8 protein-coding genes (2 of these 8 only partly in view) are annotated in these 57,671 nt (G+C 67.5%); 3 read left to right on the top strand and 5 right to left on the bottom strand.

All coding sequences use genetic code 11. The annotated features are described in order from the left end of the window. From LIV37_RS09815 to LIV37_RS09840, 4 genes are all read right to left on the bottom strand, one after another. Nucleotides 1-10,258, bottom strand: the 5' portion of a protein-coding gene (locus LIV37_RS09815) for a type I polyketide synthase (protein WP_185058144.1). 782 nt of this gene lie to the left of the window's left edge; only the first 10,258 of its 11,040 coding nucleotides appear in the window; the start codon lies at nt 10,256-10,258; its stop codon lies off the left edge, out of view. 61 nt (nt 10,259-10,319) lie between these two features. Further along, complete coding sequence (locus LIV37_RS09820; RefSeq protein ID WP_121825646.1) at nt 10,320-20,891, bottom strand: type I polyketide synthase; 10,572 nt, start codon at nt 20,889-20,891, stop codon at nt 10,320-10,322. A gap of 35 nt (nt 20,892-20,926) precedes the next feature. Beyond that, on the bottom strand, nt 20,927-37,399 hold the full coding sequence (locus LIV37_RS51720) for a type I polyketide synthase (protein ID WP_276063792.1): 16,473 nt from the start codon (nt 37,397-37,399) through the stop codon (nt 20,927-20,929). A gap of 243 nt (nt 37,400-37,642) precedes the next feature. Then, the gene (locus LIV37_RS09840; protein ID WP_121825645.1) at nt 37,643-38,404 is read right to left on the bottom strand and encodes a thioesterase II family protein; all 762 of its coding nucleotides are present in this window, start codon (nt 38,402-38,404) and stop codon (nt 37,643-37,645) included. Between the two features lie 450 nt (nt 38,405-38,854). Between LIV37_RS09840 and LIV37_RS09845 the strand changes: the two genes are divergently transcribed. The 3 genes from LIV37_RS09845 (at nt 38,855) to LIV37_RS09855 (ending at nt 43,180) form a co-directional block, all read left to right on the top strand. Continuing rightward, nucleotides 38,855-39,289 carry a ferredoxin gene (locus LIV37_RS09845; RefSeq protein WP_202979649.1) on the top strand — a complete coding sequence of 145 codons (435 nt, stop codon included), beginning with the start codon at nt 38,855-38,857 and terminating at the stop codon, nt 39,287-39,289. Between the two features lie 45 nt (nt 39,290-39,334). After that, on the top strand, nt 39,335-40,543 hold the full coding sequence (locus tag LIV37_RS09850) for a cytochrome P450 (protein ID WP_020866964.1): 1,209 nt from the start codon (nt 39,335-39,337) through the stop codon (nt 40,541-40,543). Nucleotides 40,544-41,263: 720 nt separating this feature from the next. Next, nucleotides 41,264-43,180, top strand: coding sequence for a helix-turn-helix domain-containing protein (locus LIV37_RS09855; RefSeq protein WP_020866965.1), 1,917 nt, complete (start codon nt 41,264-41,266; stop codon nt 43,178-43,180). 43 nt (nt 43,181-43,223) lie between these two features. Here the strand turns inward: LIV37_RS09855 and LIV37_RS09870 are convergent, their stop codons facing one another. Further along, nucleotides 43,224-57,671, bottom strand: the 3' portion of a protein-coding gene (locus LIV37_RS09870; RefSeq protein ID WP_276063796.1) for a non-ribosomal peptide synthetase. It continues 2,115 nt past the right edge of the window; 14,448 of the gene's 16,563 nt are visible here — the last part of the coding sequence; the start codon falls outside the window, past its right edge; its stop codon occupies nt 43,224-43,226.

A 57,671-nucleotide genomic window follows, 5' to 3' on the forward strand; every position in this document is an offset into this window, starting at 1 on the left:
AGGCGTTGGCCGCCGCGTAACTCCCCTGCCCACCGGCCCCCAGGGTGGCCGCGGCAGAGGAGTACAGCACGAACGCCTCCAGGCCCATGTCCCGGGTCAGCTCATGCAGATGCCAGGCCGCGTCCACCTTCGGCGCCAACACCCGCCGGACACGCTCATCACTCAGCCCCTCCACGACACCGTCGTCCACCACCGCTGCGGTGTGGACCACGCCCCTGAGCGGCACCTCCGCCGGAACACCAGCCAGCAGCTCACGTACCGCTTCCCGGTCGGCCACATCACAGGCGGCCACGGTGACCGACGCCCCAGCCGCCTCCAGATCGGCCACCAACTCCGCCGCCCCCGGGGCATCCGCGCCCCTACGGCTGGCCAGCAGCAAATGCTCCACCCCGCGCTCGACCGCCAGATGCCGGGCCACCACACCCGCCAACACACCCGACGCCCCCGTCACCAACACCGTCCCACCCGAGACCAACGGCACAGACGCCCCAGAGGCCGTCGCGAGCTTAGCCACGCGGGACAAGCGCGGGACGAGGACAGTGCCACCCCGGACCGCCAGCTGCGGCTCCTCACCAGCAGCGAGGGTCCGCACCACCGCATCTGCCGCAACAGCGCTGATCTCGCTGCCGTGCTCAGGGTCATGGTCCAGGAGGAAGAACCGGCCGGGATTCTCGGTCTGCACCGACCGCAACAAACCCCACACCGGAGCCTGCACCAGATCAGCCACATCCTCCCCCATCTCCGTAGCGACCGCACCACAAGTGACCACCACCAAACGAGAGGCAGCCAACCGCTCCTCACCCAGCCACGACCGCACCGAAGACAGCACAGTGGAAAGCGACTCCCGCACCCGAGCGGCCAAGCCGTCGCCTGTACTCGTCGGGCAGGACAGGACCACCGTCTCGGGTACCGACTCACCCTCATCGAGCGCGCTGATCAGCGCGGGCACATCCACATAGCGCCCGTACGACCCACCCGCGCGGACCACCGCCTCACCCAGCCCCGGATCCCGCCCCACGACCGCCCACGAACCCCCAGCAGCAGCCGGAGCCGACGTGGCCACCGGCTGCCAGTCCAGCTCGAAGAGCGAGTCGTAACGACTGGTCTGGGCCGCCTGCAACTGCTCAGCCGAGATCGACCGCAGAACCAGCGACTCAACGGACACCACCGGCTGACCCGCCGCATCCGCCACCTCCAACGACACCGCATCCGACCCCGCCCGGGTCAACCGCACCCGCACCACCGACGCACCCGAAGCATGCAACCGCACCCCCGACCACGCAAAAGGAATTCGCACCGAACCCGACCCCAACTCCACATCCGGCTCCTGCTCGAAGTCCGCCAAGGCCACGGCATGCAGGATCGCGTCCAGCAACGCGGGATGGACTCCGAACCGCTCCACCTCACCAACCCGCTCCTGCGGAAGACGGACCTGAGCGAACACCTCCTCACCACGCCGCCAGACCACCTCCAACCCCCGAAAAGCCGGACCATAGCCAAACCCACGCTCAGCGAGCCCGGCGTAGAACCTCTCCGGATCCGACATCACCACCTCAGCACCCACCGGAGGCCACTGCTCCAACACCACCCCGCCACCAGCAGGCGACTCCCCCGCCACCAGCAACCCGCTCGCATGAGAGCTCCACACCGCGTCATCAGAGCCCGTCGCATCCTCGAGGTGCGAGTAGATCGCAACCGGCCGCAGACCAGCCGCATCCGGCTCCTCAACCACCACCTGAACCTGGACACCACCCTGCTCGGGCAGAACCAACGGCGCCTCCAGCGTCAGCTCCTCCACCCGACCGCAACCGACCTGATCGCCCACACGGATGACCAACTCGACCAGCGCAGCTGGTGGCACCAGCACCGAACCCAAGACACGGTGGTCGGCGAGCCATGGGTGTGTCTCCAGCGAGATGCGTCCGGTGAAGAGCTGTCCACCTTCGGCGAGCGGGACCGCGGCTCCCAGGAGAGAGTGTTCAAGAGCCTCCAGGCCCAGACCACTGGCATCGACCGCCACAGTCGGAGCATCGAGCCAGTAGCGCTCCCGCTGGAACGCATACGTCGGCAACGACACCAACGCCCCACCACCCGACCCGGCCACCCCACCCAGAACGGGCATCCAGTCAACGGCCACCCCATTGACATGCAACTGAGCGAGCGAGGTCAGAACCTGCCCAAGAGTGTCCTGGTCACGGCGCAACGTCCCGGTCACCACCGCCTGACCACCAGCGGCCTCCACCGCCTCCTCCACACCCACCGTCAACACCGGATGAGCACTGACCTCAACAAAAACCCCATAACCCTCGGCGACCAGGACATCCACCGCCTCGGCGAAACGCACCGGCCGCCGCAGATTCCGGAACCAATAACCCCCATCCATCTCCCCGGGCGACACCCACTGCCCAGTCACCGTCGACAACAACGGCACCCACTCGCCACCATCCCGAGGACTCAAGCCATCCAGAACCTCAGCCAGCTCGCTACGGATCTGCTCAACCTGCGTGGTGTGGGAGGCATAATCCACCGGGATCCGCCGCGCCCGCACCCCCTGCTCCTCACACACAGCCCGCACCCGCTCCACCGCCAGCGCAGGCCCGGCCACCACCACCGAACCAGGACCGTTGACCGCCGCCACCTCCACCCCAGCCCAGACACCGCCCTCAATCCACCCCACAGCCTCCTGCTCAGAAACAGCCACCGACAGCATCCCGCCCAGACCAGCCAAACGCTCACCGATCAACCGCGACCGCAACGCCACCACCTTGCACGCATCCTCCAACGACAACAGACCCGCCACATACGCAGCCGCCACCTCACCCTGGGAATGACCCACCACCGCCGCCGGCTCCACACCAAACGACCGCCACACCCCCGCCAAAGCCACCATCACCGCAAACGACACCGGCTGCACCACATCCACCCGATCCAACGACGGCGCCCCCACCTCCCGCCGCAACACCCCCCGCACCGACCAATCCACCCACCCCGACAACACCCGCTCACACTCAGCAATCCCCTCAGCAAACACCACCGACTCATCCAACAACCGCGCACCCATACCCACCCACTGCGCACCCTGACCAGGGAAGACAAACACCGGCCGACCCACCCCCGACCGCACACGACCCACCACACCACCACCAACAGCAGCCCCACCTTGCGCCAGACCCACAAGCCCAGCAGTCAACTCCTCCACATCCGAACCAAGGACGACTGCGCGGTGCTCGAACACCGCGCGGGAGCTCACCAGACCACGCCCCACACCCACCACATCCACGCCACCACCATCAGCCTGGGCAGCGCTGAGGAACTCCAACAGTCGGCTGGCCTGAGCCGCCAACGCACCCGCACTACGCCCCGACACCACCCACGGCACCACCGCAGGTGCCACACCCTCGCCGTCAGATAGCTGACCAGCCGGGGTGTGCTCCGCCAGCGCCTGGACCGCCGGTGCTTCCTCCACGATGACGTGGGCATTGGTTCCCGACACACCGAAAGAAGACACACCCGCCCGCCGGACCCGCTCTCCACGCGGCCAAGCCACAGCCTCGGTCAGCAGCTCCACAGCGCCCGCGTCCCAGTCCACATGCGAAGACGGCTGATCCACATGCAACGTGCGCGGCAGCATCTCCCGGTTCAGGGCCATGACCATCTTGATCACACCACCCACACCAGCTGCAGCCTGCGTGTGACCGATGTTCGACTTCAACGACCCCAACCACAACGGCCGACTGTCCTCCCGACCCTGCCCATAGGTGGCCAGCAGAGCCTGGGCCTCGATCGGATCGCCGAGCTTCGTGCCGGTGCCGTGACCCTCAACAGCGTCCACGTCCGCCATCGTCAGCCGGGCGTTGGCCAGTGCCTGCCGGATCACCCGCTCCTGCGACGGACCATTCGGCGCCGTCAACCCATTCGACGCACCATCCTGATTCACCGCAGAACCACGCACCACCGCCAACACCCGATGCCCACGCGCCCGCGCATCCGACAACCGCTCCAGCAACAACACGCCAACACCCTCACCCCAACCGGTGCCATCCGCCGCCTCGCCATACGCCTTGCACCGCCCGTCCACCGACAAGCCACGCTGACGGGAGAACTCCACAAACGTCCCCGGAGTCGACATCACCGCCACACCACCGGCCAACGCCATCGAACACTCACCACTACGCAACGCCACACTCGCCTGATGCAACGCCACCAACGACGACGAACACGCCGTATCCACCGTCACCGCCGGACCTTCGAGCCCGAAGGTGTACGCCAGGCGCCCCGACGCCACACTCCCAGCACTCCCCGACCCCAGATAACCCTCAAGATCCGCCGGAAGCGCCGTCAGCCTCGAGGCATAGTCGTTGTACATCACCCCCATAAACACACCCGTCGCCGACCCACGCAGCCCACCCGGATCAATCCCAGCCCGCTCCATCGCCTCCCACGACGCCTCCAACAACAACCGCTGCTGCGGATCCACCGCCAACGCCTCACGCGGCGACATCCCAAAAAACTCCGCATCAAAATCCGCCGCCTCATGCAGAAACCCGCCCGACCGCACATACGACGTCCCCGCATGCGCCGGATCCGGGTCATACAACCCCTCCAGATCCCAACCACGATCAACAGGAAAACCGGAAATGGCATCCGTCCCACCGGCCACCAAATCCCACAACCCCTCCGGCGAAGTCACACCACCCGGATACCGGCAGCCCACCCCCACAATCGCGATCGCCTCCGCATCCACACCCACCACAGCCGGCACCACAACAGCAGCATCCGACCGCACACCCGCACCCAACCGACCGTCCAGATACCTGGCGATGGCCGAAGGCGTCGGATAGTCAAAGATCAACGTGGTCGGGAGTCGAAGTTCGGTGGCCGCCCCAACCTGATTGCGCAGTTCGATCGCAGTGAGGGAGTCGAAGCCCAGATCCTTCAGCGCCCTGTCGGCATCGATTCCAGCAGGGTCCGCATGCCCCAGCACCGTCGCCACATGGGAGCGAACCAGCTCCAGCAACAACCGCTCACGCTCCCCCGACGCCACACCCGCCAACCGATCCCGCCACGCACCAGAACCATCACGCCCCACCGCAACCCGGCGCACCGCACCCCGCACCACATTCCGCAACAACGCCGGGACCAACACACCACCACGCCCACGAAACGCCCGCACATCCACACGCACCGGCAACACCACACCACGCCCCACACCCTGAGCGACATCGAAAAGAGCGAGACCCTCTTCGGTGGTGAGTCCGGTGGTGCCACCGCGAGCCATGCGAGCGAGGTCGGTCTCGCTGAGGTTCTGGGTGATTCCGCTGGCTTGCGCCCACAGCCCCCAGCCCAGGGAGAGTGCGGGCAGGCCGTGGGCGTGGCGATGCTGGGCGAGGGCGTCGAGGAAGGCGTTGGCCGCCGCGTAACTCCCCTGCCCACCGGCACCGAGCGTGGCCGCGGCAGAGGAGTACAGCACGAACGCCTCCAGGCCCATGTCCCGGGTCAGCTCATGCAGATGCCAGGCCGCATCCACCTTCGGCGCCAACACCCGCCGGACACGCTCATCACTCAGGCCCCCCACGACACCGTCGTCAACGACCCCCGCGGTGTGCACCACACCCCTGAGCGGCACCTCCGCCGAAATCCCGGCCAGCAACTCACGTACCGCTTCGCGATCGGCCACATCACACGCGGCGACGGTGACCGACGCCCCAGCCGCCTCCAACTCAGCCACCAGTTCCGCCATCCCCGGTGCGTCCGAGCCCCTACGGCTGGCCAGCAGCAGATGCTCCACCCCACGCCCGACCACCAGATGCCGGGCCACCACACCCGCCAACACACCCGACGCCCCCGTCACCAACACCGTCCCGCCCGACACCAACGGCACAGACGCCTCAAGGTCCACTGCAGGCTTGGCCACACGAGACAAGCGCGGAACCAGGACCGTGCCACCCCGGACCGCCAGCTGCGGCTCCTCACCAGCGACGAGCACCCGCACCACCGCATCTGCCGCAACAGGGCTGATCTCGCTGCCGTGCTCAGGGTCATGGTCCAGCAGGAGGAACCGGCCGGGATTCTCGGTCTGCACCGACCGCAACAAACCCCACACCGGAGCCTGCACCAGATCGGCCACATCCTCCCCAGTCTCCGTAGCGACCGCACCACAAGTGGCCACCACCAGACGGGACCCGAACAAGCGCTCCTCACCCAGCCACCCCTGCACCGAAGACAGCACAGCGGAAAGCGACTCCCCCACCCCGACAACCACGTCCTCGTCACCGCTCATCGGGCAGGACAGCACCACAGTCTCAGGCACCGCCCCGCCCTCATCGAGCGCACTGATCAAGGCGGACACGTCCGCGTAGCGGACACACGACCCGCCCGCACGGCCCACCGCCTCACCCAGACCGGCATCCGGCCCCACTACCGCCCACGAACTCCCAGCGGCCGATGCCCGGGGAGTGTCCGCGGGTTGCCAGTCCAGCTGGAAGAGCGAGTCGTAACGACTGGTCTGGGCCGCCTGCAACTGCTCAGCCGAGATCGACCGCAGAACCAGCGACTCAACGGACACCACCGGCTGGCCCGCCGCATCCGCCACCTCCAACGACACCGCATCCGACCCCGCTCGGGTCAATCGCACCCGCACCACCGACGCTCCCGAGGCATGCAACCGCACCCCCGACCACGCAAACGGAACACGTACGGCTTGCTCATCCTCGTCCGAAGCGATCAGCGCCACCGCATGCAAAACGGCGTCCAACAACGCGGGATGCACCCCGAACCGCTCCGCCTCAGCCACACACTCCTGCGGAAGACGAACCTGAGCGAACACCTCTTCACCACGCCGCCAGACCGTCTCCAACCCCCGGAAAGCCCGACCATAGCCAAACCCACGCTCAGCGAGCCCGGCATAGAACCCTTCCGGATCCGACATCACCACCTCAGCACCCACCGGCGGCCACTGCTCCAACACCACCCCACCATCGCCAGCAGCAGATGACGGCTCCTCCACGGCCAACAGCCCACGCGCGTGGCAGTTCCACACCGCATCGTCCGCGTTCGCCACGTCCTCAAGATGCGAGTAGACCGCAACCGGCCGCAGACCGGCCGCATCCGGCTCCTCGACCACCACCTGAACCTGGACACCGCCGCGCTCGGGCAGGACCAGCGGCGCCTCCAGCGTCAGCTCCTCCACCCGACCGCAACCGACCTGATCGCCCGCACGTATCACCAACTCGACCAGTGCGGCCCCCGGGACCAGCACCGATTCCAGCACCCGGTGATTAGCCAGCCACGGGTGTGTCTCCAGCGACAGCCGGCCCGTGAGGTAGACCGAATTGTGTGCCGCGGATTTCAACATCGCGCTGAGCAGCGAATGGTCAACATGCCCCTGCCCGATGCCGGTGGCGTCAACTGCTTGGATCGGAGCATCGAGCCAGTACCGTTGCCGTTGGAAGGCGTAGGTGGGCAGGTCCAGGCGAGGCACCGAGGTATTGGTGGCAGCGCCCAGCGCGGGTGACCAGTCGATAGACACCCCGGTGACGAACTGCCGTGCCAGGCAGTTCAACAGCGCCTGTACCTCGGGCTGGTCCCGGCGCAGGGAGGCGATGACCTCCGGCTCAGCGCCGGAGCCGTCCTCACCGTCGGCATCGATGTGGTGGGCGAGGCAGTTGTGCGCCATGGCGCTCAGAACGCCATCGGGTCCCAGTTCCACGAACCGTGTCACCTGACCGTCCTCAGCCAGCCACTCCACACCGGGGCCGAACAACACCGCCTGCCGGACATGACGCACCCAATACTCCGGCGAACACACCTCCTCCGCCCCAGCCGGTCGACCCGTCACATTGGAGATCACCGTCAACCGCGGCGGAGCAAACGACAGCCCCTCCAGCACCTGCCGGAAACCGTCCAGCATCGGCTCCATCAACGCCGAATGGAACCCATGCCCCACCCGCAGACCCTTCACCTTCCGACCCAGACCACGCCAATACTCAGCCACCCGGGCCACCGCAGCCTCCTCACCGGAGACCACCACCTGATCCGGCCCATTAACCGCCGCAACCTCCACCACACCACCAAGCCCGGACCCAGCCCGCAGATCCTCCAGAGCCTGGCCCATCTCCTCAGCGCCAGCCTGGACCGAGACCATCACCCCACCACCAGGCAGGCCCTGCATCAGCTGTCCGCGAGCCGCGACAAGCGTGCAGGCATCCTCCAACGACCACACCCCCGCCACATACGCCGCCACCACCTCACCAATGGAATGCCCAACCAGGAAATCCACCCGCACCCCGAAAGACTCCATCAACCGGAACAGCGCCACCTCCAACGCAAACAACCCCGCCTGCGTAAACACCGTCCGATCCAACAACCCCCCACCCTCAGGAGCACCAGCAGCAGCGGCGAACACCACCTCCTTCAACGGCCGCTCCAGCAACCCATCGAAGCGTTCACACACCTCATCAAACGCCACCGCGAACACAGGAAAGGCCTCATACAACTCCCGCCCCATCCCCGCCCGCTGACTCCCCTGACCAGAGAACAACACCGCCACACGCCCACCCGACCGCACACGCCCCGCAACCACACCACCACCAGCACCACCAACGGCAGTCTCCGCCAGCCTCTGAAGCCCAGCAGTCAGCTCCTCCACATCCGAGCCCAGAACCACCGCCCGATGCTCAAACACCGCACGCGAACCCACCAGAGCACGCCCCACACCCACCGCATCCACGCCACCGTCAGCCTGAGCAGCGCTGAGGAACTCCAGCAGTCGGCTGGTCTGAGCAGCCAATGCCCCCGCGCTACGCCCCGACACCACCCACGGCACCACCGCAGGTATCACCTCGGGCGCCACATCCCCGCCAGCGGATTCCTCTGCCGGTGCTTCCTCGATGATGACGTGAGCATTAGTCCCGGACACGCCGAAAGAAGACACACCCGCCCGCCGCACCCGCTCCCCACGCGGCCAAGCCACAGCCTCGGTCAGCAGTTCCACGGCGCCCGCGTCCCAGTCCACATGCGACGACGGCTGGTCCACATGCAACGTGCGCGGCAGCACCTCACGGTTCATGGCCATGACCATCTTGATCACACCACCCACACCAGCAGCAGCCTGCGCATGGCCGATGTTCGACTTCAACGACCCCAACCACAACGGCCGACCACCCTCACGCTCCCGCCCATAGGTGGCCAGCAGCGCCTGCGCCTCAATCGGATCGCCAAGGGTCGTGCCCGTCCCATGCCCCTCGACGGCGTCCACATCCGCCGCCGACAACCGGGCATTGGCCAGCGCCTGCCGGATCACTCGCTCCTGCGACGGACCATTCGGCGCCGTGAGTTGGCTGCTCTTACCGTCCTGGTTGACGGCCGAGCCACGCACCACCGCCAGGACGCGGTGCCCCTTCGCCCGAGCGTCGGACAGCCGCTCCAGCAACAGCACGCCGACACCCTCACCCCAGCCGGTACCGTCCGCCGCCTCGCCATACGCCTTGCAGCGACCATCAGCCGACAGCCCACGCTGTCGGGAGAACTCCACAAACGTCCCCGGAGTCGACATCACCGCCACCCCACCGGCCAACGCCATCGAACACTCACCACTACGCAACGCCACACTCGCCTGATGCAACGCCACCAGAGACGACGAACACGCCGTATCCACCGTCACCGCCGGACCCTCAAGACCAAACACATACGCCAAACGCCCCGACGCCACACTCCCAGCACTCCCCGACCCCAAATAGCCCTCAAGATCCGCCGGAAGGGCCGTCAGCCTCGAGGCGTAGTCGTTGTACATCACGCCCATGAACACGCCCGTGGCCGACCCGCGCAGCTCAGCCGGATCGATCCCGGCCCGCTCCATCGCCTCCCACGACGCCTCCAACAACAACCGCTGCTGCGGATCCACTGCCAACGCCTCACGCGGCGACATCCCAAAAAACTCCGCATCAAAATCCGCCGCCTCGTGCAGAAACCCGCCCGACCGCACATACGACGTCCCCGCATGCGCCGGATCCGGGTCATACAACCCCTCCAGATCCCAACCACGATCAACGGGGAATTCCGAGACCGCATCCACCCCACTCGCCACCAAATCCCACAATTCCTCGGGCGAGGCCACACCACCCGGATACCGGCAACCCACTCCGACAATCGCAATCGGCTCCCGCGCGCGCTCCTCAACCTCGCGCAGGCGCCCCCGAGCCTCACGCAGGTCAACAGTGGCTCGCTTGAGGTACGTACGTAGCTGCGCCGCGTCCGCCATCGAGGAATTGCCTTCCTAGAAGATGTGGGCCAAGGGGGAGGGTTCAGAGGAGCTATATGTGTTAAAGGTCACCGTCGAGGAGTTCGAACAGCTCCTCATCAGTCGCCGATTCGATGCTCTCGGCGTCGGCGACGTCACCCGTGCCGCGCTTCTTGAACTGAGTCAGAACATCCGTCAATCGACCAGCCGCCATGGAATGCTCCTCGTCGGCAAGGGAAACGTTGCCGAGCATCGCGTGGAGCTTCTCAATTTCCGCCAGTACGCCATGTGCGCTGGTCCGTTCAGGCCTCGCGACACTGTCGCCAAGGCGTGAGGCCAGATACTTCACGAGAGCTATGGGAGTCGGATGATCGAAGACCACAGTGGTGGGAAGCCGAAGACCTGTTGCCGTACCGAGGTGATTACGTAGTTCCACCGCGGTGAGGGAATCCAAGCCCATTTCGAGGAGCCCGCCCTCTGCGTCGATGTCGTGGGGGTCGGTTCGTCCCAACACGGTGGCAAGGTGGGTACGGACCAGGTCGAGCAGCAGTTGTGCCCGCTCTTCGGGATCGGCCATGGCGATGTGCTCGCGCCACTCGGTGCCCGAGCCGCCACCACCGTGCCCGGCCGCTGCCTTCCGGACCGGCCGGCGCACCAACTGACGCAGCACCGATGGCACCGGCACCGGCCGATCCCCCAACGTCTTGAGGTCCATCCGCACCGGCATCACCGCAGCGCGGCCCACCTGCATCGACCGATCAAACAGCGCCAAGGCATCTTCACTGGCCATCGGCACGATTCCCGAGCGATGTGCACGGGCCGCATCAGCAGAGCTGAGGTTCTGGGTGATTCCGCTGGCCTGTGCCCACAGGCCCCAGGCGAGGGATACGGCGGGCAGGCCGTGGGCGTGGCGGTGCTGGGCCAGGGCGTCGAGGAAGGCGTTGGCCGCCGCGTAACTCCCCTGCCCACCGGCCCCGAGCGTGGCCGCGACGGAGGAGTACAGCACGAACGCCTCCAGGCCCATGTCCTGAGTCAGCTCATGCAGATGCCAGGCCGCGTCCACCTTCGGCGCCAACACTCGCCGGACACGTCCCTCGGTCAGCCCCTCCACGACACCGTCGTCAACGATCCCCGCGGTGTGCACCACGCCCCTGAGCGGCACCTCCGCCGGAACACCAGCCAGCAGCTCACGTACCGCTTCGCGGTCGGCCACATCACAGGCGGCCACGGTGACCGACGCCCCAGCCGCCTCCAGCTCAGCCACCAACTCTGCCGCCCCCGGGGCATCCGCGCCCCTACGGCTGGCCAGCAGCAGATGCTCCACCCCGCGCTCGACCACCAGATGCCGGGCCACCACACCCGCCAACACACCCGACGCCCCCGTCACCAACACCGTCCCACCCGAGACCAACGGCACAGACGCCCCAGAGGCCGTCGCGGGCTTGATCACGCGGGACAAGCGCGGGACCAGGACGGTCTCGCCCCGGACCGCCAGCTGGGACTCCTCACCAGCGACGAGCACCCGCACCACCGCGTCCGCTGCAGCAGGGCTGATCTCGGGATCGTGGTCCAGGAGGAGGAACCGACCGGGGTTCTCGGTCTGCACCGACCGCAACAAGCCCCACACCGGAGCCTGCACCAGACCCGCAATGCCCTCACCCGCCCCAGGGGCGACCGCACCACAAGTGGCCACCACCAGACGAGAAGCAACCAACCGCTCCTCACCCAGCCACCGCTGCACCGAAGACAGCACAGTGGAAAGCGACTCCCGCACCCCGACAACCACATCTACATCACCGCTTGTCGGGCAGGACAGCACCACGGTCCCGGGTATGGCCTCGCCCTCATCAAGCGCGGTGATCAACGCGGACACGTCCTCGTATCGGGCATACGACCCGCCCGCACGGCCCACCGCCTCACCCAGCCCGGCATCCGGCCCCACGAGCGCCCACGAGCTCCCAGCAGCCGATGCCCGTGAGGTGTCCAGAGGTTGCCAGTCCAGCTGGAGCAGGGAGTCGTAACGGCTGGTCTGGGCCGCCTGCAGCTGCTCAGCCGAGATCGGCCGCAGAGCCAGCGACTCAATGGACACCACCGGCTGGCCCGCCGCATCCGCCACTTCCAGCGCCACCGCATCCGACCCCGCTCGGGTCAACCGCACCCGCACCACCGACGCACCCGAGGCATGCAACCGCACCCCCGACCACGCAAACGGAACACGCACCGAACCCGACCCCAACTCCACATCCGGCTGCTGCTCGAAACCCGTCAACGCCACCGCATGCAAAACGGCGTCCAGGAGCGCCGGATGCACCCCGAACCGCTCCGCCTCAGCCACACGCTCCTGCGGAAGGCGGACCTGAGCGAACACCTCCTCACCACGCCGCCAGACCGTCTCCAACCCCCGGAAAGCAGGACCATAGCCAAACCCACGCTCAACGAACCCGGCATAGAACCCCTCCGGATCCGACATCACCACCTCAGCACCCACCGGAGGCCACTGCTCCAACACCACCCCCCCACCGCCAGCGGCCGACTCCCCCGCCACCAGCAACCCGCTCGCATGAGAGCTCCACACCCCGTCGACCTCATCTGGACGAGACCGCACCTGTACGCTGCGAAACCCGTCCTCTTCTTCTACATCGCCCACCACGACCTGAAGCTGGACGCCGCCCCGCTCCCCAAGGATCAGCGGATCCTGAAGTGTGAATTCCTCCACCGCGTCACAGCCCACATGAGCCGCGGCGCTCAGAGCCAACTCGACCAGTGCCGCTCCCGGCACCAGCACCGATCCCAGCACTCGATGATCAGCCAGCCATGGATGCGTCTGCAGCGACAGTCGTCCCGTGAGGAAGACCCCGTCGCCGACGGGCGGCTCCAGAGCGGCTCCGAGCAGTGGGTGTTCGACGATTTCCAGGCCGAGGTCGGTGGCGTTGATTGTTTGATTCCGGGCCTCGAGCCAGTAGCGCTGCCGTTGGAAGGCGTAGGTGGGCAGGCCCAGGTGAGCCCCCGGGGCATTGCTCTCGCCGAGCGCGGGGACCCAGTCAATAGCCGCCCCGGTGGTGAACTGCCGTGCCAGACAGGTCAGCACGGCATTCACCTCAGACTGGTCCCGGCGCAGGGAGGCAATGACCTCCGGCTCATTGCCAGAACCAGGATCGTTGTGGTGGGCGATGCAGTTGTGAGCCATCGCCGTCAGGACACCATCGGGTCCCAGTTCTACAAACCGTGTCACCTGACCGTCCTCGGCCAGCCACTCCACACCGGGGCCGAACAACACCGCCTGCCGGACATGACGCACCCAATACTCCGGCGAACACACCTCCTCCGGCTCCGCCGGTCGACCCGTCACATTGGAGATCACCGCCAGCCGAGGGGCAGCGAAGGACAACCCTTCCAACACCTGCCGGAAACCGTCCAGCATCGGCTCCATCAACGCCGAATGGAACCCATGCCCCACCCGCAGACCCTTCACCTTCCGACCCAGGCCCCGCCAATGGTCAGCCACCCGGGCCACCGCAGCCTCCTCACCGGAGACCACCACCTGATCCGGCCCATTAACCGCCGCAACCTCCACCACACCACCAAGCCCGGACCCAGCCCGCAGATCCTCCAGAGCCTGGCCCATCTCCTCTGCCGTGGCCTGGACCGAGGCCATCGCCCCGCCGCCAGGCAGATCCTGCATCAGCCGCCCCCGGGCCGCGACGAGCGTGCAGGCATCCTCCAACGACCACACCCCCGCCACATACGCCGCCACCACCTCACCAATGGAATGCCCCGCCAGGAAATCCACCCGCATCCCAAAGGACTCCATCAACCGGAACAGCGCCACCTCCAACGCAAACAACCCCGCCTGCGTAAACACCGTCCGATCCAACAACCCCCCACCCTCAGGAGCACCAGCGGCGAACACCACCTCCTTCAACGGCCGCTCCAACAGCACATCAAACCGCGCGCACACCTCATCAAACGCCACCGCGAACACAGGAAAGGCCTCATACAACTCCCGCCCCATCCCCGCCCGCTGACTCCCCTGACCAGAGAACAACACCGCCACACGCCCACCCGACCGCACGCGCCCCGCAACCACGCCAACAGCACCAGTCGAGCTCGCGGTCTCGCCCTCCGCCAGGCCCTTAAGCCCAGCCTCCAGCTCGTCCACATCCGAACCCAGAACCACCGCCCGGTGCTCGAACATCGCACGCGAGCTCACCAGAGCGCGCCCCACGCCTGCCACATCCACGCCACCACCATCAGCCTGGGCAGCACGCACGTACTCCAGCAGCCGACCCGCCTGGGCCGCCAACGCACCCGCACTACGCCCCGACACCACCCACGGCACCACCGCAGAGGGCACAACCCCGCCAGCGGAAGCCGCCTCCTCACTCAAGGCCCCATCCACCGGTGCTTCCTCAAGAATGACGTGAGCATTAGTCCCCGAGACGCCAAAAGAAGACACCCCAGCCCGCCGCACCCGCTCGCCACGCAGCCAAGCCACAGGCTCCGCCAGCAACTCCACCGCGCCCGCATCCCAGTCCACATGCGAAGACGGCTGATCCACATGCAACGTCCTCGGCAGCATCTCCCGGTTCAGGGCCATGATCATCTTGATCACACCACCCACACCCGCAGCCGCCTGCGTATGACCGATGTTCGACTTCAACGACCCCAACCACAACGACCGGCCACCCTCACGCTCCCGCCCATACGTAGCCAGCAAGGCCTGAGCCTCGATCGGGTCACCAAGCGTCGTACCGGTCCCATGCCCCTCGACGGCATCCACATCCGCCGCCGACAACCGGGCACTGGCGAGGGCCTGCCGGATCACCCGCTCCTGCGACGGACCATTCGGCGCCGTCAACCCATTCGACGCACCATCCTGATTCACCGCAGAACCACGCACCACCGCCAACACCCGATGCCCACGCGCCCGAGCATCCGACAACCGCTCCAACAACAACACACCGACACCCTCACCCCAACCGGTGCCATCCGCCGCCTCGCCATACGCCTTGCAGCGACCATCAGCCGACAGCCCACGCTGTCGGGAGAACTCCACGAACGTCCCCGGAGTCGACATCACCGCCACCCCACCGGCCAACGCCATCGAACACTCACCACTACGCAACGCCACACTCGCCTGATGCAACGCCACCAACGACGACGAACACGCCGTATCCACCGTCACCGCAGGACCCTCAAGACCAAACACATACGCCACACGCCCGGACATCACACTGGCCGTATTGCCCGTCATCACATATCCGTCAGCGCCGCTCGGCACGGTCGAGAAGCGAGTCAGGTAGTCCTGGTTATTGGCTCCGATAAACACGCCGACGGGCGTTCCCGTCAGTTCGGAAGGGTTGATCCCAGCAGTCTCTATGGCCTCCCAAGACGTCTCCAGGAGAAGCCGCTGCTGCGGATCCATGGCCGACGCCTCACGCGGAGAAATGCCGAAGAACTCCGCATCGAAGCCCGCCGCGTCGTCCAGGAATCCGCCGCTCATCGCATAGGTCTTGCCGGACCGATCGGGATCCGGGTCGTAGAGGTTCTCGAGGTCCCAGCCACGGTCGGAGGGGAACCCGGAGATCGCGTCCACCCCACCGGCTACCAGGTCCCACAACTGCTCGGGCGAACCCACGCCACCCGGGTACCGGCACGCTGCCCCCACGATCACGACGGGGTCAGTGCCTGCATCGTCCTCCGCCTGGCCTCCTGGAGACGTGGCCAGCGGCCACCTGCCCGAGGTTTCACCTTCGTCTTCCCCGAAGAGTTGCACCCGAAGATGGGCGACAAGAGCAGCAGGGGTGGGGTGGTCGAAAACCACTGTGGTGGGCAGGGCCAGCCCGGTAACCGCGTTGAGCCGGTTGCGCAACTCGACCGCCGTCAGGGAATCGAATCCAAGGTCCTTCAGAGCACGGTTCGCCGCGATATCCCCGGCGTCTCCATAATTCAAAACGGCTGCGACATGGGCGCGAACCAGTTCGAGCAGCAGCCGCTCCCGCTCCTCAGCAGAAGCCTCGGTGAGCTGCGTCAGCCAGGCAGACGTATTCTCCCGCGTCGGCGGACGGGTCTCCTCGATCGCCCGCGCCGCCTCCGGCAGATCCATCAGCAGCGGGCGAGTGCGGGCCGCGGTGAACCCCGGGACAAAGCGCTCCCAGTCCACATCGGCCACGGTCACCGATGCTTCCTCCGCGTCCCATGCCTGCTGCAATGCCACGACAGCCAGTTCCGGTGGCATCGAACGCAGTCCGCGGCGGCGCACCATCTCCTCGGCGGCGTCGATCACAGCCATACCGGCGTCGGCCCATGCACCCCATGCGATGGAGGTCCCGGCCAGTCCGAGGGCCCTGCGGTGTTCGGCCAGAGCATCGAGATACGCGTTGGCGGCCGCGTAGCTGCCCTGCCCGCCACTCCCCCAGGTAGCGGCGGCGGAGGAGAACAGCACGAAGGCGTCGAGCTCCATCTCCCGAGTCAGCTCATGGAGGCATCGCGCGCCCGTCACCTTCGCATCGAGCACGTCGGCGAAGCTCTCCAAGCCGGTCTCGACCACCGGTCGAAGGTCGCCACCTGATCCGGCGGTGTGCACGATCGCGGACAGCGGGTGTTCGTCGGGAAGAGTGGCCAGCAGAGTACGTACCGCTTCCCGGTCGGCGACATCGCATGCGGCCACGGTCACGGAGGCTCCCGCGGCCTCCAGCTCGGCCACCAGCTCGGCTGCTCCTGGGGCCGCGGGCCCGCGCCTGCTGACCAAGAGAAGGCGTGCCGCTCCCGCCTCGGCCAGCCAACGAGCGACATGCCCGCCCAACGCGCCGGTGCCACCTGTGATCAGCACCGTGCCGCGCGGCCGCCGGACCCCGCCGAGCGCGGCGCTCGGCTCTCCGGTCCGGGCCCGTACGAGGCGCCGTACGAAGGCTCCCGACGTCCGAATCGCGACCTGGTCCTCACCGGCGGAGGAAACGAGGGCAGCGAGCCATCGCCGTGCCGCTCGGTCATCAAGTACATCGGGGAGGTCGATCAGACCTCCCCACCATTGGGCGTGTTCCAGTCCGATGACCCGGCCGAGTCCCCACACCATCGACTGCAGTGGCGAGGGCAGCGCATCGGAACGGCCGACCGCGACAGCACCCCTGGTCATCAGCCAAAGGGGCAGATCCATAGCGAGGTCGCTCAGCGCATGGACAAGGGTCAGCGTCGCCGCCGCGCCGGCTGGAGCCGCTGGGTGAACAGGTCCCGTCCCATCGTCCAATGCCAGGAACGACAGCACCCCGGCCACCGAGGTCGTGCCACCGTCGATGCCCTCCTCGGCGTCATGACGGGCGACGGCGGCACGGATGTCCTCGGCAAGGGCCGCCCGGTCGCCTTCAGCACTGGCGGATACCTCAAGAGGCACCACGGACGCTCCGCTGCGGGCCAATGCGGTGAGGGCATCGTGAACCCATGTCGTCATGGCGCGGGATCCAGCAGGCACAACGGCAAGCCATGTCCCAGTGAGCTTCGGGTCGCCAGCACCGCCACTCGCTCCGGACTCAACGATCGGCTTCCACACGACCCGATAGCGCCAGTCATTGACCGTGGAGCGCCGGTTCTCCCTACGATGCCAATCCGCCAGCACCGGCAGAACCTCATGGAACCCGGGCTCACGTTCGTCGTCTGCCAGTCCCAGAAGGGCGGATACGGCTTCGGCGTCCTCCTCATCCACGGCAGACCAGAAGCGCGACTCTTTGGCCGACGCCTTCGTGGTCGGGCCTTCGACGACCTTCGCTTGGGCCTCGGGCCAGTAGCGTTGACGTTGGAAGGCGTAGGTGGGCAGATCCAGACGGGCCCGCGGGGCGTTGCTGTCGCTGTCGCCGAGTACGGGGGTCCAGTTGATGGGGGTGCCGGTGGTGAACTGCCTTGCCAAGCAGGCGAGTAGGGCCTTGACTTCGGGCTGGTCCCGGCGCAGGGAGGCGATGACCTCCGGCTCAGCGCCGGAGCCGTCCTCGCTGTCGGCATCGATGTGGTGGGCGAGGCAGTTGTGGGCCATGGCGGTCAGAACGCCGTCGGGGCCGAGTTCTACGAACCGTGTCACCTGGCCGTCTTCGGCCAGCCACTCCACGCTGGGGCCGAACAACACCGCCTGCCGGACATGACGCACCCAATACTCCGGCGAACACACCTCCTCCGCCCCAGCCGGTCGACCCGTCACATTGGAGATCACCGTCAACCGCGGCGGAGCAAACGACAGCCCCTCCAGCACCTGCCGGAAACCGTCCAGCATCGGCTCCATCAACGCCGAATGGAACCCATGCCCCACCCGCAGACCCTTCACCTTCCGACCCAGACCACGCCAATACTCAGCCACCCGGGCCACCGCAGCCTCCTCACCGGAGACCACCACCTGATCCGGCCCATTAACCGCCGCAACCTCCACCACACCACCAAGCCCGGACCCAGCCCGCAGATCCTCCAGAGCCTGGCCCATCTCCTCAGCGCCAGCCTGGACCGAGACCATCACCCCACCACCAGGCAGGCCCTCCATCAGCCGCCCCCGGGCCGCGACAAGCGTGCAGGCATCCTCCAACGACCACACCCCCGCCACAAACGCCGCCACCACCTCACCGATCGAATGCCCCGCCAGGAAATCCACCCGCACCCCGAAAGACTCCATCAACCGGAACAGCGCCACCTCCAACGCAAACAACCCCGCCTGCGTAAACACCGTCCGATCCAACAACCCCCCACCCTCAGGAGCACCAGCAGCAGCGGCGAACACCACCTCCTTCAACGGCCGCTCCAGCAACCCATCGAAGCGTTCACACACCTCATCAAACGCCACCGCGAACACAGGAAAGGCCTCATACAACTCCCGCCCCATCCCCGCCCGCTGACTCCCCTGACCAGAGAACAACACCGCCACACGCCCACCCGACCGCACACGCCCCGCAACCACACCACCACCAGCACCACCAACAGCACCAGCACCAGCACCAGCACCAGCACCAGCACCAGCAGCCTCCGCCAGCCTCTGAAGCCCAGCAGTCAGCTCCTCCACATCCGAGCCAAGAACCACAGCCCGGTGCTCGAAGACCGCGCGCGAACTCACCAGAGCACGCCCCACGCCTGCCACATCCACGCCACCACCATCAGCCTGGGCAGCACGCACATACTCCAGCAGCCGACCCGCCTGAGCCGCCAACGCACCCGCACTACGCCCCGACACCACCCACGGCACCACCGCAGAGGGCACAACCCCGCCAGCGGAAGCCGCCTCCTCACTCGGGGCTTCCTCTGCCGGTGCTTCCTCAAGGACGACGTGGGCGTTGGTCCCGGACACGCCGAAGGAGGACACGCCCGCCCGCCGGACCCGCTCCCCACGCGGCCAAACCACAGCCTCAGCCAGCAGCTCCACAGCGCCCGCGTCCCAGTCCACGTGCGAGGACGGCTGGTCCACATGCAACGTGCGCGGCAGCATCTCCCGGTTCAGCGCCATGACCATCTTGATCACACCGCCCACGCCCGCAGCCGCCTGCGTGTGACCGATGTTCGACTTCAAAGCTCCCAGCCACAACGGCCGACCGTCTTCCCGACCCTGCCCGTAGGTGGCCAGCAGCGCGTGTGCCTCGATGGGATCGCCGAGCTTCGTGCCGGTGCCGTGGCCCTCGACAGCGTCCACGTCCGCCGCCGACAGCCGGGCGTTGGCCAGCGCCTGCCGGATCACCCGCTCCTGCGACGGACCATTCGGCGCCGTCAACCCATTCGACGCACCATCCTGATTCACCGCAGAACCACGCACCACCGCCAACACCCGATGCCCACGCGCCCGAGCATCCGACAACCGCTCCAACAACAACACACCGACACCCTCACCCCAACCGGTGCCATCCGCCGCCTCGGCAAATGCCTTGCAGCGACCATCAGCCGACAGCCCACGCTGACGGGAGAACTCCACGAATGCGATGGGTGTCGACATCACTGTCGCCCCACCAGCGAGGGCCATCGAGCACTCGCCGCTACGCAGCGCCACACCCGCCTGGTGCAGGGCCACCAGCGACGAGGAACACGCGGTGTCCACGGTCACCGCCGGCCCCTCAAGGCCGAACACATAGGCAAGGCGGCCGGACATGGCACTGGCCGTGTTACCCGTCAGAAGGTACCCATCACCGTCTTCGACGTCGTCCTGGAACCGCGAAAGATAATCCTGACCATTGGCTCCGATGAATACCCCGACTGGTGATTCGCTCAGCTCGGAAGGGTTGATCCCGGCGGCCTCTATGGCCTCCCAGGACGTCTCCAGCAGGAGCCGCTGCTGCGGATCCATCGCCAGCGCCTCACGCGGAGAAATACCGAAGAATTCGGCATCGAAATTCGCCGCATCATGCAGGAACCCGCCACTCACGGCATAGGTCTTCCCAGGCCGACCCGGGTCCGGATCGTACAGATCCTCCAGCCCCCACCCACGATCGGCAGGGAAACCGGAAAGCGCGTCCGCGCCGTTGGCCAGCAGAGTCCAGAGCTCATCCGGCGACCCGGCATTCCCCGGATACCGGCAGGCCATGCCGACGATGGCAATCGGTTCGTGTGCACGGTCTTGCAACTCACGCAGACGCCCACGGGCATCGCGAAGGTCGGCCGTAGCACGCCGCAGATAATCGAGAGTCTTCTCGTCAACCGACATGGTTCTATCCCGCCTTCCTTTACGCCCGGAGATCCTTAACGGTCCAGCTCGCCATCGAGAATGCTGAACAGCTCATCAGCCGATGCTGTTCCGAGGTCTTCGGTATCCGACTCCGAATTCCTGCCCCACTTAGTGAGGAGCCCGCGTAGGCGCGTGGAAACGACGGCCGCCTCGGCATCGGCCCAGTCAATGTCCGACAGGGCCGCTTCCAATTTGTCGATCTCGCTCATGATGCCCTGCGCAATGGTCTGCGGAGCCCCGTCGATCTGCTTGAGCAGAACGTTGGCAATGGCCGCTGGAGTCGGATGGTCAAAGACCAGAGTGGTCGGCAGACGTAGTCCGGTAATGTTGCTGAGCTGGTTTCGGAGCTCGACCGCGGTGAGGGAGTCGAAGCCCAACTCCTTGAGCGCTCGCCTCTCCTCGATACCGTACGGATCGGTTCGTCCCAGCACCGTGGCGACGTGGGTACGGACCATGTCCAGCACCAGCCGCTCCCGCTCTTCCGGAACGACCATGGCGACCGAGTCGCGCCACTCGGTGCCTGGGCCACTGCCATTCCCGGCCGCTGCCTTGCGAACCGGCCTGCGCACCAGCTGCCGCAGCACCGGCGGTACGGGCATCGACCGGTCCCGGAACGCCTTGAGGTCCAACCGCACAGGCAGCACCGCAGCACGGTCCGCGTGCATCGACCGATCAAACAGCGCCAAGGCATCCTCAGTGGCCATCGGAATGATCCCCAACCTGTCCATGCGGGCGAGATCTGTCTCGTTGAGGTTCTGGGTGATTCCGCTGGCCTGTGCCCACAGGCCCCAGGCGAGGGATACGGCCGGCAGGCCGTGGGCGTGGCGGTGCTGGGCGAGGGCGTCGAGGAAGGCGTTGGCCGCCGCGTAACTCCCCTGCCCACCGGCCCCCAGGGTGGCCGCGGCAGAGGAGTACAGCACGAACGCCTCCAGGCCCATGTCCCGGGTCAGCTCATGCAGATGCCAGGCCGCGTCCACCTTCGGCGCCAACACTCGCCGGACACGTTCCTCGGTCAGCCCCTCCACGACACCGTCGTCAACGATCCCCGCGGTGTGCACCACGCCCCTGAGCGGCACCTCCGCCGGAACACCAGCCAGCAGCTCACGTACCGCTTCGCGGTCGGCCACATCACAGGCGGCCACGGTGACCGACGCCCCAGCCGCCTCCAGCTCAGCCACCAACTCCGCCGCCCCCGGGGCATCCGCGCCCCTACGGCTGGCCAGCAGCAAATGCTCCACCCCACGCTCGACCACCAGATGCCGGGCCACCACACCCGCCAACACACCCGACGCCCCCGTCACCAACACCGTCCCACCCGAGACCAACGGCACAGACGCCCCAGAGGCCGTCGCGGGCTTGATCACGCGGGACAAGCGCGGGACCAGGACAGTGCCACCCCGGACCGCCAGCTGCGGCTCCTCACCAGCAGCGAGGGTCCGCACCACCGCATCTGCCGCAACAGCGCTGATCTCGCTGCCGTGCTCAGGGTCATGGTCCAGGAGGAAGAACCGGCCGGGATTCTCGGTCTGCACCGACCGCAACAAACCCCACACCGGAGCCTGCACCAGATCAGCCACATCCTCCCCCATCTCCGTAGCGACCGCACCACAAGTGACCACCACCAAACGAGAGGCAGCCAACCGCTCCTCACCCAGCCACGACCGCACCGAAGACAGCACAGTGGAAAGCGACTCCCGCACCCGAGCGGCCAAGCCGTCGCCTGTACTCGTCGGGCAGGACAGGACCACCGTCTCGGGTACCGACTCACCCTCATCGAGCGCGCTGATCAGCGCGGGCACATCCACATAGCGCCCGTACGACCCACCCGCGCGGACCACCGCCTCACCCAGCCCCGGATCCCGCCCCACGACCGCCCACGAACCCCCAGCAACAGCCGGAGCCAACGTGGCCACCGGCTGCCAGTCCAGCTGGAAGAGGGAGTCATAACGACTGGTCTGGGCCGCCTGCAGCTGCTCGGCCGAAATGGGCCTCAAGGCCAGGGATTCGATGGAAATCACCGGCTGACCCGCCGCATCCGCCACTTCCAGCGCCACCGCATCCGACCCCGCCCGGGTCAACCGCACCCGCACCACCGACGCACCCGAGGCATACAACCGCACCCCCGACCACGCAAACGGAATACGCGCCGCCCCCTCATCCTCATCCGAAGCGATCAACGCCACCGCATGCACGGCCGCATCCAACAACGCCGGATGCACCCCAAACCCCTCCACCTCACCAACCCGCTCCCCCGGAAGACGAACCTCAGCAAACACCTCCTCACCACGCCGCCAAACCGCCTCCAACCCCCGAAAAGCCGGACCATAATCAAACCCACGCTCAGAAAAACGCTCATAGAACGCATCCAGATCAGCCACCACCGACTCCGCACCCACCGGCGGCCACTGCTCCAACCCCACCCCACCCACACCAACCGGCTCCCCCGCCACCAACGAACCCGTCGCATGGCGCACCCACACGGCATCGGCCGCTTCAAGGCGAGATTGCACATAGACGCTGTGCAAACCGTCTTGTTCCGCCTCGCCGACCACAACCTGAAGCTGGACACCACCCCGCTCCGGAAGGGACAACGGATCCCCGAGAGTGAGCTCCTGGATTCCCTCGCATCCCGCACGATGCGCAGCGGTCAGCGCCAACTCGGCCAGCGCAGCCGGTGGCACCAGCACCGACCCCAGGACCCGGTGGTCGGCCAGCCAGGGATGGGTCTCCAACGAGATACGTCCGGTGAGGAGATGTCCTTGATCCGCAAGGGGGACTGCGGCTCCGAGGAGCGGGTGTTCAACGGTTTCCAGGCCGAGGCCGGTGGCGTCGGTTGCCGCGGGCGGAGCGTCGAGCCAGTAGCGCTCCCGCTGGAAGGCATACGTGGGCAGGTCCAGCATCGGTGCGCGGCCGTCTACCGCAGCACTGTCGTCCGTGGCCACCGGGCCGAGCGCAGGTGCCCAGTCAACGGCCACCCCGTTGACATGCAGTTGAGCGAGGGAGGTCAGGACCTGCCGGAGTGTGTCCTGGTCGCGGCGCAACGTCCCGGTCACCACCGCCTGACCACCAGCGGCCTCCACCGCCTCCTCCACACCCACCGTCAACACCGGATGAGCACTGACCTCAACAAAGACCCCATAGCCATCGGCGACCAGGGCATCCACCGCCTCGGCGAAACGCACCGGCCGCCGCAGATTCCGGAACCAGTACCCGCCATCCATCTCCCCGGGCGACACCCACTGCCCAGTCACCGTCGACAACAACGGCACCCACTCGCCACCATCCCGAGGACTCAAGCCATCCAGAACCTCGGCCAGCTCGCTACGGATCTGCTCAACCTGCGTGGTGTGGGAGGCATAATCCACCGGGATCCGGCGTGCCCGCACCCCCTGCTCCTCACACACAGCCCGCACCCGCTCCACCGCCAGCGCAGGCCCGGCCACCACCACCGAACCAGGACCGTTGACCGCCGCCACCTCAACCCCAGCCCAGACACCGCCCTCAATCCACCCCACGGCCTCCTGCTCGGAAACGGCCACCGACAGCATCCCGCCCAGACCAGCCAAACGCTCACCGATCAACCGCGACCGCAACGCCACCACCTTGCACGCATCCTCCAACGACAACAGACCCGCCACATACGCAGCCGCCACCTCACCCTGGGAATGACCCACCACCGCCGCCGGCTCCACACCAAACGACCGCCACACCCCCGCCAAAGCCACCATCACCGCAAACGACACCGGCTGCACCACATCCACCCGATCCAACGACGGCGCCCCCACCTCCCGCCGCAACACCCCCCGCACCGACCAATCCACCCACCCCGACAACACCCGCTCACACTCAGCAATCCCCTCAGCAAACACCACCGACTCATCCAACAACCGCGCACCCATACCCACCCACTGCGCACCCTGACCAGGGAAGACAAACACCGGCCGACCCACCCCCGACCGCACACGACCCACCACACCACCACCAACAGCAGCCCCACCTTGCGCCAGACCCACAAGCCCAGCCTCAAGCTCCGCCACATCCGAACCAAGGACGACTGCGCGGTGCTCGAACACCGCGCGGGAGCTCACCAGACCACGCCCCACACCCACCGCATCCACGCCACCACCATCAGCCTGGGCAGCGCTGAGGAACTCCAACAGTCGGCTGGCCTGAGCCGCCAACGCACCCGCACTACGCCCCGACACCACCCACGGCACCACCGCAGGCATCACCACGGGCGCCACGACTTCACCAGCAGACTCCTCCGCCGGTGCTTCCTCGATGATGACGTGAGCATTGGTCCCCGACACGCCGAAGGAAGAGACCCCAGCCCGCCGCGCCCGCTCCCCACGCGGCCAAGCCACAGCCTCAGCCAGCAACTCCACGGCGCCCGCGTCCCAGTCCACATGCGATGACGGCTGGTCCACATGCAAGGTGCGCGGCAGCACCTCCTGGTCCAAGGCCATGACCATCTTGATCACACCACCCACACCGGCGGCCGATTGGGTGTGACCGATGTTCGACTTCAGCGACCCCAACCACAACGGCCGACCACCCTCACGCTCCCGCCCATAAGTAGCCAGCAGCGCTTGTACCTCGATCGGATCACCCAACCGGGTCCCGGTCCCATGCCCCTCAACGGCGTCCACGTCCGCCGCCGACAGCCGGGCGTTGGCCAGTGCCTGCCGGATCACCCGCTCCTGCGACGGACCATTCGGCGCCGTCAACCCATTCGACGCACCATCCTGATTCACCGCGGAACCACGCACCACCGCCAACACCCGATGCCCACGCGCCCGCGCATCGGACAGCCGCTCCAGCAACAACACACCGACGCCCTCACCCCAGCCCGTGCCGTCCGCCGCCTCCGCATACGCCTTGCACCGCCCGTCCGCCGACAGGCCACGCTGACGGGAGAACTCCACAAACGTCCCCGGAGTCGACATCACCGCCACACCACCGGCCAACGCCATCGAACACTCACCACTACGCAACGCCACACTCGCCTGATGCAACGCCACCAACGACGACGAACACGCCGTATCCACCGTCACCGCCGGACCTTCGAGCCCGAAGGTGTACGCCAGGCGCCCCGACGCCACACTCCCAGCACTCCCCGACCCCAGATAACCCTCAAGATCCGCCGGAAGCGCCGTCAGCCTCGAGGCGTAGTCGTTGTACATCACCCCCATGAACACACCCGTCGCCGACCCACGCAGCCCACCCGGATCAATCCCAGCCCGCTCCATCGCCTCCCACGACGCCTCCAACAACAACCGCTGCTGCGGATCCACCGCCAACGCCTCACGCGGCGACATCCCAAAAAACTCCGCATCAAAATCCGCCGCCTCATGCAGAAACCCGCCCGACCGCACATACGACGTCCCCGCATGCGCCGGATCCGGGTCATACAACCCCTCCAGATCCCAACCACGATCAACAGGAAAACCGGAAATGGCATCCGTCCCACCGGCCACCAAATCCCACAACTCCTCCGGCGAAGTCACACCACCCGGATACCGGCAGCCCACCCCCACAATCGCGATCGGCTCCGCATCCACACCCACCACAGCCGGCACCACAACAGCAGCATCCGACCGCACACCCGCACCCAACTCCTGGTCGAGGTAAGAGGCGACAGCGCGTGGGCTGGGATGGTCGAACGCCAAGGTGGTCGGGAGTCGAAGCCCGGTGGCCGCCCCAAGCTGGTTACGCAGTTCAACCGCGGTCAGGGAGTCGAAGCCCAAATCCTTCAGCGCCCGGTCGGCGTCGATTCCAGCAGGGTCCGCATGCCCCAGCACCGTCGCCACATGGGAACGAACCAACTCCAGCAACAACCGCTCACGCTCCCCCGACGCCACACCCGCCAACCGATCCCGCCACGCACCAGACCCATCACTCCCCACCGCAACCCGGCGCACCGCACCCCGCACCACATTCCGCAACAACGCCGGAACCAACACACCACCACGCCCACGAAACGCCCGCACATCCACACGCACCGGCAACACCACACCACGCCCCACACCCTGAGCGACATCGAAAAGGGCGAGACCCTCTTCGGTGGTCATGGGGGTGATGCCGGTGCGGTTCAGGCGCGCGTGGTCCTCGTGGTCCAGGTGGCCGGTCATTCCGCTGTCCTGTGCCCACAGACCCCAGGCCAGGGACACAGCGGGCAGACCCTGGGCCTGGCGGTGCTGAGCCAGAGCGTCCAGGAAGCTATTGGCCGCGGCGTAATTGGCCTGCCCGGCATTGCCCAGCACACCCGCCGCCGAAGAGAACAGGACGAACGCCGCCAAGTCCATGTCCCGGGTCAGCTCATGCAAATGCCAGGCCGCATCCACCTTCGGCGCCAACACCCGCGCAATCTGCTCCTGGCCCAAGCCCTCCACGGTCGCGTCATCCAGCACACCCGCGGCATGCACCACACCCCGCAACGGCGCCTCCGCCGGAATACCGGCCAGCAACTCACGCACCGCATCACGATCGGCCACATCGCACGCGGCCACGGTGACCGACGCCCCAGCCCCCTCCAGCTCGGCCACCAACTCAGCCATCCCCGGGGCGTCCGGGCCCCTGCGGCCAGCCAGCAGCAGATGCTCGACCCGATGCTCGGCGACCAGATGGCGGGCCACCAACCCGCCCAGCGTCCCCGTGCCACCAGTGATCAATACCGTCCCCGGACCCTGCCACCTGCCGACCCGCTCTACGGCCGCAGCTCCACTCACCCGTGCCAGGCGGGCGCACCGCACCACATCCCCACGCACCGCGAGCTGCGGCTCACCACACGCCACCAACCCACCCACCACACCAGCATCAAGACCCACACCACCACCACGCTCACCCGCGACGACGTCAGCAAGCACGAACCGATCCGGATGCTCAGCCTGCGCACTACGCACCAGACCCCACACCGCCGCACCCGCAAAACTACCCACCCCCTCACCCGGCTCCACCACCACCGCACCACTGGTCCGCACCAACAAACGACTCCCCGACCACCGCTCATCCCTCACAAACCTCCCCAACACCGCAGCCGTCTCACCCACCACCCGATGAACCCCACCCACCACACCACCAGAACCCTCATCCCCATCCACCGGAACAGTCAGAACCACCACATCCGGCACCACCCCACAACCCGCCAACCGCTCCAAACCCACCACATCCCCACCCGACAACGACGCCACCACCGGCCCCACCACCGCACCCCGCACCACACCCGCAGCAACCCCCTCCCACTCCACCCCAAACAAACAATCCCGACCCGCACCCACCACCGCCAACTGCCCCACCGACACCGACCGCACCATCAACGACTCCACCACACCCACAAACCGACCACACTCATCCGCCAAATCAACCGCAACCTCATCCACACCCACCGACCGCACACCCACCCGCAACCGAACAACACCCCCACCCTCCAACCGCACACCACTCACCGCAAACGGCAACCTGACCCGCTCCAACCCCTCACCCGAACCCCCCCCACCCACCATCAACAACACCTGAAACGCCGCATCCAACAACGCCGGATGAACCCCAAAACCCCCACCATCAACCCCCTCCGGCAAACACACCTCCGCAAACACCGCATCACCCAACCGCCACGCCACCCGCACACCCTGAAACAACGGCCCATACTCATAACCCCGACCAGCAAACCCCGCATAAAGCTCATCCGGATCCAACGCCATCGGCTGGGCACCGGCCGGCGGCCACTGTTCGAGCACCGCCTGGTGCTGCTCGTCTTGCTGCGGGACACCGAGCAGACCGCTGGCGTTCCGGGTCCATCCCGACTCGGCAGACGTTTCCCCAACCTCAACGCGGGAGTGGACAGAAACCGGCCGGAAGCCCGACGCATCGGCTTCTTCAACGGCGACCTGGACCTGGACACCGCCCTGCTCGGGCAGAACCAGCGGCGCCTCCAGCGTCAGCTCCTCCAGTCGACTGCAACCAATGTGTTCACCGGCGCGGGTCGCCATCTCCACCAGCGCCGCTCCGGGCACCAGCACCGCCCCCATCACCTGGTGGTCGGCCAGCCACGGATGTGTCTGCAGCGACAGCCGACCCGTGAGCAGGACCGCCTCGCTGCCAGCAGTGTCGACTGCGGCTCCGAGGAGCGGGTGTTCAACGGTGTCCAGGCCGAGGGCGGTGGCATCGGCTGCGTCGGGCGGAGCGTCGAGCCAGTAGCGCTCCCGCTGGAAGGCATACGTGGGCAGGTCCAGCATCGGTGCGCGGCCGTCTACCGCAGCACTGTCGTCCGTGGCCACCGGGCCGAGCGCAGGTGTCCAGTCAACGGCCACCCCGTTGACATGCAACTGGGCCAGGGAAGTCAGAACCTGCCCAAGGGTGTCCTGGTCACGGCGCAACGTCCCGGTCACCACCGCCTGACCACCAGCGGCCTCCACCGCCTCCTCCACACCCACCGTCAACACCGGATGAGCACTGACCTCAACAAAGACCCCATAGCCATCGGCGGCCAGGGCCTTCACAGCCTCGGCGAAACGCACCGGCTGCCGCAGATTCCGGAACCAGTACTCATCGTCCATCTCGCCCGGCGACACCCACTGCCCAGTCACCGTCGACAACAACGGCACCCCACGACCATGGGGAACGGCCGGAGTCAGGCCATCCAGAACCTCGGCCAGCTCGCTACGGATCTGCTCAACCTGCGTGGTGTGGGAGGCGTAGTCCACCGGGATCCGGCGTGCCCGCACCCCCTGCTCCTCACACACAGCCTGCACCCGCTCCACGGCCTGCGCAGGTCCGGCCACCACGACCGAACCGGGACCGTTGACCGCGGCCACCTCCACCCCAGCCCAGACACCGGCCTCAATCCGCTCCGTCGCCTCCTGCTCGGACACGGCCACCGACAGCATCCCGCCCAGACCAGCCAAACGCTCACCGATCAACCGCGACCGCAACGCCACCACCTTGCACGCATCCTCCAACGACAACAGACCCGCCACATACGCAGCCGCCACCTCACCCTGGGAATGACCCACCACCGCCGCCGGCTCCACACCAAACGACCGCCACACCCCCGCCAAAGCCACCATCACCGCAAACGACACCGGCTGCACCACATCCACCCGATCCAACGACGGCGCCCCCACCTCCCGCCGCAACACCGCCTGAACCGACCAATCCACCCACCCCGACAACACCCGCTCACACTCAGCAATCCCCTCAGCAAACACCACCGACTCATCCAACAACCGCGCACCCATACCCACCCACTGCGCACCCTGACCAGGGAAGACAAACACCGGCCGACCCACCCCCGACCGCACACGACCCACCACACCACCACCAACAGCAGCCCCACCTTGCGCCAGACCCACAAGCCCAGCAGTCAGCTCCTCCACATCCGAACCAAGGACGACTGCGCGGTGCTCGAACACCGCGCGGGAGCTCACCAGACCACGCCCCACACCCACCACATCCACGCCACCACCATCAGCCTGGGCAAAGCTGAGGAACTCCAACAGTCGGCTGGCCTGAGCCGCCAACGCACCCGCACTACGCCCCGACACCACCCACGGCACCACACCACCACCAGCGGAAACCACCTCCACACTCAAGGCTTCCTCTGCCGACGCCTCCTCAAGAATGACGTGCGCATTCGTCCCCGACACACCGAAAGAAGACACACCAGCCCGCCGCACCCGCTCCCCACGCGGCCAAGCCACAGCCTCAGCCAGCAGCTCCACCGCGCCCGCATCCCAGTCCACGTGCGAAGACGGCTGATCCACATGCAACGTCCTCGGCAGCATCTCCCGGTTCAGGGCCATGACCATCTTGATCACACCACCCACACCAGCAGCAGCCTGCGCATGGCCGATGTTCGACTTCAACGACCCCAGCCACAACGGCCGGCCGCCCTCACGCTCCCGCCCATAAGTAGCCAGCAGCGCCTGAGCCTCGATCGGATCACCCAACCGGGTCCCGGTCCCATGCCCCTCAACGGCGTCCACGTCCGCCGCCGACAGCCGGGCGTTGGCCAGCGCCTGCCGGATCACCCGCTCCTGCGACGGACCATTCGGCGCCGTCAACCCATTCGACGCACCGTCCTGATTCACCGCAGAACCACGCACCACCGCCAACACCCGATGCCCACGCGCCCGAGCATCCGACAACCGCTCCAGCAACAACACACCCACGCCCTCACCGAACCCCGTGCCATCCGCCCCCTCGGCGAACGCCTTGCAACGGCCGTCCACCGACAGGCCCCGCTGTCGGGAAAACTCCAGGAAGAGACCCGGGGTGGACATCACCGTCGCTCCACCGGCCAAGGCCATCGAGCACTCACCACTGCGCAGCGCCGCACTCGCCTGGTGCAAGGCGACCAACGACGACGAACACGCGGTGTCCACCGTCACCGCCGGACCTTCGAGCCCGAAGGTGTACGCCAGGCGCCCCGACGCCACGCTTCCCGCACTGCCGGAGACCAGGTAGCCCTCGAGCTCACCCGGAAACTTCCTCAGCCTGGAGGCGTAGTCGCTGTACATCACGCCCATGAACACGCCCGTGGCCGACCCGCGCAGCTCAGTCGGATCGATCCCGGCCCGCTCCATCGCCTCCCACGACGCCTCCAACAACAACCGCTGCTGCGGATCCACCGCCAACGCCTCACGCGGCGACATCCCGAAGAACTCCGCATCGAAGTCCGCGGCATCGTTCAGGAAGCCACCGTCGAGGGCATAGCTCTTCCCCGCGCGGTCCGGGTCGGGGTCGTACAGGGCCTCCAGGTCCCAGCCGCGATCGACCGGGAAGCCGGAAATGGCGTCCGTTCCACCGGCCACCAACTCCCACAACTCCTCGGGCGAAGTCACACCACCCGGATACCGGCAGCCCACCCCCACAATCGCAATCGGCTCCGTGTCCACGCCCACCACAGCCGGCACCGCGACGGCGGCATCCGAGCGCTCGTCCGCGCACAGCCGACCGTCCAGATACCTGGCGATGGCCGAAGGCGTGGGATAGTCGAAGACCAGCGTGGTCGGGAGTCGAAGTCCTGTCGCGGTCCCGAGCTGGTTACGCAGTTCGACCGCGGTCAGCGAGTCAAAGCCGAGATCCTTCAACGCGCGATCGCCATCCACGGTGTCCGCGGTCGAGTGGCCCAGCACCTTGGCGATGTGAGTACGAACGGTGGCGAGGATGAGGTCGTACCGCTCGGCGTCGTCGAGATCCGCCACCCGCTGCTGAAGAGTCGTTGCCGCCGCGACACCCGCGCGACGTGTCGGGGACTTCACCAGCCCTCGGTACAGACTCAAGAGGGTGCCACCGTTCGCCACATGCCTCTGAACCGCCGCAAGCGAGAGGCGGGCCAGGAGGAGCGAAGGGTGATCGGCCTCGACGGCCGTGTCGAGCAGAGCCAGGCCTTCCTCGGTGGTCATGGGGGTGATGCCGGTGCGGTTCAGGCGCGCGTGGTCCTCGTGGTCCAGGTGGCCGGTCATTCCGCTGTCCTGTGCCCACAGACCCCAGGCCAGGGACACAGCGGGCAGACCCTGGGCCTGGCGGTGCTGAGCCAGAGCGTCCAGGAAGCTATTGGCCGCGGCGTAATTGGCCTGCCCGGCATTGCCCAGCACACCCGCCGCCGAAGAGAACAGGACGAACGCCGCCAAGTCCATGTCCCGGGTCAGCTCATGCAAATGCCAGGCCGCATCCACCTTCGGCGCCAACACCCGCGCAATCTGCTCCTGGCCCAGACCCTCCACGGTCGCGTCATCCAGCACACCCGCGGCATGCACCACACCCCGCAACGGCGCCTCCGCCGGAATACCGGCCAGCAACTCACGCACCGCATCACGATCACTGGTGTCACAGGAGCGGACCGTAACCCGGCCGCCCAGCTCCTCGATCTGTTCACACAGCTCCGGCGCTCCCGGTGCATCCAGGCCGCGACGGCTGACCAGCAGCACATGCTCTACGCCTTGCTCGGCGACCAGATGGCGGGCCACCAACCCGCCCAGCGTCCCCGTGCCACCAGTGATCAGCACTGTCCCCGGACCCTGCCACCTGCCGACCCGCTCTACGGCCGCAGCTCCACTCACCCGTGCCAGGCGGGCACACCGCACCACATCCCCACGCACCGCGAGCTGCGGCTCACCACACGCCACCAACCCACCCACCACACCAGCATCAAGACCCACACCACCACCACGCTCACCCGCGACGACGTCAGCAAGCACGAACCGATCCGGATGCTCAGCCTGCGCACTACGCACCAGACCCCACACCGCCGCACCCGCAAAACTACCCACCCCCTCACCCGGCTCCACCACCACCGCACCACTGGTCCGCACCAACAAACGACTCCCCGACCACCGCTCATCCCTCACAAACCTCCCCAACACCGCAGCCGTCTCACCCACCACCCGATGAACCCCACCCACCACACCACCAGAACCCTCATCCCCATCCACCGGAACAGTCAGAACCACCACATCCGGCACCACCCCACAACCCGCCAACCGCTCCAAACCCACCACATCCCCACCCGACAACGACGCCACCACCGGCCCCACCACCGCACCCCGCACCACACCCGCAGCAACCCCCTCCCACTCCACCCCAAACAAACAATCCCGACCCGCACCCACCACCGCCAACTGCCCCACCGACACCGACCGCACCATCAACGACTCCACCACACCCACAAACCGACCACACTCATCCGCCAAATCAACCGCAACCTCATCCACACCCACCGACCGCACACCCACCCGCAACCGAACAACACCCCCACCCTCCAACCGCACACCACTCACCACAAACGGCAACCTGACCCGCTCCAACCCCTCACCCGAACCCCCCCCACCCACCATCAACAACACCTGAAACGCCGCATCCAACAACGCCGGATGAACCCCAAAACCCCCACCATCAACCCCCTCCGGCAAACACACCTCCGCAAACACCGCATCACCCAACCGCCACGCCACCCGCACACCCTGAAACAACGGCCCATACTCATAACCCCGACCAGCAAACCCCGCATAAAGCTCATCTACGTCCACGGGAACGGCCCCAGGAGGAGGCCAGCTGGCTCCGCTCAGCACCTCGGAGACGGGCTCCGCATCAACCGTCGCGCAACTCGACCCCGTCGCATGGCGCTTCCAGCCCTGATCGACATCATCGGAATCCATCCGCGAGTGAATGCTGAACTCGCGCCGACCGTCCTGTTGGACCTCCCCGACGACCACCTGTAGGTGAACGGTCTCCCCTTCGGGGACTGCGAGAGGTGCTTCAAGGGCGATGTCTTCTATGCCCTGTTGGCCAACGTGCGTCACCGCGTGCATCGCCAACTCGATCAGCGCGGCCCCCGGCACCAGCACGGTTCCCCAAACCTGGTGGTCGGCGAGCCATGGGTGTGTCTCCAGCGAGATGCGTCCGGTGAAGAGCTGTCCACCTTCGGCGAGCGGGACCGCGGCTCCCAGGAGAGAGTGTTCAAGAGCCTCCAGGCCCAGACCACTGGCATCGACCGCCACAGTCGGAGCATCGAGCCAGTAACGCTCCCGCTGGAACGCATACGTCGGCAACGACACCAACGCCCCACCACCCGACCCGGCCACCCCACCCAGAACGGGCATCCAGTCAACGGCCACCCCATTGACATGCAACTGAGCCAGGGAAGTCAGAACCTGCCCAAGAGTGTCCTGGTCACGGCGCAACGTCCCGGTCACCACCGCCTGACCACCAGCGGCCTCCACCGCCTCCTCCACACCCACCGTCAACACCGGATGAGCACTGACCTCAACAAAAACCCCATAACCCTCGGCGACCAGGACATCCACCGCCTCAGCGAAACGCACCGGCCGCCGCAGATTCCGGAACCAATAACCCCCATCCATCTCCCCGGGCGACACCCACTGCCCAGTCACCGTCGACAACAACGGCACCCACTCGCCACCATCCCGAGGACTCAAGCCATCCAGAACCTCAGCCAGCTCGCTACGGATCTGCTCAACCTGCGTGGTGTGGGAGGCATAATCCACCGGGATCCGCCGCGCCCGCACCCCCTGCTCCTCACACACAGCCCGCACCCGCTCCACCGCCAGCGCAGGCCCGGCCACCACCACCGAACCAGGACCGTTGACCGCCGCCACCTCCACCCCAGCCCAGACACCGCCCTCAACCCACCCCACGGCCTCCTGCTCGGAAACAGCCACCGAAAGCATCCCGCCCAGACCAGCCAAACGCTCACCGATCAACCGCGACCGCAACGCCACCACCTTGCACGCATCCTCCAACGACAACAGACCCGCCACATACGCAGCCGCCACCTCACCCTGGGAATGACCCACCACCGCCGCCGGCTCCACACCAAACGACCGCCACACCCCCGCCAAAGCCACCATCACCGCAAACGACACCGGCTGCACCACATCCACCCGATCCAACGACGGCGCCCCCACCTCCCGCCGCAACACCCCCCGCACCGACCAATCCACCCACCCCGACAACACCCGCTCACACTCAGCAATCCCCTCAGCAAACACCACCGACTCATCCAACAACCGCGCACCCATACCCACCCACTGCGCACCCTGACCAGGGAAGACAAACACCGGCCGACCCACCCCCGACCGCACACGACCCACCACACCACCACCAACAGCAGCCCCACCTTGCGCCAGACCCACAAGCCCAGCCTCAAGCTCCGCCACATCCGAACCAAGGACGACTGCGCGGTGCTCGAACACCGCGCGGGAGCTCACCAGACCACGCCCCACACCCACCGCATCCACGCCACCACCATCAGCCTGGGCAGCGCTGAGGAACTCCAACAGTCGGCTGGCCTGAGCCGCCAACGCACCCGCACTACGCCCCGACACCACCCACGGCACCACCGCAGGCATCACCACGGGCGCCACATCCCCACCAGCAGACTCCTCCGCCGACGCCTCCTCAAGAATGACGTGCGCATTCGTCCCCGACACACCGAAAGAAGACACACCAGCCCGCCGCACCCGCTCCCCACGCGGCCAAGCCACAGCCTCAGTGAGCAGCTCGACCGCCCCCGCATCCCAATCCACATGCGAGGACGGCCGATCCACATACAACGTGCGCGGCAGCACCTCACGGTTGAGGGCCATGACCATCTTGATCACACCACCCACACCGGCGGCCGACTGCGTGTGACCGATGTTGGACTTCAACGACCCCAACCACAACGGCCGACCGTCCTCCCGGCCCTGCCCATACGTAGCCAGAAGCGCCTGGGCCTCGATCGGGTCACCGAGCGTCGTGCCCGTCCCATGGCCCTCGACGGCATCCACGTCCGCCGTCGTCAGCCGCGCGTTGGCCAGCGCCTGCCGGATCACCCGCTCCTGCGACGGACCATTCGGCGCCGTCAACCCATTCGACGCACCATCCTGATTCACCGCAGAACCACGCACCACCGCCAACACCCGATGCCCCTTCGCCCGAGCATCCGACAACCGCTCCAACAACAACACACCCACGCCCTCGCTGAACCCGGTCCCGTCCGCCGCGTCCGCGAACGCCTTGCACAGCCCGTCCACGGCCATGCCGCGCTGCCGGGAGAACTCCAGGAAGAGACCCGGGGCCGACATCACCGCCACGCCACCGGCCAGGGCCATCGAGCACTCACCACGGCGCAGCGCCGCACTCGCCTGATGCAAGGCGACCAACGACGACGAACACGCCGTGTCCATCGAAAGCGCCGGGCCCTCAAGACCGAGCACATACGCCACTCGGCCGGAGGCGACACTCTGCCGGCTGCCGTTGAGCAGGTACCCCTCGAGCTCACCCGGGAAGGTGCTCAGGCGCGAGGCATAGTCGTTGTAGATGACGCCGAAGTAGACCCCGGTCGGGGTGCCGCGCAGCTCAAGGGGGTTGATTCCGGCGGTCTCGATCGCTTCCCACGACGTCTCCAGCAGCAACCGCTGCTGCGGATCCACCGCCAGTGCCTCACGCGGCGACATCCCGAAGAACTCCGCGTCGAAGTCCGCGGCATCGTGCAAGAACCCGCCCTTCCGCACATACGACGTCCCCGCGTGTGCCGGATCCGGGTCGAACATGTTCTCCAGGTCCCAACCGCGGTCGGCGGGGAAGTCCGAGATGGTGTTCCGGCCGTTCGCCACCACGTCCCACAGCTCATCGGGAGAGCTCACCCCACCGGGGTAGCGGCAGGCCAGACCCACGATGGCGATCGGGTCGTCGGCATCCCGCCGGTCGTCGTCCTCCGTCGCGCCAGCCGAGGCGTGGGAAACGTCAGCGACGTCGCCCACGATCCGGGTCCTCATATAGCGCGCCAGCGCCGCCGGGTTCGGGTAGTCGAACAGTGCCGTCGACGGGAGGCGAACCCCTGAACGCTCGGTCAGGTTGCTGATCAGCTGCTGACGCTTCTCCCGGTAGACCCCGAGAGAGCGGAAGGAGGCCTGCTCGGCGATGTCTTCTGGGCTGCGTGAGCCGAGTATCTGAGCGATCTCTTCACGTACCAGGGCGAGCACTATCTCGAACTGCCGCTTTTCGGACGCATCAGAGAGTCGATCGCGCAGCTCAGCATCCGTGAGTACTCGCCTATCCCGCACAGCAAACCCTTCCAACGCCACCGGAATTACGCCATGTCAGATGTGGACAGCCCGCCAGTCGTCCAGCCGGAAACCGGCCAACGGACTCTCAAGGGATCGTGCCAAAAGTGCCGGAACAACTGGGCTCCGACCTCAGTCAGGTGCCTGATTCACCGAATTTGTTCACTGAGAGATGCGCTCCGCGACGAAACGGGCGACATCGGGCAGCTGCTCGGTGAGGTAGAAGTGGCCGCCTGGGAAGACCATCAGCTCGAAATCTCCGGTGGTGTGCTTTCCCCAGTCCTCCGCCTCATCAGAGGTCACTCGCTCATCGGAGACACCGATAACGGTGGAGATAGGGCATGTGACCCTGGTGTCGGGAGTAACCACATAGCCTTCGATCGCCTTGTAGTCGCTGCGGATGGCGGGCAGGATGACGCGAAGGGCATCCTCATCGGCGAAGATCCCGGAGTTCGGACCGTTCAGCGCCTTGAGGTCCGCTATGAGCTGGGCGTCGTCCGTGCGGAGCTTCTCGTCACGGTGTCGTGAGGGAGCGGGGCGGGCCGATGCGAACAGCCATCGCGGGCTGATCCCGTCCTTCTCTTCGAGGCGTCGCGTCACCTCGAATGCCAGTACCGCGCCCATGCTGTGCCCGAAGAAGGCCAGCGGACGGTCGTCGAGGGCCCGCACATCCTCGAAGATGAGGTCGGCCATTTCCGCAACGCTGTCTATGCACGCGTCCCGGTGACGGTCCTGCCTTCCCGGATACTGAACGGCCAGGACTTCCGCCGATACGTTCAGCCCTCTTGCGAAGGGAAAGAAGAAGGTGGCGGCGCCACCCGCATGAGGAAAGCAGATCAGTCGGACGTCTTGAGGAGACTCGCCTCTCCGAAAGCGGCGAAGCCAACGCCCAGGGCGTACCTCGGCTGCACCCACGTGCTCCATCCCTTCAATGACCGGTTCCGGCGACCGCACAGTGGTACCCCATGCCAGTAGCCGAAAGGGCTCGGATGAACGGACCCACCCCCGCTTCACAGCCTCCGCCCAAAAACATTTTCGACGCTACAAGCCATCCGCCAATCAGAGAAAGGGTCATCTCTGCACAGGCCAACTGGTGGCCATGGCACGGATGCACAGGTGCGTGCGGCACGGACGGTCGTGACCAGCGGACACGGCCATGCGGACGCATTGGCCACGAGCGGACCGGGCCCCCTTCCCGGGCGCCCCTTCCGGGCGCCCCTCCCGGAGTCCGGACAGAGGTCCGGACAGGGTCTGGATAGGCCGGATTCAATGGATTTCCCGGCGTATGACGCCTCACAGACGATGGCAGGAGAGTGCCATTTGGCTTGTGGATGCGTTGCCACGGCCGGACACACGGCAGCATGGAGGGGCCCGTTGAGCGAACGGTGCGCCCGCGTACCGCTACGGGGCTGTCATGGACCGATCTTCTCCCTTTGGCAAAGCGGCTCGGCCATCCAGGGCATCAACGACCTCCTGCTGCAGCTGCAATGGAGTGCACCGGAGTACTGGAGCATTGGGCGCACTGGGCGTACTGGGAAATCGAGCAGCATTGAGCAGGAAAGAAGCGCCATGAAGGTGTGGATCGACCAGAGCAGATGCCTCAACAGCAGACAGTGCGAGGAAACCGCACCGCGCGTGTTCTCGATCGCGGACGACAGTCTCGCCTATGTGCGCCAGAACGGCCGGCTGCTGGACCAACCGGGCGGCGAGACATGTCAGGCGAATGTCCCCGATGAGGACCAGGACGCTGTTGATACGGCGGCCTACGAGTGCCCGGGGCAGTGCATCCACGTCATCGAGCAACCGTAGACAGGCCCGTGTCAAGAGAGCCCGTGCCGAATAGGAGACCATCGCATGTCTGCCGCCGAGAGCACCGATGAGAGCATTCCGCGCCTGCCCTTCGACCAGTCCGGTCTGATGGAGTTGCCGCCCCGGTTCGCCGAGCTGCGGGAGAACGATCCCATCGTCAAGGTCCTCACCCCGGTCGGCGATCCGGCGTGGCTGGTCACCCGGCATGAGGATGTGAAGAAGCTCATCTCCGACGCGCGTTTGGGCCGCTCGCATTTCGATCCGCCGAACGCACCGCGCTACAGCGCGGCGGTCATTCTCGGCGGTCCGCGGGGCGAGTACGAAACCGAGGTCGTCGACCACACCAAGGCGCGGCAGGTGCTGATTCCGTCGTTCAGTGCCCAGCGGATGCGTTCCCTGCGGCCGCGGATCCAGCGGACGGTGGACGAGTTGCTGAGCCGATTCCAGGAGCTTCCGCAGCCGGCGGACTTCCACCAGGAGATCGCGAAGCGGCTTCCGGTGTTTGTCATCAGCGAACTGCTGGGCATCCCCTTCGCCGACCGTGAGCAGCTCGGTACCTGGTCGCAAGGCACCTTCCACACCAGCGACCAGCAGCTGGCCGTCACGGCCATGCTGGAAATGCGCGAGTACATCGCGAAGTTCATCGAACTCAAGCGCGCCGAACCGGCCGACGACGTCATCACCGACCTGGTCCTCAAGCAGCAGGAGACGGGATTCCCGCCGGACGACGCCATTCAGACGTACGTATCGACGCTGATCATCGCCGGTTTCGAGACCAGTGTGTCGTTCACCGACTACGGCACCCTGCTGTTCCTGCGGAATCCGGATCAGCGGGCGCTGCTGGAGGCGGATCCCGGCCTGGCTCCCCGTGCCGTGGAAGAGATCCTGCGGTTCGCGCCCGCCTCCGACGCCTGCATCACCAGGTACGCGCGGACGGATTTCGAGTACAAGGGGACGCGGATCTCCGAAGGGGATCTGATCGCGCTGAGCCCGCAGACGGCCAACCGTGACCCCCGCGTCTTCCGGGAGCCGGAGCGTTTCGACATCACGCGGAACGAGAACCCGCATATGACGCTCGCCTACGGCCTGCACTACTGCATTGGCGCCCCGCTGGTCCGCGTCATGCTGGACGTGCTGTACCAGACGCTGTTCGCCCGCCTTCCCGGGCTGCGACTCGCGGTGCCGATCGACGAGCTGGTGTCCAGGAACAACGTGCTGACGGGAGGGCTCACCTCGCTGCCCGTGGCCTGGTGACCGACGCAGGAGGAGCCTGAACGGCAACAGGCGCCCCGGCGAGAGCCCGTCCGCGGGCGCGACCGGGGCGTCTTCTTCATGCCGCCAGCTCGCCGCACCGTCGGGTCGCCGCACCGCCAGGTCGCCGCACCGCCAGGTCGCCGCACCGCCAGGTCGTCAGTTCGCCAGTCCGCCGATCCCTGATCATCCACGCATCCACGGGCATACCTGGCCGGTGGCAGGACAGTGCCACTCGGATCTTGAGACGGCGCCGGGGCGGCGCGGGACGGCAGAATGATGTCGGGGCTGCGTTAACGGGGAGGTTGCTGCGGTGTGCAGTGCCAGTAATGAAGTCTCATCAGAGATGAAGGCGGCCCTTTTCCGCCACAGCCAGGGACCAGTGGCTGTCGGGCGGTCCTTACGGAAGTTCGCCAGCGGGGCTTTCGGCATCATGTCGGCCATGCCGCCGTGTATCTGGCCGTCAGGGTCGGCATCCGGGCATTCTCCGGCCTGAACAGCGCCTTCAGCGCGACGTCCGCCGCGCATCTCATCCCGCGTGTGCGCTCTCGCATCACTGCTGCGGCGCATCACTTCCTGCTGTGGTGCAGCACCTTTCATGGACCATTTAACATCTTCGTCACGGGGGCATCGGTGCCAAGTTTGGGTTCACTGTGCGAAAAACCGGCCTTAGGGCTTCATTTCCTTGATGCTGGCGACCGCGACTCCTTCCGGGCCCGCTCGGTGCTGGGTGTCTGGCTGTCCGATCCGGAATCGGAGAGGAACATTCGGCTCCTGGACACCGGGCTGCGCGATCTGCTGGTCATCGTGGCGTCTGATCAGCCGTGGCTGACCGATCCCGCCGCCGCCGAGCACCGGATCCGCATCCTGGCGCGCAGCGGGGCGGCGGGACTCGCGATCATGCGCACCGCTCCGCAGGACGTGCCCGAGGCCGTACTGGTGAATGCCAGGAAGCACAGTGTGCCACTGCTCGTCGGCAGCGAGGAGCTGTGCGGATCGGAGGTGGCGCAGGTCGTCAGCCGTGAGCGACTGCGGGAGTACGAGGACCGTGCTCAGCAACTGGAGGAGATGCTGGACCAGATACGACGGCCGGGGAGGCAGGGGCACCACAGACTGCAGACCCTGCTCGACCGGCTGGCCAAGGCGGTGGAGGGGTCGGTGCGCCTGGTCGACCCGCACAAGGCCGTGCTGGCCTCCGAATTGAGCGCGGGAGGCCCGCTGGTCGAACCGCCGGCCGCCATGGTGGCACGCATCGTGGGCGGGGAAGTGGGAGCCGCGTCCATCAACCATGGGAAGCACAGCGTGCGCCTCTACTCGATCGGCTATCACCCACCCCACATGGTTCTCATCGTGGTGCGCGACCAGGACTTCAACGAGTCCACCGAGAAGATCATCGCGCGCTCCACCGTGCTGCTGAGCCTGCTGATACGCGCGGAGGAGATGGACAGCGACCAGTACCGGCTGCAGCAGACCATGAGCTCGATGCGGGCCGCGGTGCTCCATCTGGCGCTGAACGGTCTCACCCAACTCGCCCAGGAGATCGGTCAGTCCCTGTACCCCGGGCTGTTCTCCGCCGATCAGGTCCGGGTGCATCTCATCACCTGTGGTGAGCGGGAGCTGAACGCAACGGCCTCCAAGCTGGAGAACGCACTGCGTCAGCAGGCCCTGGTCGTCCGTTCGCCGTTCCGTTCCGATCAGCTCTTCGTCGTCACGCCCGAGTGGCCGTCCGTGTCCTCGTCCTCGTCCCCACCCTCGTCTTCGTCCCCGCCCTCGTCCGGTGAGGACCGCGGGATGAGCGTCGTCCAACGGCTGCACCACCTGGTGACCGACGTTCCGGGGCTCCGGATGGGCGCCAGCCACCCCAAGCCGCTGGCGAGCCTCGAAGAGGCACACCAAGAGGCACACCGGGCCCTCACCATGGCGGGGAACAGCCAGGAGAAGCTGGTGACGGCGGCCCGGGAGGAGCCCGGTCTGTCCTTCTTCCTCGACCCGGGCGCCGGCCAGGCGTGGGCAGAGGCTTTCCTCCGCCCGCTCGACACCCTCGCCCCCGCCGTACGGGAGAGCATTCTGCGAACGATCGATCTGTCGTTGCGGTTCTCCCGTCTCGATGTGGCGAAGGCCACTGGCTCTCATCGCAACACGGTGGCGGCGCGCATCGCGAAGGTCAGTGAGCTCCTCGCCCTGGATCTCACCCGCCTGCCGGACCGGGCGGTGCTCAGTCTCGCGCTGGAGCTCCGGGCCTTGCCTCCCCATAGGCCCCACACAGCCCATACGCCCCATACTGCGAACGCGGTGTCCGGTGAGCGAAGCCTCGGCGATCTGCTGGCGGACGACGGTGCCCAGGAATGGGCCCGGATCTACCTCGGGCGTCTCGACGCGGATCGCAGAGACCTACGGCGGACGCTGGCGGCGTGGGTGGCCCGCGGCGGCAACGTGGAGCAGACCGCGCAAAAAGTCGGCGTGCATCTGAAGACGGTCCGCAACCATCTCCGCGCGGCCGAGAGCCTGCTCAACTGCCGCCTCCTGGGAACCCCCGGACTCACGCATGACCTGGTGCTGGCCATGCATGCCCTGGGGGTCGCCCAAGTCCTGCCCGACCACCTGGTGCGGTCCCCCTCCCGCCGGCTGCGGGCGGCCTGACCCGCGTTCTTCACTCCCGTACTCCGCGTGCGCCCTGTGCTCCTCATGCTTCCCGTGCTCCGACATCGCGAGCGACGACAGTGCCGATCTCGTTCGCCGCCGCGGTGTCGAGCATCTCCGAGTGGGTGCATTCGATGTCGACGATCTTGATGTCCCCTTCCGCATAACGCCGCCAATCCAGGGGGTCGCCCGTCCTCGCGTCGCTCTCCGGTATCGCCGCCCGTACCAGGATGATGTCGCCCTTGAGGACGGGAGGAGTGTGGCGCGCCATCATGTCGAGATTCGTCTGGTAGGCCCGGTAGATGCCGTCGACGTGCTCTTCGCTGACCTCGGTCTCGAGGGCAGGTGGCCGCCACAGCTCGTCGTCCGCCACCGGGTCGTACTGGTTACGGGCGACCCTGAGCAGGTCCTCGACCACTTCCCTGCGGGACGGGCACCAGAGCGGTTCGGTGCTCTGCCGCTCGATGGGATACGCGTCCAGGAGGAACAGCCGGTCGACCCTTTCCCCCATGGCCTCGAGGCGTGCGGCCATGGCGTGCGCCACCAGCCCGCCGAAGGACCAGCCCAGGAGGTTGTACGGACCCGAGGGCTGGATCGACCTCATCGTGGCCACGTAGTCGTCCGCCATCTCGTCGACGCTCGCCGCCGCCTCCCGCGACACATCGAGACCACGAGCCTGGAGGGCGTAGAGGGAGAAGCCGCCGACCGCGTGTCCGGCCAGCGCCTGGTAGGCCCAACCGATGCCACTCGCCGGATGCACACAGAACAGCTTGGGTGCGTCCGGCTCGGACCTGATGGCCAGGACGGTGTCGAAGTCGTGTGAGCTCTCCCCGTCGTCCAGGAGGCGAGCGAGCCGAGCCGGGGACGGGGCCTGGAACAGGGCCTGCATGCCCAGGCGGGCGCCGGTATCCGCGCGCAACCGGCCCATCAAGCGCATGGCGAGGAGGGAATGGCCGCCGAGCGCGAAGAAGTCGGCGTCGGCGGGGACGTGTGGCAGGCCCAGCACCTGGGCGAACAACCCGCAGAGCAGCTCTTCGGTGGGGGTGGCCGGTGCGCGGCCGGGGGCGGGGGTGTAGTCGGGGGCGGGCAGCGCCTTGCGGTCCAGTTTCCCGTTCGCCGTCAGCGGCAGGTTCTTCAGTACGACGACGGCGGTGGGCACCATGTGCTCCGGCAGGACCTTGGTCAGGAATTCCCGCAGTTCTGAGGCCTCCGGCGATGGACCGGGGCCGGCCGCTGGTACGGCGTAGCCGGTCAGCCGCCGGTCCCCGGGGCGGTCTTCGCGGAGCACGACCGCCGCCCGTGCCACCTGCGGATGCGACGCCAGCGCCGCCTCCACCTCACCCAACTCGATACGGAAGCCCCGCACCTTCACCTGATCATCCACCCGGCCGACGAACTCCAGCCGCCCATCCGCCCGCCACCGCACCAGATCCCCGGTCCGGTACATCCGCCCACCGGACCCGGCGAACGGACACGCCACAAACCGCCCCGCCGTCAACCCCGCACGCCCCGCATACCCCCGCGCCAACCCCGCACCCGCCACATACAACTCACCCACCACACCCGACGGCACCAACCCCAAACCACCATCCAGCACATACAGCGACGTGTTGGACAACGGACGACCCAACGGCGGTACACCCTGGTCAGCGGGGTCAAGCGTGGCGGTGGTGGACCAGATGGTGCACTCGGTCGGACCGTACAGATTGACCACCCCCGAACCCAACTCGCCCAACCGCCGAGCCAGACCAGCCGGCAGCGCCTCACCACCGGCCAGCACCCGCAGCTCCCGCAGCATCTCCGGAGCCTGGGAGGCGATGGCCTGCCACAGCGTCGGCGTCGCCTGCATCACCGACACCCGCCACCGCCTGACCAACCCCGACAACGCCACCGGATCACCCACCTCAGCATCCGAAGCCACCACCACCCCCGCCCCACACACCAGCGGCAAAAACACCTCCAACGCCGCAATATCGAACGAAACCGTGGTCACCGCCAACAACCGATCCCCAACACCCAGCGACACCCGCTCCCCCACCGCAGCCAAAAACCCCTCAACAGCCCCCCGGGACACCACCACACCCTTCGGAACACCCGTCGACCCCGAGGTATAGATGACATACGCCGGATGCCGAGAATCAAGCGAACCGATGCGATCAGCGTCCGTCAGATCGGTGGCCGATGCCTGAGCCAATCGCTGCTGAGTGTGCTGGTCATCCAACACCAGCAACCGCAGACCGTCCGCTGCCGGTACCCGCTCGGCCGTCTCCGCCGTGGCCAGCACCACCTCCGGCCGGGCATCGCCCAGCATGAAGGCGATCCGGCTCGCCGGATAACGCGGATCGATCGGCACGTACGCCCCACCAGCCTTCACCACCGCCAACAACGCCACCACCATCTCCACCGACCGCGACACCACCAACCCCACCCGGGACTCCGGCCCCCCCCCCCACCCCCCCAACACCCGAGCCAGCCGATTCGCCCGCTCATTCACCTCCCCATACGACACCTCACACCCCTCACACACCACCGCCACCGCACCCCGATCACGCCGCACCCACCCCTCAAACAACCCCGGCAGCACATCGACAGCACCTTCACCCATCGCATCGGGCCCATCCCCACCCCAGCGCGTCAGTTGCCCCCGCTCCTCCCCGCTGAGCACATCGATCCGCCCCACCAGACACCCCGGATCAGCAGCAATCGCCTCCAGCACCCGCACAAAGCGAGCCGCGATCACCTCCACCGCATCCCGGTCGAACACATCAGGCCGATATCCCCACCGCACCTGAAGCCGCTCACCAGGAATCACCGTCAACGCCAACGTGTAATGCGTCGCATCCCGGCCCCCGCCGGCCCGCACGGTCACGCCACTGTCTCCCAGAGCCCCCGAAGCCGCGTCGGGCGCCACCGGATAGTTCTCAAAAATCACCACCGTGTCGAACCGGGCCCCCGCACCCACCGCAGCCTGGATCTCCGGCAACCCCACGAACTGATGCTCCGACAACCGCGCCTGCGCCTCCTGCAACCCCGACAACAACCCCAACACCCGCACCCCAGCCCCAGCCCTGACCCGCACCGGCACCGTATTGATACACAACCCCACCAACGACTCAGCACCCGCCAACTCCACCGGCCGCACCGCCACCGTCGCCCCGAACACCACATCCTCACGCCCCAACAACCGACCCAACACCACACCCCACGCCCCCTGCACCAACGTGTTCAACGTCAGCCCCAACCCCCGACCACGCTCCACCAACCGCCCCGTCAAACCCTCCCCAACCTCACACCACACCTCACCCGGCACCACCCCACCACCACCAGAAACCACCGGCCCCAACACCGACGCCTCCATCACCCCCGCCAACACCCCACACCACGCCGCAACCCCCGCACCCCGATCCCGCGACCCATACCACGCGAGATACTCGCGGTACGGCGTGGGCCTGGGAAGTGCGGACTCCTGACCCGGCCGTTCGTACAGGGTGAACAGATCCCGCACCACCAGCGGAGTGGACCAGCCGTCCAGCAGGATGTGGTGATTCGTCATCACCAACCGGAAACGGTCCGCCCCCAGTCGGAACAGCGCGAACCGCAGCAACGGCGGCCGCGTCAGATCAAAGCGATCGACCCGGTCCTCCGCCAGCCACCGCTCGAAGGCATCCCGCGCCTCGGCCTCCCCCAGCCCCCGCAGATCCTCCTCCCGCCACGGCACCCGCACCCCACCAGGCACCACCTGAACCGGCACCGACACACCCTCATGCACAAACCCCGCACCCACATGCGGATACCGCCGCAACAACCCCTCCGCGGCCGCACGCAACCGCGTCGCATCCACCGAACCCTCTAGGTCGAAGACCAGCTGCACCATGTACACATCCGGCGCGGCATCGTCATAGACCGCATGGAACAGCAACCCCTCCTGCAACGGGGTCAGCGGCAGGATGTCGTCGGCCTCCGGGACCAGCGTCTCGACGTGTTCGATCCCGGCTTGATCGAGCGGGACCAGCGGCAGGTCGGAGGGTGTGTGACCACCGGACGTGGGATGCCTGAGATGGGCGATCAGTCCGTCCACGGCCGTGCGCCATGCCTCGGCGAACCGGCTGACCTCCGCTTCCGTCATCAGGTGGCCGGCCCAGGCCCAGGTCGCCGTGAGGCGCGGCCCGTCGGGGGTGTCCTCGGTGAGTGCGTTGATGTCGAGGCAGTGGGTGAGGGCCAGATCGGGGTCGGAGCCGCCGCCGAGGGCCGTACTCTCCTTGGCGTAGGGCCAGTTGGCGGATCCGCTGCCGGTGTACCGGCCGAGGTAGTTGAAGCCGATGTGCGGTGTGTTCAGCGCCGCGAGCCGGGGTCCGGTGTGGGGGTTGAGGTAGCGCAGCAGACCGTAGCCGATGCCGTGGTCCGGGACGCGGAGCTGTTCCTTCACGCGTTTGAGCGCACCGCTCAGGTTGGCGGCGCCGGTTGCCACGTCGGTCCAGTCGATGGGACCCGCGTCGAGGCGTACCGGATACATGCTGGTGAACCAGCCGATGGTGCGGGTCAGGTCCAGGGCCTCGGCGATGTCTTCGCGACCGTGTCCCTCGACGTTGACCAGCAGGGCGGTGGCTTCGGCGGTGCCGTAGCAGTGGGCCGCGGCCAGGACCAGGGCCGTGAGGAGCACGTCGTCGACCCCCGCGTGGTAGGCGGCGGGCACGGTCGTGAGGAGGGGCTCGGTGCGTGCCGGGTCGAGGACGACGGTGAGCGAACGCAGGCTGCGCACGTCATCACGGGCGGGGTCGAGTGCGTCGGTGGCCACGGTGAGCCCGGGGTCCCCGGTCATACGGGTCCACATGTCCAGTTCGTCTTCCCGGGCGGGGTCGACGGCCTGGTCGGCGAGCAGTCGCGCCCATCGGCGGAAGGAGGTTCCGACGGGCTGGAGTGCGGGGGGCCGGGCGGCCTCGATCGCCTCGTACGCGGCGATGAGGTCGGGCAGCAGCACCCGCCAGGACACTCCGTCCATCACCAGGTGGTGGGCCAGCAGGAGCAACCGGCCGGGGCGCCGCTCCCCCGCGTCCAGCCAGACCACCTGCAGCACGGTGCCGGAGTGCGGGTCCAGTCGGGCCTGGCCCGCCGCGCTCTCGGCCGCCACCGCCGCCCGCAGATCCGCCTCGCCACCTCCGATCACCGCGGTCCGGCGTACCAGATCGGCTGCCGCGATGGATCCGGGCGGTGTGATCTCCAGCCGCCAGGCGTCGGTGCCACCGCCGCCGGTGGTGCCGCCGCCGGGGCGACCCCCGTCGGTGGTGCCGTCCCCGTCGGCGATCCGCAGTCGCAGTCGCAGTGCGTCATGGTGGTCGATCACGGCCTGTACCGATGGGATCAGCCGGTCGAGTGTCAGCGTCGGTGGCACTTCCAGCAGCACCGACTGGTGATATCCGGTGGTCGCCCCTTCGCGCTCGCGCAGCCAGTGCATGATCGGGGTCATGGGCAGTGTGCCCACTCCGTTGTCCTCCACCGCCGGGGCCTCGGCGGTCCGGGTGGCGGTGGCGGCGAGGGCGGCGGGTGTCTTGTGCTGGAACACCTCACGCGGCGTGAACACCAGCCCCGCACGACGAGCCCGGCTCACCAACTGGATGGACATGATGCTGTCCCCACCCAACGCGAAGAAGTCGGCATCGGCAGGGACGTCGGCCAGGCCCAGCACCTGGGCGAACAACCCGCAGAGCAGCTCTTCGGTGGGGGTGGCCGGTGCGCGGCCAGGGGCCGGGGTGTAGTCGGGGGCGGGCAGCGCCTTGCGGTCCAGCTTCCCGTTCGCCGTCAACGGCAACTGCTCCAGTACGACAACGGCCGAGGGCACCATGTGCTCCGGCAGGGCCCCTGTCAGGAACTCCCGCAACTCCGTTGCCACCGGACGGGACCCGGTCGTCGGTACGGCATAGCCGATCAGCCGCCGGTCGCCCGGCCGGTCCTCGCGGACCATCACCGCCGCCCGTGCCACCTGCGGATGCGACGCCAGCCCCGCCTCCACCTCACCCAACTCGATACGGAAGCCCCGCACCTTCACCTGATCATCCACCCGGCCGACGAACTCCAGCCGCCCATCCGCCCGCCACCGCACCAGATCCCCGGTCCGGTACATCCGCCCACCGGACCCGGCGAACGGACACGCCACAAACCGCCCCGCCGTCAACCCCGCACGCCCCGCATACCCCCGCGCCAACCCCACACCCGCCACGTACAACTCGCCGACCACGCCCGGGGGCACGAGCTCCAGCCCCTCATCGAGCACATGGGTGTGCAGATGCGGGAGGGGCCGGCCGATCAGGCTCCTCGCGCCGGGCCCGGTGAGCTCGCGGTCGATCGGCTGGTGGGTGACGTGCACGGTGGTCTCGGTGATGCCGTACATGTTCACCACGACAGGGGCGTCCTCGTGGTGGCGGGCGTACCAGTCGGCAAGGCGCGTGGGGTCGAGGGCCTCGCCGCCGAGCACCACATGGCGAAGTGCGGTACCTGCGCGTGGACCGCCACGTTCTGCTTCGGCCGCGATCAGTTGGTACAGCGCCGAGGGGGTCTGGCTCAGGACCGAGACGTTTTCCCGTACCAGCAACTCCAGGAAGTCCGCAGGGGAGCGGGTCACCTCCCTGTCGACCACGATGAGGCGGCCACCGCTCAGCAGGGCTCCCCAGATCTCCCACACCGAGAAGTCGAACGCATACGAGTGGAACATGGTCCACACGTCGTCCGGGCCGTAGTGGTAGCTCCGCGCGATCGCTTCGAGCAGCCTCACCACGTTGGTGTGCGTCACCAGGACACCCTTGGGCGCGCCGGTGGATCCTGAGGTGTAGATGGCGTAGGCCGGGTGCCGGGGATCCAGCGGGCTCGTGCGATCGCGGTCGGTGAGGTCGGCGGCGGACGCCTGGGCCAGGAACTGCTGGGTGTGGTCGTCGTCCAACACCAGCAGCCGGGCGGTCTCACACTCGGGTATCCGGTCGGCCGTGTCCCTGGTGGCGAGCACCACCTCCGGCTCGGCGTCGTCGAGCATGAAGGCGATGCGATTCACGGGGTAGCGCGGATCGATGGGCACGTACGCCCCACCAGCCTTCACCACCGCCACCAGCGCCACCACCATCTCCACCGACCGGGGCACGACCAGCCCCACCCGGGACTCCGGGCCCACCCCCAGCTCAACCAACACCCGGGCCAGACGATTCGCCCCCTCGTTCACCTCCCCGTACGACGCCTCACGCCCGTCACACACCACCGCCACCGAATCCCGATCCCGCCGCACCCACTCCTCGAACAACCCCGGCAGCACATCAACACCCGCATCCGCCGCACCGGGATCACCTCCACCCCAGCGCGTCAGCTGATCCCGCTCCTCGCCTGTGAGCACATCGACCCGCCCCACCGAACACCCCGGATCGGCAGCGATCGCCTCCAGCACCCGCACGAAGCGAGCCGCCAGCGACTCCGCCGACTCCCGGTCGAACAGGTCGGTCGCGTACTCAAGCGTTCCGTGGATACCCGCCGGTCCGTCGCCATCGGCACGTGTCTCGGCGAGCATGAAGGACAGGTCGAACTTGGCGGTGTCCATCTCGACCCAGAGCGGTTCGCTGGGCAGCCCCGGCAGTGCGGGGCCGGAGTGGTGGGTGTTCTGGAATCCGAGCATCACCTGGAACAGAGGGTGCCGGGCCAGGGAGCGGTCCGGATTGAGCAGGTCGACCAGCCGCTCGAACGGCACGTCCTGGTGATCGTAGGCGGCCAGGTCCGCGTCGCGGACGCGGCGTAGGAGGGTGGTGATGTCGGGGTCGCCGGAGGTGTCGACACGCAGCACCAAGGTGTTGACGAAGAAACCCACCAGGTCGTTGACGGCTTCCTCGCCCCGGCCCGCGTACGGGGTGCCGATGGGGATGTCGTGTCCCGCGCCGAGCCGGGTCAGCAGCACGGCCAGTCCGGCTTGGACGACCATGAAGACGCTGACGTCGTGGGCGTGCGCCACATCGGCCAGCCGCTGGTGAAGCACGGCCGGGATGTCCAGGTCCACGGTGCCACCCCGATGGCTCGCCACCGTCGGGCGCGAACGGTCGGTGGGCAGGTCGAGCTCCGCGGGCAGGCCCGCCAAGGCTTGTTTCCAGTGGGCGAGTTGCCGTGACATCAGGCTGTCGGGCGTGTCCTCCTCACCGAGGACACGCCGCTGCCAGATGGCGTAGTCGGCGTACTGCACCGGGAGCGGCTGCCACTGTGGTGCGCGCCCTTGGGTGCGGTCCGTGTAGGCGCGCGCGAGGTCGTTGAAGAGCGGGCCCATGGACCAGCCGTCCGCGGCGATGTGGTGCAGCACCAGCAGCAGTACGTGCTCTTGGTCCGCCGTTGGGTAGATGCCCGCGCGCAGTGGCAGTTCCGTGGCCAGGTCCTCGAATCCCCGTCCGGCCTCGGCCGCGAGCAGCGCGTCCAGGTCCTTGGGGTCGGCGTCGGACACGCTGATCGGCAGCCAGGTGCGCGCGGTGTCGGCGTCGAGCACATGCTGCCAGGGCTGCCCCTGGTCGTCCTTCGGGTAGAGGGTCCGCAGGGCTTCGTGCCGGACCACGACATCGCGGAGTGCGTCGGCCAGCGCCTCGCGGTCCAGGGGGCCGGTGATCCGCTGCGCGGACACGACGGTGTACGTGGCGGACCGGGGGCCCTGGATCTCCTGCATGAACCACAGGCGCCATTGCGCGTACGACAGCGGGATCCGTTCCGGTCGTGGCATCGGGCTCAGGCTCGGCCGCCGGGTCGCCTCGGGGTTCGTTCCGTCGCCGAGCCGTGGGATCAGCTGGGCGACCGTGGGCGCCTGGAACAGTGTGCGGACGCTCAGCTCGGTGCCGGTCTCGGCGCGGATGCGGCCGATGAGCCGCATCGCGAGGAGGGAGTGGCCGCCGAGTGCGAAGAAGTCGTCGTCCACAGCGACCTCGGCAAGCCCCAGTACCTCGGCGAAGAGACCGCACAGGGCCCGCTCCCGCGGGGTTCGCGGGGCCCGCCCGGTTCCGGCGGTGAACTCCGGGGCGGGCAGCGCCTTGCGGTCCAGCTTGCCGTTCGGGGTCAGTGGCAACTCGTCGATCGCCATCACGATCGACGGCACCATGTGCTCCGGCAGGGTGCTCCGCAGATGGGCCTGGAGTGCGGGGAGCAGCGAGTCGGCTTCCGGGCCGGCGCCCGGCTCGTTGGCGTAGTCGGTGAGCGGTCGCGCGCTCGCCTGGGCGGCAGCGACGGACAGGTCGACCACCGGCTGGTCCGGACCCTCGGCACCGAGCAGGAAGAGGGCATCGAGTCGCTCTGGCTCTTCGGACCAGGTCAGATGGGCGCGGTAGCCGTGGCGGGCGGCCAGTTCGTGCAGGGTTTCCACGTCGGGTGTACGGGGCGTGGCGTCGGGGGTACTCGTGGCATCGGGGGTTTCCGTGGTGTCGGCGGTTTCCGTGGTGCCGGGGGTTTCCGTGGTGTCGGGCTTTCCCGTGTCCGCGCCGACGGCGGTCTCGGCGTCGACGGTCTGCCGGCTGGTTTCCGGGGCGGTGCCGTCCCGGAACTGCCGTACCGCCGCCAGGTCGTCCATCAGCCGGGCGTTGGGGAGGTCCCTCACCCACAGCCTGTCGTGGCGCCGGGAGAGCAGTGCCGCCACTTCCTCGGTCCGGTGCACATCGGTTCCCCAAGTCGCCGTCGGCGCGGAGTCGTCCGCGCGTACGGCCGCAATCGGCGCCTTGTGGAGCACCACGTCATAGCGGTACCGCGTCAGCTCGTTGCGGCTCTTCCCACGCTTGATCCGGATGTCGACCGCCGCGATGTCCGGAACGGTGGCCTGGAGGGCCGAGAAGAAGGCCGGGTCGATCAGCAGTTCCCTCTCCAGCGAGATGGTCTGCTCGATCGCCTTGCGGAGGTCCGTGCCCGAGAGTTCACCGCCGAACCTGCCGAGACCGGCCGCCATGGCGAAGCAGCGGAGCAGGCGGAGGTTGCGGACATCGCCGAGGAACAGCGAGCCCCCCGGTGTGAGCAGACGCATCGCTCCGGAGATGACAGAGACGAGGTAGTCGATGCCGGGGAAGTACTGGATCACCGAATTGATGATCACGCTGTCGAAATGGCCGGCCGGGAGTCCGGTGAAGACGTCGGCGGGCTGGGAGGACAGCTCCACGCGGGCAGCCAGGTCCGGGTCGCGATCGATCTGGTCCCGCAGCACGTCGATCACCGCGGAGGAGAAGTCCGTGGCCCAATACGAGTCGCATCGGGGCGCCAAACGCCGCAGCAGCAGACCGGTGCCGACGCCGATTTCGAGCACGCGTCGAGGAGCCAGTGCGGAGATCCGGTCCACGGTGGCCGTCAGCCATTCCCGCATCTCGTCGAGGGGGATGGGGCGGCCGTCGTAGCTGCTGTCCCAGCCGATGAAGTCCTCGGCAGCGTCCCCGGTGGAGGCGCCGGTGGGGTCCTCCTGGAGAGTGGTGGCGGGGCGGTCTCCGTACAGCGACTCGTAGAAACTCTTCCAGTGGCTGATGTGTTCGTCCGCGTGCCGCGCCGTCGACTCCTCGTTCCGTGAGGGGCCGTTCTGTGGGGAGTGGTTCTGTGAGGTGTCGTTCCTTGAGGTGTCGTCCCATGGCGTATCGTCCCGTGACGTGGTGCGCCGCGCGGGTACGGCGTAGCCGATCAGCCGCCGGTCCCCGGGGCGGTCCTCGCGGACTACGACCGCCGCCCGCGCCACCCACGGATGCGACGCCAGCGCCGCCTCCACCTCGCCCTGTTCGATGCGGAAACCGCGCACCTTGACCTGGTCGTCCACCCGGCCGACAAACTCCAGCCGCCCATCCGGCCGCCACCGCACCAGGTCCCCGGTCCGGTACATCCGCCCGCCGGACCCGGCGAACGGACACGCCACGAACCGTTCCGCCGTCAGCCCCGCACGGCCCGCGTACCCCCGCGCCAGCCCCGCACCCGCCACGTACAACTCACCCACCACGCCCGGCGGCGCCCACCCCAGCCCACCGTCCAGGACGTACAACCGTGTGTCCTGGATCGGCGTCCCGATGGGCGGTGGCCCTTCCTCTCCCGGCTCGCACGGATGGCCGGAGATGTCGATGGTGGTTTCGCTCGGCCCGTACGAGTTGTAGAGCCGCACCCCCGGAAGCGTGGCGTGGAAGGTGTCGCGAACGGCCGCCGACATGGCTTCCCCGCCACAGACGACGTCACGCAGCGAACCGCAATCGTCCGCCACCCCATGCCACTCCAGAAGATGCTGGAGGAGGGAGGGGACGGTATGGACGACGGTCACCTGGTGGCGCCTTACGGCCTCGAGAAGGTACCCGGGATCCGCGTGCTTGTCCGGGTGGGCGAGCACGATGGCCCCGCCGACCAGCAGCGGGCAGAACGCTTCCCATGCGGAGACGTCGAAGCTCAGCGGTGTCCGCATGAGGAAGCGGTCCTCGGCGCCCCAGCCGAACGCCTCCACCCGCCACCGGAGGTTGTTCAGCAAGGACTGGTGCGTCACCACGACACCCTTGGGGGTGCCCGTCGATCCTGAGGTGTAGATGGCGTAGGCCGGGTGCCGTGGATCTAGCGGGCTCGTGCGATCGCGGTCGGTGAGGTCGGCGGCGGACGCCTGGGCCATGAGCTGCTGGACGCGATCGTCGTCCAACACCAGCAGCCGGGTGGTCTCGCGCTGGGGTATCCGGTCGGCCGTTTCCCTGGTGGCGAGCACCACGTCCGGCTCGGCGTCGTCGAGCATGAAGGCGATGCGATTCACGGGATAGCGCGGATCGATCGGTACGTACGCCCCACCGGCCTTCATCACCGCCAGCAGCGCCACCACCATCTTCACCGACCGGGGCACGACCAGCCCCACCCGGGACTCCGGGCCCACCCCGAGCCCCACCAGGGCCCGCGCCAGACGATTCGCCCGCTCATTCACCTCGCCATACGAAACCTCACGCCCCTCGCACACCACCGCCGCCGCATCCCGATCGCGCCGCACGCGCTCTTCGAACAGCCTCGGCAGCAGCCCATGGCTAGTGTCTTCCGCACCGGGCGCACCCCCGCCCCAGTGCGTCAGTTGCTCCCGTTCCACCCCGGTCAGTACATCGATCCGCCCGACCAGACAGGCCGGATCGGCGACGATCGCCTCCAGCACCCGCACGAAGCGAGCCGCGATCGCCTCCACGGCCTGCTGGTCGAACACATCGGGCCGGTATCCCCATCGCACCTGAAGCCGCTCACCGGGAATCACCATCAACGCCAGGGGATAGTGCGTGGCGTCGTGGGCGGCGATGGCGGTGGTCTTGAGTGTGCTGTCGGTGCGGCCGGAGACGGCGCCGTCCACGGGGTAGTTCTCGAAGACCGTCGCGGTGTCGAAGAGCGGTCCCGAACCGGCATAGGCGCTCTGCTGGATGTCGGTCAGGCTCAGGAACTGATGGTCGAGCAACCGCGATTGTTCGTCCTGCAGCCGGGTGAGCAGCGCCGCCAGACTCTCGCCCGCGAGTAGGCGAAGCCTCAGCGGCACCGTGTTGACGAACAGCCCGACCATGGATTCGACGCCGGGAATCTCGGGCGGCCGGACGGCCACCGTCGTTCCGAAGACCACGTCATCGCGTCCGGTCATACGGGCCAGGAGGATGCCCCAGGCGCCCTGTATCAGGGTGTTCAGGGTCAGACCGGCCTCACGCGCCCGCTCGGTCAGAGAAGCGGTGAGGGATTGCGAGAGGGACTGTGAGACGTCCTGGGGGGCTACGGCCTGGCGTCCAGGGTCCGCGGGCGTCAGCAGAGTGGGGTCTTCGACGCCCGCCAAAGCATTACGCCATGCCTCCAATGCCGCGTCCCGATCCCGCGATCCGTACCACGCGAGGTAGTCGCGGTACGGCGTGGGCCTGGGCAGTGCGGACTCCTGACCCGGCCGCTCGTACAGGGTGAACAGATCCCGTACCACCAGCGGAGTGGACCAGCCGTCCAGGAGGATGTGGTGATTCGTCATCACGAGACGGAAGTGTTCGGCGCCGAAGCGGAACAACGCGAACCGCAGCAACGGCGGCCGCGTCAGATCGAAACGGTCGGCTCGGTCCTCCGTCAGCCATCGCTCGAAGACGCCCTGTGCCGCCACCTCCCCCAGCCCCCGCAGATCCTCCTCCCGCCACGGCACCCGCACCTCACCAGGCACCACCTGAACCGGCACCGACACACCCTCATGCACAAACCCCGCACCCACATGCGGGTACCGCCGCAACAACCCCTCCGCGGCCGCACGCAACCGCGTCGCGTCCACCGAACCGTCGAGGTCGAAGACCAGCTGAACCATGTACACATCCGGCGCGGCATCGTCATAGACCGCATGGAACAGCAACCCCTCCTGTCCGGCCGCCAAGGGCAAGACCTCACCGTGCTGGGGAATCCTCGCCTCGATGGTTTCCTGGTCGGACCGGCTCAGCGAGATCAAGGGGCGAGGGGGCGAGGTGGAGTCCGCGGTGTCCGTCGATTGCGTGGCAACGGCCGGGGACTCGGGGACCCGGGCGGTGGCGGCGAGGGCGGCGGGTGTCTTGTGCTGGAACACCTCACGCGGCGTGAACACCAGCCCCGCACGACGAGCCCGGCCCACCAACTGGATGGACATGATGCTGTCCCCACCCAACGCGAAGAAGTCGGCATCGGCGGGGACGTCGGCCAGGCCCAGCACCTGGGCGAACAACCCGCAGAGCAGCTCTTCGGTGGGGGTGGCCGGTGCGCGGCCAGGGGCCGGGGTGTAGTCGGGGGCGGGCAGCGCCTTGCGGTCCAGCTTCCCGTTCGCCGTCAACGGCAACTGCTCCAGTACGACAACGGCCGAGGGCACCATGTGCTCCGGCAGGGCCCCTGTCAGGAACTCCCGCAACTCCGTTGCCACCGGACGGGACCCGGCCGTCGGTACGGCATAGCCGATCAGCCGCCGGTCGCCCGGCCGGTCCTCGCGGACCATCACCGCCGCCCGTGCCACCTGCGCATGCGACGCCAGCGCCGCCTCCACCTCACCCAACTCGATACGGAAGCCCCGCACCTTCACCTGATCATCCACCCGGCCGACGAACTCCAGCCGCCCATCCGCCCGCCACCGCACCAGATCCCCGGTCCGGTACATCCGCCCACCGGACCCGGCGAACGGACACGCCACAAACCGCCCCGCCGTCAACCCCGCACGCCCCGCATACCCCCGCGCCAACCCCGCACCCGCCACATACAACTCACCCACCACACCCGACGGCACCAACCCCAAACCACCATCCAGCACATACAGCGACGTGTTGGACAACGGACGACCCAACGGCGGTACACCCTGGTCAGCGGGGTCAAGCGTGGCGGTGGTGGACCAGATGGTGCACTCGGTCGGACCATAAAGGTTGATCACCCGCGAGCCCAGCTCGCCCAACCGCTGGGCCAGCTGGGTCGGCAATGCTTCACCACCGGCCAGCACCCGCAGCTCCCGCAGCATCTCCGGAGCCTGGGAGGCGATGGCCTGCCACAGCGTCGGCGTCGCCTGCAT

Source organism: Streptomyces rapamycinicus NRRL 5491, assembly GCF_024298965.1.
Classification (GTDB): domain Bacteria; phylum Actinomycetota; class Actinomycetes; order Streptomycetales; family Streptomycetaceae; genus Streptomyces; species Streptomyces rapamycinicus.

Bases quoted from the DNA above. Each gene is read 5' to 3' on its own strand.
- LIV37_RS09820 (WP_121825646.1), bottom strand. From the start codon at position 20,891: ATGTCGGTTGACGAGAAGACTCTCGATTATCTGCGGCGTGCTACGGCC.
- LIV37_RS09840 (WP_121825645.1), bottom strand. From the start codon at position 38,404: ATGGAGCACGTGGGTGCAGCCGAGGTACGCCCTGGGCGTTGGCTTCGC.
- LIV37_RS09850 (WP_020866964.1), top strand. From the start codon at position 39,335: ATGTCTGCCGCCGAGAGCACCGATGAGAGCATTCCGCGCCTGCCCTTC.